Origin of the sequence: Curtobacterium sp. VKM Ac-2887, from assembly GCF_015350935.1 — a bacterium.
GTDB lineage: Bacteria > Actinomycetota > Actinomycetes > Actinomycetales > Microbacteriaceae > Curtobacterium.
Genome location: NZ_JADKSB010000011.1, coordinates 38,724 through 89,204, shown reverse-complemented (window position 1 = coordinate 89,204; position 50,481 = coordinate 38,724). Strand labels below are relative to the sequence as shown.

Genomic DNA, 50,481 nt, shown 5'->3' with positions numbered 1-50,481 from the left:
GCTGCAAGCGCGCACCACGCCGCCAACCCCGCACCAGACAACGCAAGCCGCACCGCGCAGGCAACGTGACAAGACCGCCGGACGGGACGCCCGGCGCACGTCCGGCACCGCGCCTCCCGTCCGCACCGTGCGCACGTCCCCACCCCGTGCACGGTTGACCGCTGCGTGCGGCGCTGCAAGCGCGCACCACGCCGTCAACCCCGCACCAGACAACGCACGCCGCACCGCGCAGGCAACGTGACAAGCAGGACGGACGGGAGGCACGGCGCACGACCGGCACCGCGCCTCCCGTCCGCCCCGTGGCAACGACCAACGCGCCTGGCACCGGCGCGACGCGCAGCGAGCGTCTACGGCCAGCTCGGCTCCGTCGCGGGCATGATCGACAGCTCCCGGATCTCGCAGCCGGCCGGCTGCGACAACGCGAAGAGGATCGCGTTCGCGACGTACTCGGGCTCGATGAGCTGCGCGTCCGGACCCGGCTTGTACTGCTCGGTGCGGTCGGCGAAGAAGTTCGTGCGCATGCCGGCCGGGATCACGTTGGTGACACCGATGCGGCCGGCGGTCTCGGCGGCCAGGGCCTGCGAGAAGCCGCGGACGCCGAACTTCGACGCCGAGTAGGCGGTGCCGTCGCCGACGCCGCGCAGGGCGAGCGAGGACGAGATCGTGACCACACGTCCGTGCGCTGCCTCGAGGGCGGGCAGTGCGGCGCGGACGACCGAGGCGGTGCCGATGAGGTTGACCGCGACGATCTTCTCCCAGTTGCCGGAGGAGATCGCGTCGATCGGTGCGGGGGTGTCGATCCCCGCGGCCGTCACGACCGCGTCGAGTCCGTCGTGACGCTCGGCCGCCTGGCGGACCGCCTGCTCGACCGCGTCGGTGTCCGACACGTCGACGGCCACGGCGTCGATGCCCTCGGACACCGCGTCGACGCGCAGGTCGAGGACGATCGGGGTACCGCCGGCCTCGACGACCGCGGCGACGACCGCTGCGCCGAGTCCGGAGGCGCCGCCGGTGACGAGGACGCGACCGATGGGGGTGGTGGGGACGGGCATGGACTTCCTTCCGTAGGGGCGTGGGTCCGTCGGGCTCAGCCGACGTGTTCGAGGGCTGCGGCCAGGCGGGTCGTCGAGCGGCCGGGGTGGAACGGGACGGTGACGACGTGTCCGCCCCACTCGGCGAGGGTCGCGGCCTCGGGTAGCTCGCTCGCGGTGTAGTCGCCGCCCTTCGCCCAGACGTCCGGGCGGAAGCGGCGGAGGGCCTCGTCGGGGGTGTGCTCGTCGAACACCACGACGGCGTCGACGCAGTCCAGGGCGAGCAGCAGTTCGACGCGGTCGTCCTGGGTCATGATCGGCCGTTCCGGACCCTTGAGCGCGCGGACCGAACTGTCCGAGTTGAGGCACACGACCAGGCAGTCGCCGAGTGCCCGCGCGGCCGACAGGGTGCGGGCGTGCCCGGCGTGCAGCAGGTCGAAGCAGCCGCCGGTCGCGACGACGGTGCCGCCGGCGCTCCGGACCTCGTGCACGGTGCGCAGCGCGTCGCGGTCGGCGCCCGGTACCCGGAGCGGCGCGGGGCCGTCGTCGGCGAAGAGCGCGGTGACGCCGCCGGCGGCCAGGTACTCGGAGGCCGCGACCACGCCGGCGGCGACGGCGTCGGGGACGTCCGCTCCACCGGCCAGTGCGACGGCGACACCGGCCGCCAACCGGTCGCCGGCGCCGCACGGGTCGCCGGCGGTGACGGAGGGTGCCGGCACGAAGCGGCTGTCCGAACGGTCGTCGGCGAGGAGTGCTCCGCGGTCGCCGAGCGTCACCGCGACGGCGCCGACACCCCACTGCTCGACGAGGGCCGCCGCGGCCACGGTCGCGAAGGCCACGGTGGCGAAGGGCACGGTGGCGAAGGGCACGGTGGCGACGGGCACGGTGGCGACGGGCACGCCGTGGCCCTCGACGTCGGTGAACCGGCGGGCCTCGGCGGCGTTGGGGGTGGCCACGGTGATGCCGGGCACGGGTGCGGCGCCCTTCGGGTGCGGGTCCCAGACCACGGGGGTGTGCTCGGCGACGCGTGCGAGGGCCTCCCGCAGCGCCGGAGCTGCGGCGACCCCGCGGCCGTAGTCGGCGACGACGATCGCGTCGGCGTCGTCGAGGGCGGCCGTCATGGCGTCGGTGGCCTCCGGCACGGGCGGGGTCGCACAGCCCTCGTCGATGCGGACCAGCGCGTGGTCGACGACGCGCACGCGGGTCTTCACCGGCGTCGGGGCGCCGGAGGGCCCGGCGACCACGGTGACGTCGGGGAGCAGGTCGCGGAGCTCCTGCGCGCGGCTGTCGTCGCCCAGGACGGTGACCAGGGTGACGTCGTGTCCGTCACGCACCAGCATCGTGGCGACGAGACCGGCACCCCCGGCGCGGCGGTCGTCGGTCGTGACGTCGACGACGGGCACGGGTGCGTCCGGGCTGAGCCGATCGCTGGTGCCGGCCACGTCGACGTCGAGCAACGTGTCGCCGACGACGACGATCCGCAGGCGACGACGATCCGCAGGGTGCTGCGCGGCCGGTCGCTGCGGCGTCATCGCCGGACCCCGCGGCGCAGAGCGGGCTCCATCGCCCGGCACAGGGCGTGCACGAGCACGAGCTGCGCCTCCTGCACGTTGGCGGACGGCCCAGCGATGCAGATCGCGTCGTCCACGGCCTCGGCCAGGGGGTTCGGCCGCGCCCCGGTCATCGCGATCGCCCGGGCACCGACGGCGCGGGCGGCCTCGGCGGCGCGGAGCAGGTTCGGGCTTCTGCCGCTGGTCGACAGCAGCACGACGACGTCACCCGCCCGGGCGTGCGCCGACACCTGTCGGGCGAAGACCTGGTCGAAGCCGTAATCGTTGCCGATCGCCGTGACCGCCGAGGTCTCCGCGTGCAGCGAGATCGCGGAGTAGGCGGGGCGGTCGCCGTCGAAGCGTCCGGTGAGCTCCGAGGTCAGGTGCTGCGCCTCGGCGGCCGACCCGCCGTTCCCCGCGGCGAGCAGGCGGCGGCCCGCGACGAGTCGGGCCGCGATGTCGTCGGCCCAGGCGGCGATGTGGTCGTGGTGGGCGACGAGCGAGGCGATCACGGGGACCGAGGCGGCGACGTGGTCGAGCACGATGCGTGCACTCGCGGTGGTGTGCTCGTCGATTCCGGGCTGCTGGTCGATGGTCATCGGGCGGTCCTCTCGGTCGGCTGTGCGGCACGCGGGACCCGTCCGGCGTGGGTGGCGGCGCGCTGCGGTGCGCCCGCCGTGGTGGCGCGCTGCGGTGCGCCCGCCGTGGTGGTCGGCGCGGCCACGGCGACGGCACCGGCCAGCAGCCGCTCGTACACGCGCTCGCTGTCCGCGGCCACCTTCTGCCACGTGTACCGCGACTCCGCGCGTGCACGGCCGGCCCGGCCGAGGGATCCGCGGCGGTCCGGGTCGTCGAGCAGGGCGCCGACGGCAGCGGCGACCTCGGCCTCGTCGCGCGGCGGGACGTGCAGGCCCGTGCCGTCCTCGACGACCGTGTCGATGAGCCCACCGACACTCGACGCGACGACGGGTCGACCGCAGGCCATCGCCTCGAGCGGGACGATGCCGAACGGCTCGTACCAGGGTGCGCAGACCACGACGTCGGCGCTCCGATACACGGCGGGCATCTCGTGCTGTCCCAGCTGTCCCCGGAAGGTCACGTGGTCACGGACCCCGAGCGACCGGGCGAGGGCGTCGAGCCGCTGGTACTCGGGGTCGTCCACCAGGTCGGCCCCGGCGACACCGGCACCGCCGACGACCACGAGTTCGACGTCGCGCCCCTCGGCGACCAGGGCGGCGAGTGCGGCGATGGTCGTGCCGACGCCCTTGCGCCGGACCAGCCGCGACACGGTGAGCACCCGCTGCGGACGGCCGCGCTCCTCGACGGGCCCGTCGGGGCGGAACAGCGCGACGTCGACACCGCACGGCACGACGGAGATGCGCTGCAGGGGGACGCCGAGGGCCTTCAGCTCGAAGGCCTCGTCGGAGCACGTCGCGACGACCTGGTCGGCGCTCCGTCCGACGGCCGCTTCGAGCCACTCGCGCTCCGCGGGACTCGTGTCGGCCGAGCCCTGGTGTCGACGCTTCACGACGCCCAGCGCGTGGAAGGTCTGCGCGACGGCGATGCGGGTGCCGCCGGTCCGGGCCTGCACCTGCGCGACGGCGTCGAGTGCCGCGTGCCCGGACATCCAGAAGTGGGCGTGCACGACGTCGGGTCGGTCCACGAACCACTCCGCGGCGAGCACCGACGCGAACGTCCCCATGAAGGGGAACAGCTCGTCCTTCGGCACGTGCCGCGCCGGACCGGCGTCGACGTGCACGACGTCGACCCCGGGTCGCAGCGGCACCCGGACCGGCGCGGATGCGTCGTCACGCCGGGTGTAGACGGTCACCTGGTGCCCACGGTCCGCGAGCGCCCCGGACAGTTCGGCCACGTGGACGTTCTGTCCACCGGCGTCGACACCGCCGAGCACGGCGAGCGGGCTCGCGTGCTCCGACACCATCGCGATCTTCATCGGAGGCTCCCCTCAAACCTGATCGACGTCGGGGCCGAGACCGCCCGGTCGCGCCGGGCACCGCGGGTCACGGCGTCGTCGAGCAGGTCGTCCCAGTCGGCGGTGAAGCGGCCGAGCGCATGCCGTGCGAGTACGGCCTCCCGCGCCACGGCCCCCCGTCGGCGCGCCTCGTCGGGGTCCTCGATGAGGATCCGGGAGGCCCGCACCAGCTCCTCGACGTCCGTCGCGATCGCGCCGGCCTCGCCCGGCACCGTGCGCGCCGCGTCCGTCGTCGCGAGCACCAGGACCGGCATCGCCAGGTGCATCGCCTCGAGGAGGGACAGGCCCAGCGAGGTCCACCGGTTCGGGTGGACGTACGCGCGGCGTTCCGCGAGGGCCGTGTGCATCGGGTCCGAGGGCACGTCACCGCGGGCGACCACGGCGTCGCCGAAGCCGAGCTCCGGCAGCCGTTCGGTGCCCATGCCCCAGACGTCGACGGGTGCCACGGCCGCGAAGCGGGGGAGCAGGTCGGTGCCGACGACGCGGTCCCGGCGGACGGGCTCGTTGATGACGACGCCGAGGCGGTCGAGCGAGCCGGTGTAGCGCGGGCCGGGGTCGACGACGCCGTGTTCGACGACCGTGGTGCGCGTGGTGCCGCAGTCCCACATGAGTGCGTTCCAGTGCGTGACGTGCGCGATGGTCAGGTCGTCGCGGTCGCGGAACGGGTGCAGGCTGTTCGGCACGTCGACGCGGGGCGCGTTGTGCTCGACGAAGACGATCGGCACGTCGCGACCGGCGAGCAGGCGCTTTGCCGCGTCGAGCTCCTCGGTGCGTTGCAGGACGACCACGTCGACCTCGGCGTCGGTGACGTCGGCGGGGTCGATCTCGATCGCCGACGCCGGCCAGGCGCGCCCGCCACGTCCCAGGCCCCAGGCGTCGCGCGCCGGCGTGGTGGGGATCAGGTACTCGTGCGGGCCGCGGACGAACGCGTCCATCCAGCCGCCGTGCACGTGCCAGACGAGGATGCGCATGCGGGGCCTTTCGGTCGGTCGGGCACGAGGAGAAGGGGGAGCAGTGGCGGACGCTACGCAGCACCTTCTGGCGCGCTCCGCAGACTTCTCGGTTCCATCCGCGAAGCGCGGTCGAGCAGCCGTTCGTGGGCCGCGAGCACGTCCTCGATGCGCACCGTGGACAGGCACGGGTGGCCGGGGACGGGGCATTCGCGGGCACGGCTGAGCCGGCACGGCGCGGCCTGGTCCCCGAGCAGTTCGACCAGCGGTGCGTACGGCGCCCACCGGACGGCGGGGACGACCGGCGAGAAGAGGCTGACGATCGGTACGCCGACCGCCGCGGCGAGGTGCGCCGGCCCGGTGTTGCCGACGACGACGACCTCGGCACCGGCCAGGACCGCAGCGAGCTCGGCGGGCGTGGTCCGTCCGCCGAGGTCGATGCCGGTGGAGCCGGCGACGGCCGCGGTGAGGTCGCGTTCCCCGGGGGAGCCGGTGACGACGACGGGCACGCCACGCTCGGCGTACGCGGCGACGAGCTCCCGGTGGTGCGACGCCGGCCACGACCGGGCGGGGACGCTGGCGCCGGGGTGCACGACCACGTACCGTCCCAGCCCGGCCACGGACGGGGGTGCGACGGCGTCGTGACGCACCACGAGCCTCCCGTCGTCCCCCGGCGGCAGCCGGAACCCGGCCGCGTCGGCGATCCGCAGCGCGCGCTCGGGCTCGGGGACGTCCTCGGGCAGGTCCTCGCCGGGTCGCAGGCGGACGTCGAGGAGCGACCCCGGGTGGTCGACCGAGGCCCCGGAGACGCGGGGGACACCGGCGAGGCGCAGGAGCAGTGCCAGGGGCAGCGGCGACTGGTGGAACGAGGTGAGGACGACCGCTTCGTCGGGTCGCTCCTCGGTGACGAGCGCGCGGAACTCGGCGAGCACGGCGTCGTCGATCGGCCGCGCCGTCTCGGTGACCCAGGGCGCTGCCCACACCCGGACGCGGTCCACACCGGGCAGCAGGTCGGCGGCCGGGGCGCCCTGCGGTCCGCACAGCATCGTGACGTGCGAGGCACCGGCGGCGACGGCGCGGACAGCGGGGCCGGCGACCAGGACGTCACCGAACGAGTCGAGGCGCGCCACCAGGACGCGGGGACGGCTCACGTGCGGTCCGTCCCGATGGTCGACTGTCCGGCCGCGGCGATCACCAGGTCGACGGCCTCGGCGAGGGTCGCCGCGACGGTCTCGGCGTCGTCGACCTCCTCGGGCCGCGTGCGCGGCGTCGGCACGAGCACGCCCTGCGCTCCCGCGGCCCGCGCCGCCTGCACGTCGGCGCCGATGTCGCCGACCAGCACGAGCGCGGCCGGCGGGACCCCGAGTCGCTCGGCGGCGTCGAGGACCATGCCCGGCCGCGGCTTCCGGCAGGCGCAGTCGTCGACGGCGTCGTGCGGGCAGACGCACCACACGTCGAACGGCCCGACGAGCGCGTCCACGCGGGCGTTCGTCGCGTCGACCTGCTCGCGCGTCGCGAGGCCCTTCGCGATCACGGACTGGTTCGTGACCACGCCGAGCAGCAGCCCGGCTGCACGAGCCCGCTCCACGGCACGACGGGCACCGGGGACGGGCACCACCAGGCGCGGGTCGGCGTTGTACGGGACGTCCACGACGAGGGTGTCGTCGCGGTCGAAGAGCAGGCCGCGGATCGCGCGGTCCGGTGCGAGGGGCATGGCACCGGAGTACCGGTCGGCGGCCGCGTGCCAGTTCAGGACAGCCGGGGAACGCGCCCGCTGCCGACGCCACCAGCGGGCACCGCCTACCGTCGCGCCCGTGACCGCACTCGAGACCCTGCCCGCCGCCGACGGACGCCCGGAACTCGTCGTCCTCCGCGCCATCAAGCTCGGCGACCTCCTGGTCGCCGTCCCCGCGCTCCGCGCCCTGCGACGGGCCTTCCCCGACCACCGCATCACCCTGGCGACGACGGCGTGGCTGGCGCCGGTCGTCGAGCTCGTCCCCGCCGTGGACGTCCACCTGGCGCAGCACGGCCTCGACCACCCGATCAACGCCCCCGCCGGCACGGTCGACGTCGCGGTGAACCTGCACGGCGCCGGCCCCGAGTCGTCCGACCTGATCGCCGCCCTGCAGCCCCGTCGGGTCATCGGGCACGCCGACCCGACCCACGGCTACGACGGTCCCGAGTGGCCGTCCGACGTGCACGAACGCGACCGCTGGGCGGACCTGCTCACGTGGCACGGCGTCCCCGCCGACGCCGACGACGTGGCCGTCGACCGCCCGGCGGCACCGCCCGTGGTCGCCGACGCCGCGGTCGTCCACGTCGGTGCCTTCCACGGGGCGCGGCACTGGCCCACGGACCGCTTCGCCGACGTGGTGCGCGGGCTGCGGGAGCGCGGTGGCGACGTGGTCCTGACGGGAGGCGCGGACGACGTCGTCCGTGCACGTGCCGTCGCGGACGCGGCCGGCTTGGCGCCGGGGGCGGTCCTGGCCGGCTCCCTGGAGCTGCAGGATTTCGCGGGCGTCATCGCCGCGGCGCGGCTCGTCGTCACCGTCGACACCGGTGCGGCGCACCTCGCGACCGCCTACGGCGTGCCGTCGGTGGTGCTCTTCGGCCCGGCGCCGCCGGAGGCCTGGGGACCGCCCGCATCGGGTCCGCACATCGTCCTCACGGATGCCTCGGTCCGGCGCGGCGACGTCTTCGCCGAGGACCCCGACCCGGCGATCCTGGCGGTCGGCGCGGCCGACGTGCTCGCCGCGGTGGACCGGCTCGACGTGCTCGGGGTGACCGCACAGGCGACCGACCGGTAGCGTCGACCGAGAGCCGCCCGGACCCACCGGGCGCTCGGAAGGAGTCCTTCGTGTTCGAAGCCGCTAACATCCGTGACTGGATCGGCCTGCCGGTCGTCGACGAGGCCGAGGACAAGGTCGGGACGCTGGAGAGCATCTACTACGACACCGCCACGTCCGAGCCGGCGTTCGGTGCGCTCACGACCGGGATGGTCGGCTTCCAGAAGCTCGTGTTCGTCCCCCTCGTCGGGGCGACCGTCGCACCGAAGCACCTGCGCGTGACCTTCCCGAAGAAGCTCGTGAAGGACGCACCCTCCATCGCGACCGACGGTGAACTCGACGCCGCGACCGAGCCCGAGCTGTTCCAGCACTACGGCCTCGAGTACCGCACGGGCAGCGGCGGCGAGCGTCGCCTCGGACGCCGCTGAGGCCGGGACTGCTCCGGATCGCCCGCCGACCACTGCGCACTGCCCTGGCGGTGGTCGGCGCCGTCTGTCTCGTGGCGGCGGGCCTCGGCGGGTCCGTCGGCGTGCCGTCGGCCTCCGCGGCGCCGATGTGGCCGGTGCCCGAACCGTACCCCGTGACCGCCGACCCCACCGAGACGCTCGACGCGATCCCGCCGGGCAGTGAGTACGTGGCGCTCGGCGACTCGTACTCGGCCGGGTACGGCCTGGGGGACCGCACCGGGCTGCCCACGAACGCCTGCGTGCAGTCGGCGCGCGACTACCCGCACCGGCTCGCGGCGCAGTTCGGGCTCGACCTGACCGACGTCACGTGCGCCGGCGCCACGAGCGACGACGTCACCACGGGCCACCAGTTCAAGGGCGTCCCACCCCAGATCGAGTCGTTGTCCGACCGCACCCGACTGGTGACCCTGACGATCGGCGGCAACGACGCCGACCTGTTCGGCACGGCGGCCTCGTGCCTGGCGATCTCCGCGAACGGCCCGGTGTTCTCGGGCCGTGACGCCCCGTCGTGCGAGAGCACCCTCGTGCAGGACGGCGTCGACCAGCTCGCCGTGAAGATCCAGTCGCGGGTGGCCCTCGGCATCGCCGACACCCTCGGCGCGGTGCAGCGGGCCGCCCCGAACGCCGTCGTCGTGTTCCTCGGGTACCCGGCGATCTTCCCGGACGCCGAGGACACCCCCGCGAAGGGCTGCTTCCGGTCGGCACTCGACCTCGGCACCCTGGCGGGCTCGTTCCCGTCGGACACCTACCCCTTCACGGACACCGACGTCGAGTACCTGCACGGTGTCCAGGACGAGCTCAACGAGGTCTCCCGGTCCGCTGCCGCCGCCGCCGGGGTGCGGTTCGTCGACGTCTTCGCGAGCACGCAGGACCACTCGCCGTGCGCCGCGTCGGAGCGCTACGTGGCCGGTGTGACCCTCACTGGTTCCGGTGACCTGCGGAAGATCGACCTGAAGGCGGGCGCCCTGCACCCGAACGAGCGCGGCGTCACGTACCTGACCGCGCGGATGGCCGCCGCGATCCGCGCCCTCGCCGGCTGATCCCACCGGCGGTCTCGGTCGCCGTGGCCGCTCGGCTGTCCGGGTGCGCCGCCGGCGGGACCACGCAGACCGGGGCGGCGGTCTCTCGCACGACGTCGTGCAGCAACGAGCCCGAGAGCGCGCGCACGTGCCCGCGACCGAGCACCACCAGCGACGCCCGGCGGGTGTGCGAGGCGATCGCGTGACCCGGGTGGCCCTCGACCAGCAGCGGACGGAGGCGGAGCGACGGGTACCGTGCGGCCAGCACGGACGTCACCCGCTGCAGCAGCTCGGCGTTGCTGGTGCGCCACCGGAGCGGGTCCTCGGCGAAGTCGGTCAGCCCCGTCCGCGTGAGCACGGGCATCTCCCACGCGCGCAGCAGTGTCAGCCGTCGGTTCCGCCGGACGGCCTCGTCGACGGCGATCGACACCGCACGTTCGTCGATCGGGTCCTCCACCGCGAGCACCACGTCGCCGTCGATCGGGTGCGGACCCTCCGGCACGACCACGGTCGGGACGGCAGCACGCTCGGCGACCCGCGCCGGGTCACCGCCGGCCGTCGATCCGCGCCGGTGGCGGAAGCTCCCGATCACGAGCAGGTCGCCGCCGTCCGACTCCTCGACCAGGGCTGCGGCGAACGGACCCGCGTGCCGGTGCACCTCGACCGCCACACCGGGCAGAGCGGTCCGCGCGGCCTCGGCGAGCTGGTCGGCGACCGGCGTCCGACCCTCCAGCGCGTGGTCGGCGCCGATGATCCGCAGCCGCTCGACACCGGCACCGGCGCGGGCCACGATCCACCGCAGGGCCTCGTCGTGGGGCATCGCCGCATCGGCGGCCAACGTCACCGTCGTCCATCGCTCGTCCATCCCGATCGGCCTCCTCCGTCGCAGGCTTCGGGGGCGTCACCTGGCGCTCCGTGCGCCACACGGTACTCCGGTCGGGGGCGGTGGAACCGGCCGTGCGCAGCGGTGACCGCGGGTGGCGGCCGTGGGCCGGGCCTCCTGGCCGACGCCGCGTAGTCTCGCAGGCGTGGTGGTGAGCGCCGGACTGTTGCTGCACCGGACCGGTCCGGCCGGGCCGGAGGTCTTCGTCGCGCACATGGGCGGGCCGTTCTGGCGGAACCGGCCACGTGCCTGGTCGATCCCGAAGGGACTCGTCGAACCCGGCGAGGACCCGCTCGAGACTGCCATGCGTGAGTTCGGTGAGGAGATCGGGGTCCCCGCGCCCGTGGCCGCCGACGACGTCAGGGACCTGGGCGAGTTCCGGCAGGCCTCGGGCAAGCGCGTCCGGGTGTTCGCCGCCCCGGCGCCCGCGTTCGAGGTCGCCGTCGTGCGGAGCAACACCGTCCGGCTCGAGCTGCCACGCGGTTCGGGACGGTTCGTCGACGTGCCGGAGGTCGACGACGCCCGGTGGGTGCCGGTCGCCGAGGCGCGGGAGCTGCTCGTCGCGGGCCAGGTCGCCGCGGTGGACGCGCTGCTCGTGCTGCACGCCGGGCCCGATCCGGCCGGGTGAGCGCATCGCCCGTTGCGGGTGAGTCACGATGTGGTGACGGTCCGGACAGCGTCACGGGGGCGTGGATAGCCTGCACGGACGTCGGGGCACGCCGACGTCATCACCAGGGGAGCACACATGCGGCGCTGGCGCGCGGTCACGGCGGGGCTCACCGCCCTCGCACTCGGAGCAGGACTCGCGATCGGCGGCGCGACGAGCGCCTCGGCCGAACCCGCGGGCAACTGGGGCACGTTCACCCTGAGCGGCGCGTCGAAGGCGTACACGGGCACGATGACGTTGCCCGGGTTCCCCGCCACGACGTTCACCTCGAACTCGCGGCAGTCGACCGTGATCAGCGGGGCGTCGACGTGGCAGTCCGCGGGGACGCCGGTCGGTGGGGTCTACGGCACGAGTCGTGCGCAGACGTACATGAACCAGCGGCCGCAGGCTGATCGTCCCAACGGGGACTCGGCCTCGACCACCACCTACACGTTCGACGGCGCGACGCCCGGCGCCGAGAGCTGGTCGTTCGTCCTCGGCGACATCGACGCCGACCAGGCGACGGTCTCGGCGACGGTGGCCGGCGGCGGAGCGGCCACCGCTGAGCAGCTCGGGTACCGGGGGTCCTACAACTCGTGCTCGGCATCCAGCCCTGCCGGATGGTCCTGCTCGCCGGATCCGGACGGCACGACCGGTCAGGACCAGCCGACCTGGGACGCCGCCACGCGTACGCTGACCGGCAACGCCGCCGCGTCGGACACCGCGGGCGCCTCGGCCTGGTTCACGCCGACCGTGTCGCTGACCAGCCTGACGATCACCTACCAGCAGCGCAGCGGGTTCCCGGTGTACCAGACCTGGTTCGCCAACCGCACCGCGGCGATCAGCGGCACCGCGACCCTCGACGGCACCCCGATCCCGGGAGCCACCGTCACCGTGACCGCACCCCGCGGCACCGTCTACACGACGATCACCGACGCCGACGGCAACTACGTGTTCCCGCAGTTGCCGGTGATCGCGAACTACCGCGTCGAGATCACCCCGCCGGCGGGTGCTGACGGTGAGGCCGTGGCGACGGGTGTCTCGCTCGCCGTCGCCGGCACACCAGGTGGCGTCGACAAGACCGCCGACTTCGCGTTCACGTCGCCGGACGACACGACGTCCGTCATCGGGACGGTGACCGACGCGGAGGACCACCCCGTGGCGAACGTGCCCGTCGTCATCGACGTCCCCGGGGGCGACCCGATCGAGACCACGACGAACAGCGACGGCGTGTACACCGCGTCGGACCTGCCCGCGGACACCGCCGTGGAGGTCTCGGTGGCCGGTGAACCGCCCGTGACGATCACCACCGGTGACGCCGGTGCAGCACCGGTCGAGCCCGAGCCGATCGTCGCCCCGCCCGCCGTGATCGCGACGATCACCGGCGTCGTGTCGCTCGACGGCACGCCCGTGCCCGCCGGCGTGGTCGTCGAGCTCCTCGACGAGAGCGGCGCCGTCGTCGGATCGGACACCACCGACGCCGACGGCCGCTACACGTTCGCCACGTCCGCCGGTACCTACACGGTCCGCACGGTGGTCCCCGCTGCGGGTGCCACCGGTGACACCGCGAACACCGGCATCGCCGCGGTCGCGGGCACCAGCGTCACGTCGGACCTGCCGTTCGAGACCCCCGCCGCGCCCGAGGTCGTCACGACCGACCAGCCCGGCACCGTGGTCGACACGAACGGCGACCCGGTCGCCGGCGTGGACGTCGTCGCGACGCCGACCGACCCGGAAGCCGGCCCGCCGGTGACCGTGGCCACCGACTCCGATGGCGCGTTCGACCTGGTCGACCTGCAGCCGACGACCGAGTACACGATCACGGTCGACGTCGACGGCGCCACTCCGGTGACCGTCGTCACGCCCGAGGAGGGTGCTGCGACCCCGCTCGCCTTCGTGGTCGAGGCCGCGGTGACCCCGGTTCCGTCGCCGTCGCCCAGTGCGCCGACGCCGAGCAACTCGCCGACCGCGGTCCCGACCGTGCCGGCTGCCGGAGGCTCGGGCAACGCGCCGGCCGCTGGTTCGGGCGACGTGGGCAACGGTGGGCCGCTGGCCTACACCGGTGCGGACCTGAAGCCCGGGCTCATCGCTGCCGGGGTGCTCGTGCTGCTCGGTGCGGCGCTGCTGACCTTCCGCGCGGTGCGCAACCGTCGCCGGAGCCACCTGCAGGACTGATCGGTCACGACGAAGGGCGGGCCCGGCGCGATGCCGGCCCGCCCTTCGTCGTTGGTCTGCGCCGCCGCCCGCGACACGCCGCCGCCCCACCCCCGAGGTTCCGAAATCTGCCCATCTCGGCGTCCCGAACGGCAGTTCGTGGAACCTCAGCGCAACGCGAACGGCAGTTCGTGGAACCTCGACGCCGCGCGCACGGCATGTCGCCGCGGCCCCTCGCCGCACGCCGCCACACGCCGCGTCACTTCGCCGCGACGACGCCACGCCCGGGCCTCGACGCCGAGGTTCCACGACATGCCGCCGCTGCACCGCCGAGGTTCCACGGATCGCCGCCAGGACCGCCGAGATGCCGAGATTTCGGAACCTCGGCGCAGCGCGAGGCCGACGACGACGACGACGCCTCGCGCCGCCCCGCCCCGCCGCGCGCCGCGCTACTGCGTGCGGTGCGTGCGGTGCGAGCCCGTGACCGTCGCGACCGACCCCGTCAGGGTCTGGATCGCCCGACCGACGACGGGCACCGACGTGGTGACCACCGCGAGCGAGGACGTGATCGCCTCGATCGACGACGTCGACAGGTGCTCCTGCCCGACCGTGTGCACCGGGAAGCCCCGACGCGCCAGCACGACGACCCCGAGCGACCCGAGCAGCACGGCACCACCGGCGAACGGCAGGTACTGCAGCCCGACGATCCCGAGCGCCTGCCCACCGATGGCTGCACCGCCCGCGATGCCGATGTTCGACGCACCGTTGATGAGCGCGCCGGCGATGTCGGGGGAGACGCCTCCTGAACGGATCGCGGCCGCCATGAAGAGCGTGCCCGTCGTGCCGTTCGCGGCCATCCACACGCCGGCGACGACCATCGTGCCGACCAGGGAGCCGTGCACGAACGGCATCGCGGCGAACGCGACGGCCATGACCGCGACGGCGGCGATGAGGGTCTGCCGGGGTGCCCGGTCGACGAACATGCCCGCGAGCCAGAGGCCGATCACCCCGGTGCCGCCCAGGACGAGCAGCGCGCCGCTCACCATCGAGGCGTCGAGTCCGGCGTCGATCGCGTAGGGCCCGACGTAGGTGTAGACGACGTAGTGCCCGGCGAACAGGAGCAGGTCGGCGATCACGACGGACAGCAGCCCGGTGCGTGCCCAGGCCTTCGGGGACCCGATGTGCGGCGACGAGGCACCGCTGACGGCGGGCAGGAACAGCAGCGCCACAGCGGCGAGCACGGCGGCGGCGACACCGATCGAGAACACGGCGGGGCGCCAGCCGATGTGCTGCGCGACCCAGGTGGCGACGGGCACGCCGAGCACGAAGCCGAGCGAGCTGCCCGAGTACACGAACGCGATGGCGCGACCGGCCAGGCGCGGCGGCACGATCCGGGTGGCGTACGCCGAGGCGACCGAGAAGAACAGCGCGTGCGCGATGCCACCGACGACCCGGCCGGCGCAGACGACGGCGAACGACGGTGCGAACGCGATCATGAGGTTCGACACCGTGTAGCCGACGAGCGTCGACACGAGCACGGCCTTGCGGGGGAGCTTCGCGGTGAAGGCGGTGAGCGGGAGCGCCAGGAGTGCCACGGCGCCCGCGTACACGGTGACGACGATGCCCATGGTGGCCTCGGACACACCGAGGTCGGCGCTCATCGTGCCGAGCAGCCCGACGGGCATGAGCTCGGTGGTGATGGCGAAGAACGTCGCCAACCCGAGGACGGCGATGCCGACGATGGACTGGGTGGTGACGGTGATCGGCCGCGTGTTCGTCGACACGGCCGAGGTGGTGGTGTTGGTGGACACGCTGCTGACCTCCTCCGGGGCACGGGCGAGCGCGCGACGGTGCCGTTCGGGGGAACGACGATGACCGGGAGGTCTGCGGGGCGCGCTCGCTGTGGATGTGGGTGATGTGGGTACGACTCCACGGCGAGTGCGCTCATCCAGTGTTGCACGATGGACCGCAGCCCGCGAGGGGGTCAGAGGAGATTCTCGGAGCGCTCCAACAATCAGCGCCTCAGTTCTCGTTCGTTACCCGACCCTGCACGCCGCCGCCCCGCAGCGCGATCGTCAACGTCCCGCTCATCGACTGCGCCGACATCGACACCGAGCCGTGCAGTGCCGCCTCGCGGGGGAAGCACGCCGTCGACGACTCGATCCGGTTCGCAGTCGCCACCAGGCAGATCGTCGACCGGTCCGTGCCGACCCCGGCCCACACGGCCCACGGCGTGTCGAACGAGCCGCCGTCCAACGCGCGGTTCGTGAACACGAGCCGCGTGGAGTGCAGGCTCACGGGTGCCTCCACCGGCCCCGGCAGCTGGTCGGCGTACGTCTGCGGCACGTCGAGCAGCTGCTCGAGCGTGACCGTGCCCGCCGTCGGCGTGACGCTCGGTGCTGCCGCGACGTCGCCGCGGACGGGCCCGACGACGGTGCCGGCGGCGAACGCCACACCGACCGCCGCTGCCGCGCCGAGCGCGATCCAGACGCGTGGCCGCTCCGTCCAGAGCAGCGTGCGCCACCGGGACCGTCGCGTCGGCCCGACCGGGAGGCCCGACTCGCCCCCGCCGTCATCACCCGCGTCGTCGGGACGGTCGGGTTCTCGGGCTTCGGTCGCCGCCCACGATCCGGCTTCCGTTCGCGGGGTCGGGTCCGGTTCCGCGACAGCCGCCGCGCGCTCCGGGACCGACCGCTCCGGCGAGGGCACGGACAGTGGAGCCGTCAGTTCCGGCGACGAGCCGGGCAGTGGAGCCGACCGCTCGGGGGACGCGACCTGCCCGCTGGCCGGGGCCGTGCCTCCCGGCCGCCCGTCCGGCCCCGTGTCGGAGGCGACTCCCGCGACCGCTCGCCGACCACCCGACCGCCGCCCGCTCGCCAGGTCCTGCAGCGCGATCCGGGCGCGCGCCGCGTCGGCGGGGCTCGATGCCGCTCCCCAGGCGACGGCCTCGAGCCGTGCCCGTTCCGCTGCCACGTCGTCGTGGGCCATGCGCACTCCCGATCTGCCGGTCGCGTGGACTCCCTTCATCGTGGCACTGCCGGGGCAGCGGCGCGCACCCAGAACGAGGGGAGTAGGCGTGACGCATGAGCACCGAACCCGAACCGCGGCACGACGCCGACCCGGAGGCCCTCGAGCCGCTGAGCCACGACTCCCAGTCCGGCGAGGCCGACTACGTGGCGACGAGCCCCGGTGGGACCGGCACGGAGCGCCACGTGCCGACCGCCGACGAGGAGCAGGGTCGCGGCACCGAGTACGACCCGGTCGACCAGGGGCCGCAGCAGGAGGGCCAGGGCGGCTGACGCCGGGCCCGACGCCACGCGCCCGCGCTACCGGATCACCCGGCGCAGCACGGCCCGCTCGCCCGCCGTCCACGCGGCGCTCGTCACGACGTACAGCGCGGCGGCGAGCGGGGCGATCGCGGCGAACACGACCGTGACGAACGGGGCGAACCGCCCGATCGCGACGGTCGCTGCCGCACCGGGCACCTGTGCGCCCGGCTCGGGCGTCGGCACCGGGTTCCAGCGCAGGTTCGCGCGGCGGCTGAGCTCCACGACGACGGCGAGCACGGCCAGCAGCAGGACGACGACCCAGGCGTGCACCCACAGTGGCGACGTGAGCGTGATGACGAGCGAGTGCCCGAGCGGGACGCCGACCAGGGTGGCCTCGAGCAGGGCGTTCACCGTGCCGCCGATCGATGCGTGCGTGAACAGGGCGTAGACGAGGGACAGCACCGGGGCCTGCGCGAGGACGGGCAGGCAGCCGGCCAGGGGTGAGACCTTCTCGTTCGTGTAGAGCTGCTGGACCGCGCGCTGCAGCTGTTCGGCGTTCTTCCCGTGGCGCTTCCGCAACGCGGCGAGCTGCGGCGCGAGCCGACGTCGGTCGCGCTCCGCTCGGACCTGCAGGACGGACAGCGGCACGAGCACGGCCCGGACGGCCAGGGTCAGGAGCACGACGGCGATCGCCGCGGCGAACGAGCCCGTGGTGGGGGAGAGCGCCGCGGTCAGGGCGGCGACGAGGTCCGCGCCGCCGTGCAGCAGCGGGCCGACGAGGGGCAGGGTGGACAGGTCCATGACGGTTCCGATCGGTGGTGGTTCGCAGGAGGGGTCCCGAGGGGCCCGGCCACCGGTCGGTGGTCAGGCCGGGGCGACGACTCCCGGAGCACGCGATCGGACGTGCCCGTCGGCATCGGGCTGGCTCCACGCGATGCGGGTGACGAGGTCCGGTACCGCAGCGGGTTCGAACCCGTCGACCGCAGCCCGAGCACCGTCGCCAGCACCGTGGCCAGGACCTGCGCAACGACGACCGCCACGGCGACGGCCGTCAGGCCGAGCGCGGCCACCGCCAGCAGCGGCAGGACGCCGGCCGCGGGGTCGCCGATCGCGGGCGCCCCGAGCACCAGCGCAGCGGCGGCGCGGAGGATCAGCAGGGCGACGGTCATGGTCGGTTCAGCGTAACGCCCGCGTGCCGCCACGGACAGGACGGCAGCGCGGGAGAGGATCGCCGCATGACCGCAGGTTCGCCGAGCACCCCAGCGACCGTCGCGCTCGACCGAGCCGGGGTGTCGTACACGCCGCACGTGTACGACCACCACGAGAGCGCCACGAACTTCGGCGAGGAGGCCGCCGCCGCACTCGGCCTCCGCGAGGAGCAGGTCTTCAAGACCCTGGTCGTCTCGGTCGACGGCGCACTGGCGGTGGCGATCGTGCCGGTGGCGAACCGGCTCGACCTCAAGGCCATCGCGGCCGCGGTCGGTGGCAAGAAGGCGACGCTGGCCGATCCGGCCCTCGCCGAGAAGCGCACCGGGTACATCGTCGGCGGCATCAGCCCGGTCGGCCAGAAGTCCCGGATCCGGACCGTGCTCGACGAGTCGGCCCTGGCGTACGACAGCATCTTCGTCTCCGGTGGGCGCCGCGGGTTCGACATCGAGGTGGCTCCGGCCGACCTCGCGCGGGTCACCGAGGCGATCTCGGCAGCCATCGCGCGGACCTGAGTCGAGTCGCCGCAAGTTTCTCCCACGACCGGGAATGACCCCGGCACTCCTGCGTTGCATTGAGTCGAAGGCACTCAAGTTCCCCAGGAGGTCCCTTTGCCAGAGACGTTCGGCCCGACCGGCGGCAGTGACTCGTTCGACGAGTTCCTCGCCCGCCTCCTCGCGGCGCAGAACACCGGTGACCCGCAGCGCCCCCGTGCGTTCGGCCGACCGGTGGACATCACGCGGCTCCTCAGCCGCCGTACCCACGAGCTGCTCCAGCACACCGCCGAGTACGCGGTGTCGCAGGGGCAGCACGAGCTCGACGCGCTGCACCTGCTGCACGTGCTCGTCCGCACCGAGCCGTTCGACGCCGTCGTCCGTTCCGCCGGGGTCGACCCCGAGCGCCTCGCCGCCGAGATCGAGCAGCGCCTGCCGATGGCCCGCGAGCCGCAGCCCGAGCAGACCGGCCGCCCGGCCCTGACCGGCACGGCGCAGCGCATCCTCGTCGAGGCCACCCAGGCCGCGCGGGGCTTCGGTAGCACCTACACCGACCCCGAGCACGTCTTCTTCGCGCTCGTGACCGACCAGGAGACCGTCACCGGGCAGCTGCTCGCCAGCGCCGGTGTCACCCCGCAGGCCATGCAGGACTACGCCCAGCAGGCCGCGGCAGCAGCACGAGAGGGGCGCCCCATGCCCGGAACCGGTGCAACGGCCGGAACGGCCGACACCGACAGCGACAGCGACACCCCGACCCTCGACCAGTTCGGTACCGACCTCACCGCGCGGGCCCGTGACGGTCGCATCGACCCCGTCATCGGTCGTGCCGACGAGATCGAGCAGGCGGTCGAGATCCTGCTCCGTCGCACCAAGAACAACCCCGTCCTGACCGGCGAGCCCGGCGTCGGCAAGACCGCCATCGTCGAGGGACTCGCCCAGCGCATCGTGGACGGCGACGTCCCGTCGCTGCTGCAGGGCAAGCGCGTCGTCGCCCTCGACCTGCCCGGCATGCTCGCCGGCACCCGGTACCGGGGCGACTTCGAGGAGCGCCTGACGAAGGCCATGGACGAGATCGCGGCACACGCCGACGAGCTCATCGTCTTCGTCGACGAGCTCCACACCGTCGTCGGCGCCGGTGGTGGCGGTGAGGGCGGCTCGATGGACGCCGGCAACATCCTCAAGCCCCGGCTCGCCCGCGGCGACCTGCACCTGGTCGGCGCGACGACCCTGAACGAGTACCGCCGGATCGAGAAGGACGCCGCACTCGAGCGTCGCTTCCAGCCGGTCACGGTCGGGGAGCCGAGCGTCGAGGACGCCGTCGCGATCCTGACCGGCCTCGCACCCCGGTACGAGGAGCACCACGGCGTCATCTACACGCCGGAGTCGCTGCGCGCCGCCGTCGAGCTCTCGCACCGGTACGTCACCGACCGGCACCTGCCGGACAAGGCCATCGACCTCATCGACCAAGCCGGTGCACGGCGCCGGCTCGCCCGTTCGGGCGACGTGGACGTCGAGGCCCTCCGCGACCAGGTCGCCGAGCTGCTGGCCGAGAAGGACCGAGCGGTCGCCGAGGAGCTGTACGAAGAGGCGTCGCGCCTGCGCGACGAGACGGTCGGACTGGAGGCCCGGATCGCCGCCGCCACGTCGGCGGACGTTCCCCGCGCTCCCCACCGGCACGGCCGCGACGCCGCTGACGCGTCGCCGCGGGACCGGCGGCGTGGGCCCACCCGTCCCGAATCCGTGGGCACCTCGATCACGGAACGCGACATCGCCGGTGTGGTGTCGCGTGCCACCGGCATCCCGGCGACGCGCCTGACCCAGGGCGACCGCTCGCGGCTCGCCGTGCTCGAGCAGGAACTGCACGAGCGCGTCGTCGGCCAGGACGACGCCGTCGCGGCGATCGCGAAAGCCGTCCGACGCAGCCGCACCGGCATGGGCGACCAGCGTCGTCCGGTCGGCAGCTTCCTGTTCCTCGGCCCGACCGGCGTCGGCAAGACCGAACTGGCGAAGGCCCTGGCGTCGTCGCTGTTCGGTGACGAGTCCGCCATGCTCCGCTTCGACATGAGCGAGTTCGGCGAGCGGCACACCGTCTCGCGGCTGGTCGGTGCTCCTCCCGGGTACGTCGGCTACGACGAGGCCGGGCAGCTCACCGAACGCGTGCGTCGGAACCCGTACTCGGTGATCCTGCTCGACGAGGTCGAGAAGGCGCACCCCGACGTGTTCAACCTGCTGCTGCAGGTGCTGGACGACGGTCGACTGACCGACGGCCAGGGGCGCACGGTGGACTTCCGGAACACGGTCGTGATCATGACGTCGAACATCGGCTCGGAGTTCCTGGCCTCACGGTCGGGCGCCCTCGGCTTCGCGCCGGTCGGCACGACTGACGGGTACGCCGAGGACGACCTCCGCGCCCGGGTGATGGGCAAGCTCCGCGAGGCCATGCGGCCGGAGTTCATCAACCGCATCGACGAGATCGTGCTCTTCCGCAAGCTCGACCGGTCGCAGATCACGTCGATCGTGTCACTGCTGCTGCAGGACACGGCGCTCCGGCTCGTCGCGCAGGACATGGTGCTCTCCGTGTCCGACGCAGCGGTCGACTGGCTCGCCGACCACGGGTACGAGCCCGAGTACGGCGCCCGTCCGCTCCGCCGGCTCATCCAGCGCGAGGTCGACGACCGCATCGCGACGCTCGTGGTCGACGGTGGCGTGACCGCCGGGGACACCGTGCGGATCGACGTCGTCGACGACGTGCTGACCGCAGCGGTGGCGGAACCCGCGACGCTGTAGCAGCCGTTCGCCCACGAAGGCCCGGTACCGATTCGGTACCGGGCCTTCGCGGTGTCCGGGTGCGCTGCGGGGTGTTCGGGAATGCAATTCCGGAGAAATCGGAGAAAGGGGTTGCGCTGCGAATTGCGGGGCCGATAGTGTTCACTCGTCGCGAACCGCTGCAGTACAGCCGGGGAACGACTCCGACAGCTCGAGACCGAAAGGGGGCCGACCATGATGATCACCGCAACCACTCCGTTCCGTGGAATCCGTGGACGCGTCGGCACCCCGTTCCGCGTCCGCTGACCCGGAGCGTTCCGCCTTCTGCCGACATCTGTGTCGTTCGATCCTCGTCTCGTGACGAGTCCGTCGCCTGACACCTCGCGCTGAGCCGTTCTGGCTCGCGTCGAACCGGCTCCGTCGATCGCCGATCGGTCCCGACCCGTGTGCTCCGCGCACGCGATCGGACTGCGTCGATCGTCGCCGGAGAATGTCGGCGGTCGGTGCGACGCTCTCGGTACCGGAAGTCATTCAGTACCGCGTCGTCGGACATTCCTCCGGTGACCGCGGAATGCATTCTCACGCATTCATTTTGTCCTGCCCGTGTTCCGGGCAGTCCACTCCTGCCCGTGTGCCGGGCAACTCCGTCATGCCCTGAAAGGGATCACCGTGTCATCGAAGACCGCCACCCGTCCTCCCGATACCCGCGCAGCGCGCCACCGGGTCTCCCTCACCGACCGCATCGCGCTGCGCATCGGCATGTCGCTCATCATCTGGAGCCGGCGGACCCGCCGGGTCCGTCCGGTGATCGACCACGCAACACGGCTGCAGCTCGACCGCGAGCGGCAGCAGCGCGAGAACGACCTGCTCCTGCAGGCCGCACTCATGCGCGCCTGGCGCTGAGCCGGATCGGACACCCGACCGTCGCACCGTGCGACCGTCGCCGTCCCGTGCCCGGTTGAAGGCTCGGTGCGAGGGATTAACCCCGCACCGAGCCACCGTCGGCGCACCGGCCGACGCAACCCGCACCGTGCGCCGCACCGACGACCGGGCACGGCGCGACCGAGCTCGCACCGTGCGCCGATGTGTCGGACGCACCCCGGGCCTCCCGTACCGTTGGCGGGTGACCGAAACCGCAGCTGCACTCGTCGAACGCCTGACCGCCGTCGTCCCGGACTTCCCGAAGCCGGGGGTGCTGTTCCGCGACGTGACGCCGGTGTTCTCGGACGCCGTCGCGTTCGGCCGCGTGTGCGAGGCACTCGCCGCGCCGTTCGCCGTCGGTGCCGGCTTCGACGCCGTCGCCGGCATCGAGGCACGGGGCTTCGCCCTCGCCGGCGGGATCGCCGCCCAGCACCAGGTGGGCGTGCTCACGGTGCGCAAGGCCGGCAAGCTGCCGGGCGAGGTCCTCAGCGAGCAGTACGCACTCGAGTACGGCGAGGCCGAGCTCGAGCTGCGTCCGGGCCAGCTCCCCGCGGGCACCAGGGTCCTCGTCGTCGACGACGTCCTCGCCACCGGTGGGACCGGCGCCGCCACCATCACGCTGCTCGAACGCGCGGGCTACCAGGCGGTCGGGTTCGCCGCGCTGCTCGAGCTCGACGGGCTGAACGGACGCGAGCGTCTCGAGCCGCGCCTGCCCGTCACCACGCTCGGCGCCGTGCCCGCCTGAGTCCCACGCTCGCACTAGTCTTGACGCACCATTTCGATCGAGGAGTCCCATCATCGTGACCGAGTCAGTCGCCGAAGCGCCGGAGAGCGCCGAGCCCGCAGCCGTGCCCCAGGCACCCGAGCCCCGCACCGCGACGACGACCACGACGGGCACCGAGCTCTTCGACGGTGAGCGCGGCGTCGTCGCGATCCGCGTCGACGGTGTCCTCAAGGACCTCGCTGCCGACGTCGCCGCCGGCGAGACCGCCGAGGCCGTCACCCTGCAGGAGCAGGACGGGCTCGACATCCTCCGCCACTCGGCCGCGCACGTGCTCGCGCAGGCCGTCCAGCAGATCAACCCCGAGGCCAAGCTCGGCATCGGGCCGCCCGTCACCGACGGCTTCTACTACGACTTCGACGTCGCCGAGCCCTTCACCCCCGAGGACCTCAAGGCCATCGAGAAGGGCATGGACCGCATCGTCAAGCAGGCCCAGCGTTTCCGCCGCGTGGTCGTCACCGACGAGCAGGCGCGCGAGCTGATGGCGGGGGAGCCGTACAAGCAGGAGCTCATCGGGCTCAAGGGCGCGGCGACCGACGGTGACTCCGGCGAGAGCGTCGAGGTCGGCGCCGGCGAGCTCACCGTGTACGAGAACGTCGACCCGAAGTCGGGCGAGGTCGTCTGGCAGGACCTCTGCCGGGGCCCGCACGTGCCGCACACCCGCTGGATCGGCAACGCCGCGAAGCTCATGCGCGTCGCCGCTGCCTACTGGCGCGGCTCCGAGAAGAACCCGCAGCTGCAGCGCATCTACGGCACCGCCTGGCCCGACAAGGACCAGCTCAAGGCGTACCTGGTGCGCCTCGAAGAAGCCGCCAAGCGCGACCACCGCAAGCTCGGTGCCGAACTCGACCTGTTCTCGTTCCCCGACGAGATCGGGTCCGGCCTGGCGATCTTCCACCCGAAGGGCGGCATCATCCGCCGCGAGATGGAGGACTACTCGCGCCGTCGGCACGAGGAGAACGGTTACTCGTTCGTCTACACGCCGCACATCACCAAGGGCGACCTGTTCGAGACCTCCGGGCACCTCGGCTGGTACAAGGACGGCATGTTCCCGGCCATGCACATGGACGAGGCGAAGGACGAGGACGGCAACGTCACGCGTCAGGGTGCCGACTACTACCTCAAGCCGATGAACTGCCCGATGCACATCCTGGCGTACCGGTCGCAGCCGCGTTCGTACCGCGACCTGCCGCTCCGGATGTTCGAGTTCGGCACGGTCTACCGCAACGAGAAGTCCGGCGTCATCCACGGCCTCACCCGGGTCCGCGGCATGACCCAGGACGACGCGCACATCTTCACCACGCAGGAGAAGATGAAGGAGGAGCTGACCACGACGCTCGAGTTCGTGCTCTCGCTGTTGCGCGACTACGGCCTCGACGACTTCTACCTCGAGCTCTCGACGAAGGACCCGGAGAAGTACGTCGGCGACGACGAGGTCTGGGACGTCGCGACGAACACCCTGCGCGAGGTCGCCGAGGAGTCCGGTCTCGAGCTCGTGCCCGACCCCGCCGGAGCCGCCTTCTACGGCCCGAAGATCTCGGTGCAGGCCCGCGACGCCATCGGCCGCACGTGGCAGATGTCGACCGTGCAGCTCGACTTCAACCTGCCCGAGCGCTTCGGCATCGACTACACCGCGGCCGACGGCTCCCGCCAGCGCCCGGTGATGATCCACCGCGCGCTGTTCGGCTCGATCGAGCGGTTCTTCGGCGTGCTGACCGAGCACTACGCCGGCGCGTTCCCGGCCTGGCTGTCGCCGGTGCAGGTCGTCGGCATCCCCGTCGCGGCCGAGTACGGCGACTACCTCGACGAGGTCATCGCGAAGCTCCGGTCGCACGGCGTCCGCGCCGAGGTCGACCACTCGGACGACCGCATGCAGAAGAAGATCCGCACGCACACCAAGGCGAAGGTGCCGTTCCAGCTCATCGCCGGCGGCGACGACCGCGACGCCGGTGCGGTCTCCTTCCGCTTCCGTGACGGGCGCCAGGACAACGCCGTACCCGTGGACGAAGCGGTCGACCGCATCCTGACGGCGATCCGCGAGCGCGCGCAGGTCTGATGACGGACGAGCAGGACCCGCTGGTCATCCGGGACGCCGCCACCGGTGCGGCCGTCCCGGATGCCTTCCAGCGCCTGTGGAACCCGCACCGGATGGCGTACATCGACGCCGGGCGCGAGGGCACGGGCCGCGGGCACGCGGACGACTGCCCGTTCTGCGAGGCACCGCGGAAGTCCGACGAGGACGCCCTCATCGTCGCCCGGGGCGAGCACGCCTACGTGCTGCTCAACCTGTTCCCGTACAACAACGGACACCTGCTGGTCTGCCCGTACCGCCACGTGCCGCTGTACGACGAGGCCACGCCGGACGAGCTGCGCGAGATGGGCGAGCTGACCCAGACCGCGATGCGGGTCCTGCGCGCCGTGTCGCACTGCGACGGCTTCAACATCGGCATGAACCAGGGCGAGGTCGCGGGGGCCGGCATCGCCGCACACCTGCACCAGCACATCGTGCCGCGGTGGCAGTCCGACGCGAACTTCTTCCCGATCATCGCGCGGACGAAGTCGATGTCCCAGATGCTCGGGGACACCCGCCGACTGGTCGCCGAGGGCTGGCCGGCAGCGGACTAGACTGATCGGCATCATGAGCGACAGCACCAGCACCTCCGGCACCCCTGGCACCTCGATCACCGGCTCCGACCGCGTCAAGCGCGGCCTCGCCGAGATGCTCAAGGGCGGCGTCATCATGGACGTCGTCGACGCCGAGCAGGCCCGCATCGCGGAAGAAGCCGGCGCGACCGCCGTCATGGCCCTCGAGCGCGTCCCCGCCGACATCCGCGCACAGGGCGGCGTCGCCCGCATGTCCGACCCGTCGATGATCGAGGAGATCATCGCCGCCGTGTCGATCCCCGTCATGGCGAAGGCCCGCATCGGCCACTTCGTCGAGGCGCAGATCCTGCAGGAGCTCGGCGTCGACTACATCGACGAGTCCGAGGTGCTCTCGCCCGCCGACTACGTCAACCACATCGACAAGTGGAACTTCACCACGCCGTTCGTCTGCGGTGCCACTGAGCTGGGCGAGGCGCTCCGTCGCATCACCGAGGGCGCTGCGATGATCCGTTCCAAGGGCGAGGCCGGCACGGGTGACGTGTCCGAGGCCACGAAGCACATCCGCACGATCAACAAGGAGATCGCGGCGCTGCGCCACCTCAAGGAAGACGAGCTCTACGTCGCCGCCAAGGAACTGCAGGCGCCGTTCGAGATCGTGCGCGAGGTCGCCCGCACCGGCAAGCTCCCCGTCGTGCTCTTCACCGCCGGTGGCGTCGCCACCCCGGCCGACGCCGCGATGATGATGCAGCTCGGCGCGGACGGCGTGTTCGTCGGCTCCGGGATCTTCAAGTCCGGCGACCCGGCGAAGCGTGCCGCGGCGATCGTCAAGGCCGTCACCTTCCACGACGACCCCAAGGTCATCGCCGAGGTCTCGCGTGGTCTGGGCGAGGCGATGGTCGGCATCAACGTCGCCGACGTCCCCGCACCGCACCGCCTCGCCGAGCGTGGCTGGTAGCACGACGAGCAGTGCTCGGCCCCGCATCGGGGTCCTGGCACTGCAGGGTGACTTCCGCGAGCACATCGCCTCGTTGACGGAGCTCGGCGCCGACGTGGTGCCGCTCCGTCGCCCCGAGGAGATCGCGGCGCTCGACGGCGTCGTGATCCCCGGCGGCGAGTCGAGCGTGATGGACAAACTGTCCCGGGCGTTCGGCGTCGCCGAGCCCCTCGCTGCTGCCATCCGCGACGGCCTGCCGACGTACGGCACGTGCGCCGGCATGATCATGCTGTCGTCGCGGATCACCGACGGCATCAGCGGCCAGCAGACCCTCGACGTGCTCGACACCACGGTTCGTCGGAACGCGTTCGGCAGCCAGAACGACTCGTTCGAGGTCGACGTCCCGATGCCCGAGCTCGGCGACGCCCCCGTGCACGCGGTCTTCATCCGTGCCCCGGTGGTGGAGCAGCACGGCCCCGGCGTCCAGGTCCTCGGCGCACTGGCGGACGGGCAGGTCGTCGCGGTGCACCAGGGCAACGTCCTCGCCAGTGCGTTCCACCCCGAGGTCGCCGGCGAGGACCGCTTCCACCGCCGCTTCCTCGCCATGGTGCGCAGCGCCTGACGCGGCCCCCGGGCTCTGGGCACGACCGCCCGCGGGCCCTGGGCCCGGCCACCTGCGTGCCCGCACCGGCGGGGCGGGGCGGCGCCGGGCCTCCCGGCTGGGTAAACTGACCCCGACTTTCCGCAAGACGCAAGGAGAACCGTGTCCGGGCATTCCAAGTGGGCGACGACCAAGCACAAGAAGGCCGTCATCGACGGCCGCCGTGCCAAGTCGTTCGCCAAGCTCATCAAGAACATCGAGGTCGCCGCGAAGATGGGCGGCGCCGACCTGTCGGGCAACCCGACGCTGGTCGACGCGATCCAGAAGGCCAAGAAGACCTCGGTCCCGAACGACAACATCGACCGCGCCGTCAAGCGCGGTGCCGGCCTGACCGGTGAGTCGATCGAGTACACGACGATCATGTACGAGGGCTACGCCCCGAACGGCGTCGCGATGCTGATCGAGTGCCTCACCGACAACAAGAACCGCGCAGCGGCCGAGGTCCGGACGGCGATGTCCCGCAACGGTGGCACGATGGCCGACCCGGGCAGCGTCGCCTACAACTTCTCGCGCAAGGGCGTCATCTCGGTCACGAAGACCGACGGCCTCGACGAGGACACCGTCATGACCGCCGTGCTCGACGCCGGCGTCGAGGACGTCATCGACCAGGGCGGCGGCTTCGAGATCATCACCGAGGCGAGCGACCTCGTCGCGGCACGCACCGCGCTGCAGGACGCCGGCATCGACTACGACTCGGCCGACGCCGAGTTCGTCCCCGGCCTCAAGGTGCCGGTCGACGCCGAGACCGCCCGCAAGGTCTTCCGCCTGATCGACGCACTCGAGGACAGCGACGACGTGCAGAACGTCTACGCCAACTTCGACGTGCCGGCGGACGTCCAGGCCGAGCTCGACGAGGACGAGGGCGAGTAGCCGTGCTCCGTGTGCTCGGGGTGGACCCCGGGCTCACCCGGTGCGGCGTCGGCGTCGTCGAGGTCGCACCGAACCGGCGCGCACGGCTCGTCCACGTGACGGTCGTGCGCACCCCGGCGGACATGCCGCTCGAGCAGCGGCTGCTCCGCATCGCCGACGGCATCGCCGCCGAGATCGACGAGCACCACCCGGATGCGGTCGCCGTCGAGCGCGTGTTCGCGCAGGCGAACGTCCGCACCGTGATGGGCACCGCCCAGGCGGCCGGGCTCGCGCTGCACGCCGCGGCGGCCCGCGGGCTGCCCGTCGGCCTGCACACGCCGTCCGAGGTCAAGGCGGCCGTCACCGGCTACGGCAACGCCGACAAGCGCCAGGTGCAGACCATGATCGCGCGCGTGCTCGGTCTCGCCGAGGCCCCGAAGCCGGCCGACGCCGCCGATGCGCTCGCGCTGGCCGTGTGCCATGCCTGGAGGCTCGGATCACCTGACGTCGCCGGCGAACGTGCCACGAACCTCACCCCGGCACAACGCGCGTGGCGCGACGCACAGGGCGGCACCGTCGACTCCCCGCTCGCCCGTGCGGCCGCTGCCGCGGCCCGACCGCGTGGCTCGTCGGCCGCGTCGGTGGGCGGCCGTAGGCTCGGGGCATGATCGCGAGTCTCCGGGGTACCTGCATCGACATCGCCGGTTCCGGCGTGGTGATCGAGGCCGGGGGAGTCGGGTACGCCGTCACCGTGACCCCGGCCCACGCACTGACGATGCGCCACGGGTCCGAGGTGTTCGTCCGCACCGCGATGATCGTGCGCGAAGACGAGCACCTGCTCTTCGGCTTCGAGTCGACCGACGCCCTCCAGGTGTTCGACCTGCTGCGCAGCGTCACGGGTGTCGGGCCCAAGTCCGCGATGGGCGTCCTGGCCCAAATGGACCCGTCGCAGGTCGCGAACGCCGTGGCGAAGGACGACGACGGCGCCTTCCGCAAGGTCTCCGGCATCGGCCCGAAGACCGCGAAGCTCATCATCCTCGCGCTCACCGGCAAGCTCGCCGCGTTCGAGCAGGCCGCCGTCGTCACCGCCGGCCGCGGCACTGCTGCCCACCCGGCCGCGACCGACGTCGTCTCCGCACTGATCGGCCTCGGCTGGCGCGAGGACGCAGCACAGACCGCCGTCGACGAGACCGTCGCGAACGAGCCAGGGGCCGCAGCCATGGGCACGCAGGCGCTGCTCCGCGCCGCGCTCGGTGCGCTCCGGCCCGCCGGTGCCGGTCGATGAGCGGCATCACGTCCGCCGGAGCCGAGTCGCAGGAAGAACTCGCGTTCGAAGGTGCACTCCGGCCGCGGTCGCTCGACGAGTTCGTCGGCCAGCGGAAGGTGCGCGGGCAGCTCGACCTGCTGCTCAAAGCCGCGGGCATGCAGGACCGCACCCCGGACCACATCCTGATGGCGGGTCCTCCCGGCCTCGGCAAGACCACGCTGGCGATGATCGTCGCGCACGAGACCGGGCGTCCGTTGCGGATGTCGAGCGGTCCGGCGATCCAGCACGCGGGCGACCTGGCTGCCGTCCTGTCGTCGCTCGTGCCGGGCGAGGTCCTGTTCATCGACGAGATCCACCGGATGGCCCGCTCGGCGGAAGAGATGCTCTACCTGGCGATGGAGGACTTCCGGATCGACGTCATGGTGGGCAAGGGCGCCGGCGCGACGAGCATCCCGCTCGACCTCGCGCCGTTCACCCTGGTCGGTGCCACCACCCGCGCCGGCCTGCTGCCGAACCCGCTCCGCGACCGCTTCGGCTTCACGGCGCACCTCGAGTTCTACGAGAAGGACGAACTCGAACAGGTCCTGATCCGCGCCGCGCACCTGCTCGAGCTCGACATCGACCGATCGGCGCTGCGGGAGATCGCCGGGCGTTCCCGGGGCACCCCGCGCATCGCGAACCGGCTGCTCCGCCGGGTCCGCGACTACGCCCTCGTGCACCGCACCACCGACGGCATGGCGGCCGTCCAGGGTGCACTCGACCTGTACGACGTCGACGAGCTCGGGCTCGACCGCCTCGACCGCGCCGTGGTCGAGATCATGCTGACCCGCTTCGACGGCGGACCGGTGGGGCTGAACACCCTCGCGGTCTCGGTCGGAGAAGAGTCCGAGACCATCGAGTCGGTCGTCGAACCCTTCCTCGTCCGGGTCGGTCTGGTCACGCGCACCCCGCGCGGCCGCATCGCGACCCCGGTCGCGTGGCGGCACCTCGGCCTCACCCCGGGGCAGGGCGTCGGGCCGCTCCCGGGCCTGTTCGACGACACCGAAACCACCGACTAGCGGCCGATCGGTCGGGTGACATGCCACGCACAGTGGCGTGCCCTAGACTGCTACGGCCCGAAACCGAGCAACCAGAGAAGGCAACTGCATCATGGGTCAAGAAGTCATCCTCATCGTCATCGTCGTGGCGTTCGCGGCCTTCATGTTCTACAACAGCCGCAAGCGCAAGAAGCAGCAGGGCGAGCTCGCCACCAAGATGGTGCCGGGTGCTCGCGTGATGCTGTCCTTCGGCCTGTACGGCACGCTCCTCTCCGTCGACGACGAGAAGGTCACCGCCGACGTCGAGATCGCCCCCGGCACCGTCGTCACCGTGCACCGCCAGACCCTGTCGCGCGTCGTCGACGACAGCGCCTCCGACATCGAGACCACCGCGACGCCGGAGGACGAGGCGAAGCCCGTCGCCGAACTCAACGGGGAGCCGGTCTACGGCGAGCGGGTCGACAACGACCGCCTCGACGAGACCGACTCGAAGCGCAAGTCCGACGACTGACGCCCTCGGCCGCCGGGTCGTCTGACCCGGCGGCTTCCCTCTGCCGTCGTGCCTGAGCGCCGACGGTCCTGAACAGAAAGACGAGACGACCGGTGGCACGATCGACACCCGTCAAGAAGGCGCTGCGCTCGCTCACCTGGTTGGTGATCCTGATGGCGATCCTCGCCGGCCTGAACACCGCCGCGACGATCCTCGCCGGCAGCTCGAAGGACGACACGGACAAGTGGTACCAGGGCGCGAGCTGGGTACCGGAGCTCGCACTCGACCTGCAGGGCGGCACGCAGCTGACCCTCGCGGCGCAGAACACCGAGGGCGACTCGGTCACCTCGCAGCAGCTGCAGCAGGCGGTGGAGATCATCCGCCAGCGCATCAACGCCACCGGCGTCTCCGAGACCGAGATCAACACGCAGGGTGCGAACAACATCGTCGTGTCGATCCCCGGTCGGCCCGACAAGGCCACGATCGACCGCATCGAGGCAGCGGCGAAGCTGACGTTCCGCCCCGTGCTCTTCACCGAGGCCGCGACGAACTCCGCCGTCGGTGACGACGGGAAGTCCACCGCCTCGCCGACGCCGTACTCGCCGCCCGCATCGCTCGCAGCGACGCCGAGCGCGAAGCCGACGAACGCCAGCGACGTCAACTGGATCACCCCGGCGCTGCAGGACCTGTACACCAACTACAACTGCGCGGCTCCGGACGACGTCACCTCTGCTCCGGACGACGAGCCCCTCGTCACGTGTGACGCCGACGGTGCGTCGAAGTACATCCTCGGCCCGGTCGAGGTCTCCGGTGCGAACATCAGCAACGCCACCTCGGGTCTGGCCACCGACTCGCAGGGCACGTCGACGGGCCAGTGGGCCGTCAACCTGACCTTCGACGGCCAGGGCACGAAGGACTTCCGCACCGTCACGAACCGCCTCGTCTCGCTGCAGGCACCGCAGAACCAGTTCGCGATCGTGCTGGACGGCTCGGTCATCACGGCCCCGTCCACGAACTCCGCCATCACCAACGGCAAGGCGCAGATCACCGGCTCGTTCACGGCCGAGTCGTCGAAGACGCTCGCCGACCAGCTCAAGTACGGTGCGCTGCCGATCAACTTCCAGGTGCAGTCGAACGAGAACATCTCGGCGACGCTCGGCACGGCGCAGCTCATCGGTGGTCTCGTCGCGGGCCTGATCGGCCTCGGCCTGGTGATCATCTACTCCGTCATCCAGTACCGGGCGCTCGCGTTCGTCACGGTGCTCTCGCTCGGAGTGGCCGCCGTCCTGACCTACCTGGTCATCGCGATCATGTCCTGGCGCGTCGACTACCGCCTGTCCTTGGCGGGTGTGGCGGGTCTGATCGTCGCGATCGGCATCACGGCGGACTCGTTCATCGTCTACTTCGAACGCATCCGTGACGAACTCCGCGACGGTCGTGCGCTCGAGAGCGCGGTCGAGTCCGGCTGGAAGCGTGCACTCCGCACGATCCTCGCGTCCGACGCGGTGAACTTCCTCGCTGCCGTCACCCTGTACGTGCTCGCGGTCGCCGACGTGAAGGGCTTCGCGTTCACGCTGCTCCTCACGACGCTGATCGACATCGTGGTGGTCGCGCTCTTCACCCACCCGATGATGCAGCTCATCTCCCGCACCCGGTTCTTCGGCGAGGGGCACAAGTTCAGCGGGCTCGACCCAGCGGCGCTCGGTGCGGTCTACAAGGGGCGTGCGCAGTTCCGCGCCCCCGTGGTGGACGGCAAGCGCCAGCGCAGTGCCGGTGAGGCGCAGCGCCGACAGACGATCGCGGAGCGGAAGGCCCAGCAGGCCTCCGGCGACAACGGCTCGACGCCGGACGGGAAGGACGACTGATGGCCAGCTTCAGCCAGTTCGGCAGCGACCTCTACACGGGCAAGCGGTCGTACGACATCATCGGACGACGCAAGACCTGGTACCTCATCGCGCTCATCATGATCGTGATCTCGCTCGCCACCCCGTGGCTGCGTGGTGGGTACCAGCTCGGCATCGAGTTCACCGGTGGTTCCGAGTTCACCCTGTCGGACGTCAAGAACACCGACCAGAGCATCGCGACGGACACCGTCGAGCGTGTCGTCTCGGACGAGATCCCGCGCGTCTCCCAGCTCGGGACGCACGGCATCCGCGTGCAGACCGGCCAGCTCACCGACCGTCAGACGACCGAGGTGCAGGACGCCCTGGCCGAGGCGTACGACGTGCCGGAGAGCCAGGTCGCCGCGACGTTCATCGGTGCCACGTGGGGCGCCGACGTGCTCGCCCAGGCGATCCGCGGTCTGGTGATCTTCCTCGCCCTGGCCGCCGTCTTCATGACGCTGTACTTCCGCACCTGGAAGATGTCGCTCTCCGCGATGGCCGCGCTGGTCCACGACCTGTTGATCACGGCCGGTGTCTACGGCATCGTCGGGCTCGAGGTCACGCCCGCGGCGGTGATCGGCTTCCTGACGATCCTCGGGTACTCGCTCTACGACACCGTCGTGGTCTTCGACAAGGTGCGTGAGAACACCTCTCAGGAGTCGATCCGCACGTTCAAGCAGTCGGTGAACCTCGCGGTGAACCAGACGCTCGTCCGCTCGATCAACACCTCGGTCGTGGCGCTGCTGCCGGTCGCGGCGATCCTGTTCATCGGGTCGTACGTGCTCGGTGCCGGCACGCTCCGCGACATCTCGCTCGCACTGTTCATCGGCATCATCGTCGGTACCTACTCGACGATCTTCATCGCGTCGCCGATGTACGCCCAGCTGCGCGAGAACGAGCCGAAGATCAAGCAGGCCGACGCCAAGAAGATCCAGGCGGCCGAGAAGCGCCAGCGCGAGGTCGACGCCGACGCCGACGCGAAGGCGACCGCCTGATGCCGATCGAGATCACCGAGGTCGACGTCGCCGAGGCGCGTCGTCGGCTCGAGTCGGGGTCGCGGCTGTTCGACGTCCGTGAGCAGGGGGAGTGGGACGCGGTCCACGCTCCCGAGGCCACGCTCGTCCCGATGTCCGAGCTGGTGAACCGCTGGCAGGAGATCGACGGCGGCGACGAACCGGCGATCATCGTCTGCCACTCGGGTGCTCGTTCGGCCCGGGTGGTCGCGGCACTCGAACAGTCCGGTGTCTCCGCGGTCAACCTGACCGGCGGCATGGTCGCCTGGGAGCAGTCCGGCGCACCGGTGGTCCGCGACGCCCAGGGCGAACCGGTTCACGAGCACTGACCGGACACGCGTAGTGTTGGCGGATCGAGCTCGGATCGAGCTCTCGGACCGAGTCCTGGGAGGCGCATCATGACGGACACCCGCGAAGAGCCGTCCGCGCCGAGCCGCCCCGGCTCCGCCCAGCGGCCGACCAGCCCCCTCGGACCGAACACGACGGGCAACCTCGGTTCCCTCCGGTCGCTGCTGCCGCGCCTGTTCTCCCGCGCCCAGCCGGCCGGCGCCGTGGACACCCTGATCCGCACGGTGCGCTCCCACCACCCGAAGGCCGACGTCACGCTCATCGAGCGCGCTTACTCGGTCGCCGAGCGCGCGCACGACGGTCAGAAGCGCAAGTCCGGCGAGCCGTACATCACGCACCCCGTCGCGGTCGCCCAGATCCTGGCCGACCTGGGCATCGGGCCGATCACGATCGCCGCCGCGCTGCTCCACGACACGGTCGAGGACACCGACTACCAGCTCGACCAGCTGCAGGTCGACTTCGGCGACGAGATCGCCATGCTCGTCGACGGCGTCACGAAGCTCGACAAGGTCAAGTACGGCGACAGCGCCCAGGCCGAGACCGTCCGCAAGATGGTCATCGCGATGTCGAAGGACATCCGCGTGCTGGTCATCAAGCTCGCCGACCGGCTGCACAACGCCCGCACCTGGGGCTTCGTCGAGTCCACCTCCGCCACCCGCAAGGCGAAGGAGACGCTCGAGATCTACGCGCCCCTCGCGCACCGGCTCGGCATCCAGATGATCAAGCTCGAGCTCGAGGACCTGTCCTTCGCGGTCCTGCACCCGAAGCTCTACGTCGAGATCGACAGCCTGGTCAAGGAACGGCAGCCGAAGCGCGAGCAGTTCGTCCAGAACGTCATCGGCACGCTCAAGAAGGACCTGAAGGCCGCGAAGGTCCGCGGCGAGGTCATGGGTCGGCCGAAGCAGTACTACTCGATCTACCAGAAGATGATCGTGCGGGGTCGCGAGTTCGACGAGATCTACGACCTCGTCGGCATCCGGGTGCTCGTGCCGACGGTGCGCGACTGCTACGCCATGCTCGGTTCGGTGCACGCGCGGTGGACACCGCTGCCCGGCCGGTTCAAGGACTACATCGCGACGCCGAAGTTCAACCTGTACCAGTCGCTGCACACCAGCGTGCTCGGGCCGCAGGGGCGCCCGGTCGAGATCCAGATCCGCACGCACGAGATGCACCAGCGCGCCGAGTTCGGTGTCGCCGCGCACTGGAAGTACAAGCAGCGTGCCGCCGGCCGCGACGTCGGGACCTCGTCGACCACCGACGACCAGGACATGGCGTGGCTCGCGCACATCACCGACTGGCAGGCCGAGACGAGCGATCCGGGGGAGTTCCTCGACTCGCTCCGCTACGAGATCGGCGCGAAGGAGACCTACGTCTTCACGCCGCAGGGCAAGGTCATCGGCCTGCCCGCCGGCGCCACTCCGGTGGACTTCGCGTACGCCGTGCACACCGAGGTCGGGCACCGCACCATGGGCGCCAAGGTCAACGGTCGCCTCGTCCCGCTCGAGAGCTCGCTGTCGAGCGGTGACGTCGTCGAGATCTTCACGTCGAAGAACCCCGACTCGGGTCCGTCGCAGGATTGGCTGAAGTTCGTCAAGAGCCCGCGGGCGCGCAACAAGATCAAGCAGTGGTTCACCAAGGAGCGCCGCGAAGAGGCGATCGAGCAGGGCCGCGACGCCATCGCCCGCGCCGTGCGCAAGCAGAACCTGCCGCTCCAGCGGATCATGAGCCAGGACACCATCGCCGAGGTCGCCTCGTCGATGCGGTACGACGACGTCTCGGCCCTGTACGCCGCGGTCGGCGAGGGGCACGTCTCGACGCAGTCCGTCATCGAGAAGGTCCTGGGCAGCGTCCAGAGCGACACCGAGACCGACGAGCCGGAGCTCACGTTCCCGCGCCAGGTCACGAGCCGACAGCTGCGCACGAGCGACAGCGGCGTGCTGGTGCGCGGTGCGCCGGACATCCTGGTGAAGCTCGCGAAGTGCTGCACGCCGGTGCCGGGCGACCAGATCGTCGGGTTCATCACCCGCGGCCAGGGCGTCTCGGTGCACCAGTCGTCGTGCACGAACGTCAAGTCCCTGATGAACGAGCCCGACCGGATGATCGAGGTCGAGTGGGCCCCGTCGTCGAAGTCGGTGTTCCTCGTGCAGATCCAGATCGAGGCGCTCGATCGGTCGGGGCTGCTCAGCGACGTCACCCGGGTGCTCACCGACCACCACGTCAACATCCTGTCGGCGACGGTCTCGACCTCGTCCGACCGGTTGGCGCTCAGTCGGTTCGTGTTCGAGATGGGTGACACCATCCACCTCGACCGGGTGCTGAACGCGGTCCGACGCATCGACGCCGTCTACGACGTCTACCGCGTCAGCGCGGGCTGAGCACGGCCCGAGCACGCGTCGCCTCGGGCTGAGCAGGACCCGAGCGCGCGTCGCCGCGCGCTGAGCACGGCCCGAGCCCGCGTCAGCGTGCGCTGAGCAGCCCGCGCAGCCGCCGTTCGGCCTGCCGCGCCATCGGGATGGTCCCGAGGCCGCTCAGGCGCGCGTGCAGCTCGTCCACGGACACCGCCCCGATCGTCAGCAGGCCGTCGACGGCCGCTGCCCGCTCGAGATCCCAGTCACCCGGGGTGCGGAGCAGGTCGACGGCGGTGCGCGCCGGCGTCGTCACGACGGTCTGCACGGACCCCAACCGGACCACGTCGACGGGCTGGAGCGCGACCTCGCGCAGGTGCAGGCCCGGCCCGACCGCGATGCGCAGCTGCGGTGGGACGCTCGCCTCGATCGGGTCCGGTGGCCGCGACGCCGCGCCCCAGACCCACGCAGCGGTCCGGCCGGAGGCGACGAGCCGCGCGTCGCCGAAGACCCACGATGCCGCGGTCGCGCGCAGCGCCGGGTCCTGCGGCGTCGCGGGGGAGGCCCAGCACGGCCCGACGGGCACCAACTCGCCCGCGAGCACGGCAGCGCGCAGCTCCGCTTCGGGCCAGTCGTCCGTGGTCAGGAGACGGGAACCGGGCACCCCGTCATCCTGCCGGACACCGACACCCGGCCGACACCCCCTGTGGAGAGGCCGGGCACGTCGGCGTCGGCAGCGCAGGGCGTCGGCGCAGGGCGTCGGCGCGGTCCGCTCAGCGCAGGACGTCGGCGCGGTGCACGAGTGCCGCCGCGCCGATGAGCGGGCCGTCCTGCGACAGCGCCGTCGGCACGATGCGCAGCTTCGTCACGAACCCGAACTCGACGCGCTCCGCCACCGCTTCGCGTGCGTACTCGAACAGGTCCGGCGTGACGTGGGAGAACCCGCCGCCGATCGCCACGACCTCGAGGTCGACGAGGCTCGTCGCCGCCGCGATCGCCTGCCCGAGCGCCCGGCCGCTGCGCTTGACCGCGGCGACCGCGATCTCGTCGCCGGCCGCGTACGCCGCCGACAGTTCTTCGCCGGTGGACCCGTCGAACCCCTGGCGCTGCGCCCAGGCAACGGTCTTCGGGCCGCTGGCGATCGCCTCGAGGCAGCCGGTGCCGCCGCACGCGCACGGATCGTCGTAACCGCCGCACTCCACGTGCCCGATGTGCCCGGCGTTGCCCGTCGGGCCGCTGACGGTCCGGCCGTGCAGGATGAGGCCACCGCCGACGCCCGTCGACACGATCATGCCCATGACGTGGTCGTACCCCTGGGCCGCACCGACCCAGTGCTCGGCCAGCGTGATCGCCAGGCCGTCCATGCGCAGCGTGACCGGCACGCCCTCGGGCACGAGCGCGGCGATGCGGTCGCGCAGCGGGTGGCCGCGCCACACCGGCATGTTGAGCGGAGAGACGAGGCCGTGCTCCTCGTCGACGGGGCCGGCCGAGCCGACCCCGACGCCGACCAGGGTCGCGTCGGTCGGGACCGTGGCGAGCGCGCTCGTCACGACCTCGTCGACGGCGGCCTGCAGCTCGTCGGACGTGCGCTGCGGCCCGGTGGGGCTGCGGAAGCGCGTGCCCGGCAGGACGACGCCCTGGTCGGTGACGAGCGCGGCCTCGACCTTGGTGCCGCCGAGGTCGACGGCGAGTGCGAGGGCGGGGGACTGGGGTGCGGTGCTGGACATGCGCGCTCCGATGCGGCGGTCTGGAGGCCCGGGGCGGCTCCCGGACGCGGCGTCGCGTCCGGTGGGCCCCGGCCTGGCAGGTGGTGGGTCGGTCGGGTCAGGTCGTCGTGCGGTGGATCAGGTCGTGTCGCGGTGGGTCAGGTCGTGTCGCGGTGGGTCAGTAGGAGCTGGTGTCGTCGCCCTGCGACGACGCGGCACCGGTCTCGACGCGGTGCGCGACCTCGTCGAGGATGCGCGCGGACGCACTCGTGCCGATGCGGTTGGCCCCGGCGTCCACCATCTCGAGCAGGGTGTCGAGTCCGCGGACACCGCCCGAGGCCTTCACGCCCGTGTCGGCACCGACCGTGCGGCGCATCAGTGCGATGTGCTCGGTCGTCGCCCCGCCGCCGGCGAACCCGGTGGAGGTCTTCACGAACGCGGCACCGGCGGACTGCGCGGCACGCGAGGCTGCGACGATCTCGTCGTCGGTCAGGAACGCGGTCTCGAGGATGACCTTGACGACGGTGGACCCGGCTGCGTCGACGACGGCGCGGACGTCCTGCTCGACGCGCTCCCAGTCGCCGGACTTCGCGGCGCCGATGTTCTGAACCATGTCGAGCTCGAAGGCGCCGTCGGCCAGGGCCTGCAGCGACTCGGCGACCTTGGCCGCGGTGGACGTGGTGCCGTGCGGGAAGCCGATGACCGTCCCGACGCCGACGCCGGTGCCCCGGAGACGCTCGACGGCGTAGGCGACGTCGCTGGGCCGGACGCACACGCTGAAGACCCGGTACGCGGCGGCTTCGTCGAGCTGGGCGTCGACGTCCGAGCGGGTGAGCTCGGGCTTCAGGATCGCGTGGTCGATGAGGCCGCGGACGGCATCGGCGGTGACGGGGAAGGCTGCGTTGTCCACCCGGCAAGCCTACCCGTCAGGCGTGCCGCGTAGCGTTCCGGGCATGCAGGTCCTCGTCACCGGCGCCACCGGGTACATCGGCGGTCGTCTCGTCCCCCGTCTCCTCGAAGCCGGACACTCCGTGCGCGTGTTCGTGCGCAACCCCCGGAAGCTCCAGGACGTCCCGTGGAGCAGCGACGTCGACGTCGCCGAAGGAGACCTGCAGGACGCCGACGCGGTCCGCGCCGCGGTCGACGGCGTCGAGGCCGTGTACTACCTCGCCCACGCGATGGGTGCCGACGGCGACTTCGAGTCCGCGGAACGGCAGGCGGCCGAGACGATGGCGCACGAGGCGAAGCGTGCCGGCGTCAGCCGGTTCGTCTACCTGGGCGGCCTGCACCCCGACGGCGACCTGTCGAAGCACCTGCGCAGCCGGAAAGAGGTGGGGGAGATCCTGCTCCACTCCGGCGTGCCGACGATCGCCTACCAGGCCGGCGTCGTCATCGGTTCCGGCAGCACCTCGTTCGAGATGATCCGGCACGTGACCGACGTCCTGCCGTGGATGCCCGCACCGCGGTGGGTGCGCAACCGCATCCAGCCGATCGCCGTGCGCGACGTCCTGTACTACCTGGTCGCGGCGCTCGACGTCCCCGCCGACGTCAACCGCACCTTCGACATCGGCGGGCCGGACGTCCTGCGCTACGGGCAGATGCTCAACGGCTACGCGGTCGAGGCGAAGCTGCGGCAGCGGCCGATCACGGTTCTGCCGGTGCTCACCCCGCGCCTCGCCGCACACTGGTTCAACGCCGTCACCCCGATCCCACGCAAGCTCGCGACGCCGATCATCGAGTCGCTGCAGTTCGAGTGCGTCCAGCGCGAGCACGACATCGACGACGTCGTCCCGCAGCCCGAGGGCGGGCTCACCTCGTACCGCCGCGCGGTCCGACTCGCACTGAACAAGATGCGCTCCGGCGAGGTGCAGACGAGCTGGCGGAGCGCCACCCTGTCGAGCGCCTCCGCCGACCCGATGCCGACCGACCCGGACTGGGCCGGCCACACCGTCTACGTCGACGACCGGAAGCGCCACTCGACCGCCTCGGCAGAGGACGTCTGGCGCGTCGTCGAGTCGATCGGTGGCGAGAACGGCTGGTACTCGTTCCCGCTGGCCTGGGTCGCGCGCGGCTGGATGGACAAGGTCGCCGGCGGCGTCGGGCTCAGCCGTGGTCGTCGCGACCAGGACCGACTCGAGCAGGGCGACGCCCTCGACTGGTGGCGCGTCGAACGCCTCGAGCGCGGTCACTACCTGCGGCTCCGCGCCGAGTTCAAGTCACCCGGGCGCGCCTGGCTCGAGATGACCGTGACCCCGAACCCCGAGGGCGGCAGCGACTACCACCAGCGGGCGATCTACTTCCCGCAGGGTCTGCCCGGCCGGCTGTACTGGTACGGGATCCTGCCCTTCCACGGGATCATCTTCCCGGGCATGGTCGAGCGCATCACCGCGGCCGCCGAGCGCGAGTCGGACAACACCGAGTCGACGCAGCGCAACCGGACCCAGCACAATGGGAGTCCGGAACCGGCGAACGAGGAGGCAGCATGACCGAGGAACGCAGTCCCGTCCTGTTCCTGGGGGACAGCATCACGGCCCAGGGGTCGTGGGACAGCTGGCTGCCCGACGAGCAGACCCTGAACCAGGGCATCAGCGGCGACACGACGGACGGCGTGCTCGCACGGCTCGACGCGGTCGTCGCCGAACAGCCCGAGGTGATCGTGCTGCTGATCGGCACGAACGACTTCGGCAACCACCGGGCGAGCGCGGAACACGTCGTCCGCAACGTCGAGACGATCCTCGTCACCCTGCGGCGCGAGCTGCCCGGTGTCCGCCTGCTGCTCGTCTCCGTCCTGCCCCGCCAGGCCGAGTACACGGCGAAGATCGAGGAAGCGAACCGGCACCTGCGGCAGTTCGTCGCGACCTGCCACGCGCAGTACCTCGACGCCTGGCCCGCGCTGGCCGACGGCGAACACCTCGACGACCGGTTCACCGACGACGGCCTGCACCTCACCGACGAGGGCTACCGGGCCTACCTCGGCGAGCTGGTCCCCGCGCTCGAGCGTGTGCGGGGTCTCCCGCCGATGTCCCGGTCCTTCACGGCCATCGACCTCGACGAGGCCCCCGCCTGATGGCTACCCGCAAGGGACGACCCCCGGTGGGGTCGTCGCAGAACGGCGTGCCCGCCGCACCGGTCCGACCGACCGCGGGGACGACGAACACCCATGCCACCCCGGGGTTCACCCGGCCGGCACTCGCGCCGTCGCTCATCGCCGCGATCGTCCTGCTCGCCTGCGTGGCGATCATCGACTCGTCCGGCTTCGTCTTCGCCCGCTGGGGCATCACGGTGCTGTCCCTCATCGTGCTCGTCTTCGCGGTGCGCGGGAAGACGTGGTGGGCCGCCGTGCTGATGGCCGCCGTCGCCGTCTGCTGGAACCCCCTGGTCACGGTGCCGATCCCCGGCCAGGTGTGGGCCGCGTTGCAGATCCTGGCTGCCGCCCTGTTCATCGTGGTGGGCATCGCCGTCAAGGTGCCGCGCGAGGCGGACGCACCCCGGGCCTCCTGACCGGCTCCGCTGACCGCCTGCGGAACCGACCGGGCGGGCGGACGGTAGGATCGCAGGGTCGGGTACAGGACCCGGCAGCACGACCCGAAGGGCATGGATGAACGACGAGACCGAGCCGGTGACCGAGAGTCCTCTGCTGACCCCTCGACCGTCCTCCGGCGGTCTCGACCGGCCCGACGTCGTCGTCCGCAAGGGGCGCCTGACGCTGCTCAACGGCCACCTGACGCCGCAGCAGTCGATGATCGAGGACCTGTTGTTCCTGGACGACGCGCTGACCGAGGCCGACGTCGACCACCTGCTCATCCGCGGCAACGACGAGCGTCCGGTCATCGCGATCGACGAGCGCGACCGCCAGCGTGCGGAGAGCGCCGTCATGGCCGCCGCCGTCAACGAGCCGTTCTACGCGAAGCCGCCGGGGGAGCCGGCCGTGCTCGTGCAGGACGACGGTCTCGGGCCCGTCGACGAGCCGGTACTGCGCGTGTTCCGCCCGCGCCTGGAGCCCCTCGGTCGTCTGCGCTACGGCGCCGAGACGAGCGTGCAGCTCGAGTTCTGGCGACTCACCGACACCGAGGTGCTCGCACCCGTCGAGAACGCCCTGATGCGCCGCAGCCTGCCGGTCGACGAGTTCGTGCTCGTCGACATCGAGCGCTACGGCCGTACCTGGCGCACCGTCGAGCACATGTTCGACGACCACGTCTCCGACATCCGGTTCCCGATCGACATCGTCTTCTCGTGGGTCGACGGCAACGCCATCGAGTACCAGCGCGCCCGCCAGGCAGCGCAGGCGACGGCCGTCCTGGGCGAGGGCGACGACGCCCCCGCACGGTTCCGCCAGATCGACGAGCTCAAGTACGCACTCCGCTCGGTACACACGTTCGCACCGTGGATCCGCCAGATCTACATCGCCACCGATTCACCCGCTCCGCACTGGCTCGCCGACCACCCCAAGGTCCGCATCGTGCGCAGCGAGGAGTTCTTCGCCGACCCGTCCGTGCTGCCGACGCACAACTCGCAGGCCGTCGAGTCGCAGCTGCACCACATCCCGGGCATCAGCGAGCACTTCATCTACTCGAACGACGACATGTTCTTCGGCCGCACCGTCGACCCCTCGGTGTTCTTCAGCCCGGGGTCGGTGTCGAAGTTCATCCTCGCCACCACCCGCATCGGCCTCGGCGTGAACAACGCCGCGCGCAGCGGGTTCGAGAACTCCGCGCGGGTCAACCGGCGCCTGTTGCAGCAGCGGTTCGGTGCGGTCACCACCAGGCACCTCGAGCACGCGCCCACCCCGCTCCGTTCGTCGATCATGACGGAGATGGAGCACGAGTTCGCCGACGAGTTCCGTGCCACGGCGGCGTCGCGCTTCCGTGCTGCCGAGAACATCTCGGTGACCAACTCGCTCTACCACTACTACTCGTTGCTCACGGGTCGGGCGATCACGCAGGAGAACGCCGACGTCCGCTACATCGACACCACGATGCAGTCCGGGCTGCGGTCGCTCGACGAGTTGCTCAAGAAGCGGAACGCGGACTTCTTCTGCCTGAACGACGGCAGTTTCCCGGAGGTCAGCGACGAGGAGCGGACGCAGCGCGTGACCGACTTCCTCGAGCGCTACTTCCCCTTCCCCGCGCCGTGGGAGCGCCCCGGCGCTTAGGACGCGCCAGCGTCCTGCCGGGGCGCTCCGGGCGAGCCTGCGAGCCCGGCGCCGAAACCCAGCGACGCGCTCCGGGCGAGCCCGCGAGCCCGGCGCCGAAGCCCAGCCACGCGCTCCGGGCGAGCCCGCGAGCCCGGCGCCGAAACCCAGCCACGGCTCCGGGCTCGGCGCCGACCGCCGTCCGCCGACCGGTCACGGCCTGTCGGCGCCCGCCCCGTCAGACGACGCAAGCTGACCACTCGACACACGTCTCGCGGTGGGTCATGACCACCGGCCGGACGGGAGGCCCGTGGCGGCCCCGCCACGCGCCTCCCGACCGCCCCGCCCCGTCGCCGACCGGTCACGGCCTGTCGGCACGCGCGCCGTCAGACGACGCAAGCTGACCACTCGACACACATCTCGCGGTGGGTCGTGACCATCGGCCGGTCAGGAGGGCCGGGACGGACTCGCCACGCGCCTCCCCACCGCCCCGCCCCGTCGCCGACCGCCGACCGGTCGCGGCCTGTCGGCGCCCGCCCCGGCAGACGACGCTAGCTGACCGCTCGACACACGTCTCGCGGTGGGTCGCGACCACCGGCCGGACGGCGGGAGGCCCGTGGCGGCCCCGCCACGCGCCTCCCGTCCGCCGTGGGCGCACGCCCACCGCACATGGTGAGCACAAATGGTCGGGTCCGCACTGCGGACCCGACCATTGCTGCTCACGAAGTGCGGCGACCTACCGGTGGACGGGGGAGACCGGCACCGAGTCGAGCGTGAAGACCGGGATGCTCGAGGTCACCGGAGCCGGCTCGACCGCGGGCGGGATCGTGACCCCGTGCGCTGCGAGTCGGGCCTCGGTCTCGACGGCCGACACCGGTTCGCCGACCGTGGAGTAGTGCCCGATCGGGACGACCGAGTGCACGACGTTGTGGCCGTAGACGTGCACCAGGTTGAACGACTGCGCGCCGTCCCGCCCACGCGTGCCGCCCTGGAACTCGGTGAGGTCCTGCGTGTAGCAGGTGGCACTGGCGACCGACACGGGGATGCCCGCGAAGACCGCGCTGGTCGAGTAGTGCAGGTGGCCGGCGATGATGGACAGGACGTCACTGCCCTCCAGCACCTCGGCCAGGGCCTGCTGGTCGCGGAGCTCGACGAGGACGGTCAGGTCCTGCACGCTCGGCACGGGCGGGTGGTGCATCGCCAGGATGGTGCCGTGCGGCGCAGCCTCGGACAGGACCTCGGCCAGCCAGTCGAGCTGCTCGGGGGAGACCTCGCCGTGGTGGTGGCCCGGGACACTCGTGTCGAGAGTGATCACCCGGAGACCGTTGACGTCGTAGACGAAGTCGACCGGACGGTCGGTGGGGTGCAACCCGAAGAGCTCCTGACGGAACGCGCCGCGCTCGTCGTGGTTGCCCATCGCCCAGATGACCTGGGCACCGATCCGGCGGGCAGCTGGCTCGACGATCTCGCGGACGCGGGCGTAGGCACCCGGTTCGCCCTTGTCGGCCACGTCGCCGGTGACGACGATCGCTTCCGGCCGGGTGCCTGATGCTTCGATGTCCGCGACGATCTCGGTGAGCCGTGCGGCGGAGTCGACCCCGCCGTACAGATCACCGTCGCCGGAGACGAGGTGGGTGTCGCTGAGGTGGAGGAGGAAGTGGTTCGGCCTGGGGTGTTCGGCCGTCCGGCTGTCCATCGGGGTCTCATTCCGTTGGCGGATGCGTGGTGCAACACGTTGCCACACCGTCCTGGATGAGTCCAGCACGTGTCGGTGAACCAGCCGTGAACTGGGGGCGGCGTTTCGCCCATCGCACGAAGAAACCCCCGCCACGTGGTGGCGGGGGTTCCTGTCGTCGTGCTTAGTGCTTTTCCTCGACCTGCGGGGCCTGGTGGCTGCCCTCGAGGTCCGGGCCGTGGTGGGCGGCGTGCGCTGCCTCGAGCTCGGCCTTCGAGACCGGCTCGATGCGGTCTTCGAAGAAGAAGCGGGAGACGCTCGCACGGGCCTTCTGGACCACGGTGATCTGCCCCTTGGCGTTCGGGCGGATCATGAGCGGCTTGTACTCGTTGAACTGCAGCAGCTTCCAGCGCTCGTATTCGTCGAGCTGCTCGTGCACCTCGATGTACTCACCGTGGGGGAGTCGGACGATGCGACCGGACTCGTAGCCGTGCAGGACGATCTCGCGGTCCTTCTTCTGGAGTGCGAGGCACACGCGCTTCGTGATCCAGAAGGCGACGAACGGGCCGAGGACCGTCGTTGCCTGGATCACGTGGATCACGTGTTCGATCGACACCAGGAAGTGGGTCGCGATGATGTCCGACGACGCCGCAGCCCAGAGGCTGGCGTAGAGCGTGATGCCGGCGGCACCGATCGCCGTGCGGGTCGGGGCGTTGCGCGGGCGGTCCAGGATGTGGTGCTCGCGCTTGTCGCCGGTGATCCACGACTCGAGGAACGGGTACAGCAGGATCGCGAGGATGAGCAGCACCAGGACCGCGATGGGCGCCAGGATGTTGAACGACACCGTGTAGCCGAACCACACGACCTCCCAGTGCGGCGGCACCAGACGCAGTGCGCCGTCGGCGAAGCCGATGTACCAGTCGGGCTGGGTACCGGCGGAGACCGGCGAGGGGTCGTACGGGCCGTAGTTCCAGATCGGGTTGATCGTGAACATCGACGCGATGAGGGCGATGATGCCCGCGACGATGAAGAAGAACCCGCCGGCCTTGGCGGCGAACGCCGGGAGGATCGGGACACCGACGACGTTGTCGTTGGTCTTGCCCGGGCCAGCGAACTGGGTGTGCTTGTTGATCACGACGAGCACGAGGTGGACACCGAGCACCGCGACGAGGATCGCCGGCAGCAGCAGGATGTGCAGCGTGTAGAGGCGGCCGACGATGTCGGTGCCCGGGAACTCGCCACCGAAGAGCAGGTAGGCGATCCAGACGCCGATCACCGGGACGCCCTCGATCATGCCGACGATGATCCGCAGACCGTTTCCGGAGAGCAGGTCGTCGGGGAGCGAGTAGCCGGTGAAGCCCTCACCCATGGCGAGGACCCAGAGCAGGAAGCCGAAGACCCAGTTGAGCTCACGCGGCTTGCGGAAGGCACCGGTGAAGAACACGCGGGCCATGTGCAGCATGATCGACGCCACGAACAGCAGGGCTGCCCAGTGGTGGACCTGGCGGACGAAGAGCCCACCGCGGATGTCGAACGAGATGTCCAGCGTGGACTGGAGCGCCGTCGACATCTCGACGCCCTTGAGCGGGACGTACGAGCCGTTGTAGACGACCTCGGCCATGGAGGCCTGGAAGAAGAACGTCAGGAACGTGCCGGAGAGCAGGACGACGACGAAGCTGTACAGCGCCACCTCGCCGAGCATGAAGCTCCAGTGGTCCGGGAAGATCTTCCGGCCGACTTCCTTGACGAGCCCCGAGATGCTGGTGCGCTCGTCGATGTAGTTGGCGACCCCGCCGATGATGCGGGATCCGCGCTCCGGAGCCGGCTTGTTGGCCGTGCTGCTCGGTGCCGTGGTGGTGGGGGTGCTGGTCATCAGCGTTCACGCTCCCAGAAGGACGGTCCGACCGGCTCGTGGAAGTCGCTCTGGGCAACCAGGTAGCCGTCGTCGTCGATCGCGATCGGAAGTTGGGGGAGGGGGCGTGCGGCCGGACCGAAGATGACCTCGCAGTTGTTCGAGACATCGAAGGTGGACTGGTGGCACGGGCACAGCAGGTGGTGCGTCTGCTGCTCGTAGAGCGCGACCGGGCATCCGACGTGGGTGCAGATCTTGGAGTACGCGACGATGCCGTCGTAGCCCCAGTTCTCGTGGCCCTTGGACGGGTTGAGGTCCTTCGGGTCGAGACGCATGAGGAGGACGGAGGCCTTGGCCTTCTCCTCGAGCATGTGCTCGGAGTCGAGCATGCCGTCCGGGATGACGTGGAACACCGAACCGATGGTCACGTCCGAGGCCTTGATCGGCAGACCCGTCGGGTCCTTCGTCAGGCGCAGGCCCTGCTTCCAGAAGGTGTGGCGCAGGAGCTCGTTCGGGTCTTCGGCCGGAGCGAGGTCGCGGACCAGGACGATGCCCGGCAGCGGGAACGCAGCCAGCGCACCGATCATCGAGTTGCGGATCAGCTTGCGACGGCTGAAGCCGGACTCCTTGTCGGCCAGCTGGAAGGCCTCGACGGCCTTGGCGCGCGTCGCGTCCGTGCCGCGGGTGCCGTGGCGGAGCTCGGTGATCTCGCGGTCGACGACGAGCGACTTCGACCAGTAGACCGCGCCGAGGCCCAGCGCGATGAGTGCGAGGGCGATCGAGAGGCCGAGGAAGAGGTTCGCGGTGCGGACCGTCCCGAAGTCGTTCGAGTCGATCGGGAACGCGACGTAGGCCGCGATCGAGAGGACGCTGCCGACGATCGAGAGGTAGAAGAAGGTCGCGACCTGACGCTCGGCCAGGCGCTGCTTCTTCGGGTCGACGTCGGTGCGGCGCGCGCGGTGCGGCGGCTCACCCGGGTTCTCGAACGGGTCGGTGGGCAGCACCGCGATCCCGGGGGAGGTGGTCGTGCCGTGCTTCTCGACAGCCGAGGACGAGTTCAGCGTCTCGTCGTCGTGCTCTGCCATGGTGTTCCCTTCAGTGTCGTTCGACACGGACGATCAGTTGGACTTCGCGGTCAGCCAGACGGTCATCGCGACGACCGCGCCGAGTCCGAAGATCCAGATGAACAGACCCTCGGCCACCGGGCCCAGGGAGCCGAGTGCGAACCCGCCGGGCGACTTGTTGTCCTGCACGTACTTGAGGTACGTGATGATGTCGGCCTTCTGCTCCGGCGTGAGGTTCAGGTCGTTGAAGACCGGCATGTTCTGCGGGCCGGTCTGCATCGCCTCGTAGATGTGCTTGCCGGAGACCGTCGACAGGTTCGGTGCGTACTTGCCCTCGGTCAGGGCACCGCCGGCGCCGGCCACGTTGTGACACATGGCGCAGTTGATGCGGAAGAGCTCGGCCCCCTCGGCCGCGTCGCCGTCCTCACCGTTGGTGAGCTCGGTGGACGGGACGGCCGGGCCGGGGCCCAGCGAGGCGACGTACTCGGCGAGGGCGTCGACCTGCTCGTCCGTGAACTGCGCGGGCTTCTCTTCGGCCTGCGGACCCTGGGCGGCCATCGGCATGCGGCCGGTGCCGACCTGGAAGTCGACGGAGGCGGCGCCGACACCGATGAGGGACGGACCCTCGCTCGTGCCCTGGGCGGAGAGGCCGTGGCAGGTCGCGCAGTTCGAGGCGAAGAGCTTCTGGCCCTCGTTCACCTTCGACTGGCTGGTCGCCGCGACGGTGCTCGTGCTGTCGTCGGCGTTGGCCGTGGAGCTGAAGAGCGCGTACGCACCGCCGGTGGTCATGAGGCCCACGACGATGAGCGAGACGGTCGCCATCGGTGAACGGCGGCCCTTCTTGGTCTTGGTTCTGTTGAACATGTGCTCGGGGGTGTCCAGTTCCTACTTGAGAAGGTAGATGACGGCGAAGAGGAAGATCCACACGACGTCGACGAAGTGCCAGTAGTACGACACGACGATGGCGGTGGTCGCTTCCTTGTGACCGAAGTTCTTCGCGGCGAAGCCGCGGCCGAGCGTCAGCAGGAAGGCGATGAGGCCACCCGTGACGTGGAGGCCGTGGAACCCGGTCGTCATGTAGAAGGCCGAGCCGTAGGCGCTGGAGGAGAGCGTGACGCCCTCGTGCCAGAGGTTGGCGTACTCGAAGATCTGGCCGCAGACGAAGATCGCGCCCATCGCGTAGGTGACGAAGAACCACTCCGTCATGCCCCAGTGGCGCGGGTTCCAGCTCGTGCGGTGCACCTGGAAGCGCTCTGCAGCGAACACGGCGAACTGGCACGCGAAGCTGGACAGCACCAGGATGATCGTGTTCACCGAGGCGAAGGGCACCTCGAGCTTGGAGGTTTCGGCCGCCCACAGCTCGGGGGACGTGCTGCGCAGCGTGAAGTAGATCGCGAACAGGCCGGCGAAGAACATGACCTCGCTGCCCAGCCACACGATCGTCCCCACGGCAACGGCGTTCGGCCTGTTCAGGGCCGGACCGCTGGCGGATCTGGAGAGAGGGGTGCTAGTCACGTCCTCCATTATGGCCGAAACCCCAGACAGTGTTTTCGCAGGAGACTGGCGGGTCTCTCGAATTCACTACGATCGAGCCATGCCTGACGCACTCTCTTGGCCTGCAGTGATCAGCGCGCTCATGGCGCGCGAGGACCTGACGATCAGGCAATCCACATGGGCCATGGAGGAGATCGTGCACGGGCGCGCCACCCAGGCACAGATCGCCGCGTTCGCCGTGACGCTCCGCGCGAAGGGCGAGACCGTCGACGAGGTGGTCGGGTTCCGCGACGCGATCCTCGACGCCGCCGTTCCGCTGGACGTCGACCCGATGGCGTTGGACATCGTCGGCACGGGTGGGGACGTGGTCGGCACCGTGAACGTCTCGACCATGGCGGCGATCGTCATCGCCGCCGCCGGGGTGCCCGTCGTGAAGCACGGCAACAAGGCGAGCTCGTCGAAGTCCGGTTCGAGCGATGTGCTCGCCGCTCTCGGCCTCGATCTCACGATGGACGCCGCGCGTGTCGCGGACACCTTCCGGCGTGTCGGACTGACCTTCGCGTTCGCCAACGCGTTCCACCCGGGCTTCGCGCACGCCGGGCCGGTCCGCCGCGAGATCGGCGTGCCAACGGTGTTCAACTTCCTCGGGCCGCTCGTCAACCCCGCACGGTGCGAAGCGAACGCCGTCGGTGTCGCGCAGCTCGAACTCGTGCCGATCATCACGGGCGTGTTCCAGACCCGCGGCGCGACCGCCCTGGTGTTCCGCGGGGACGACGGCCTCGACGAGCTCACCACCACCGGCCACAGCCACATCTGGGAGGTCACCGGCGGGCGCATCATCGAGCACGACCTCGACCCGCGCGACCTCGGCATCGCACGTGCACGCACTGAAGACCTCCTCGGTGGTGACCCCGAGCACAACGCAGCCGTCGTGCACCGCGTGCTGTCGGGGGAGACGGGCCCGGTGCGCGACATCGTGCTGCTCAACGCCGCAGCGGGACTGGTCTCCTTCCGTCTGGCGCAGGACCCGGCCGAGTCCGACCGACCGATCCTGCAGCGCTTCCGCGAGCAGCTCGCGGTGGCCGCCGAGGCGATCGACTCCGGCGCCGGTACCCGCAAGCTGGCGGACTGGATCGCGGTCCCGACCGCGACCGACGCGGAGTAGACGCAACTGACGGGAGGCCCGGTGCCGGTTCCAGGAACCGGCACCGG

48 protein-coding genes are annotated in these 50,481 nt (G+C 71.5%); 28 read left to right on the top strand and 20 right to left on the bottom strand.

Annotated features, from left to right (window positions below; all coding sequences use genetic code 11):
• Nucleotides 1-347: 347 nt before the first annotated feature.
• The 7 genes from ITJ69_RS13820 to ITJ69_RS13790 are packed head-to-tail and all read right to left on the bottom strand — an operon-like array spanning nt 348 to nt 7,238.
• A complete protein-coding gene (locus ITJ69_RS13820) occupies nt 348-1,052 on the bottom strand; it encodes an SDR family oxidoreductase (RefSeq protein ID WP_111084066.1) in 705 nt (234 codons plus the stop codon).
• Between the two features lie 35 nt (nt 1,053-1,087).
• A complete protein-coding gene (locus tag ITJ69_RS13815; protein WP_194673056.1) occupies nt 1,088-2,515 on the bottom strand; it encodes a PfkB family carbohydrate kinase in 1,428 nt (475 codons plus the stop codon).
• A 44-nt stretch (nt 2,516-2,559) separates the two neighbouring features.
• Nucleotides 2,560-3,180 (bottom strand): D-sedoheptulose-7-phosphate isomerase, encoded by a 621-nt coding sequence (locus tag ITJ69_RS13810; RefSeq protein ID WP_194673031.1) that lies wholly within the window; start codon nt 3,178-3,180, stop codon nt 2,560-2,562.
• The gene (locus ITJ69_RS13805) at nt 3,177-4,535 is read right to left on the bottom strand and encodes a glycosyltransferase (protein ID WP_194673030.1); all 1,359 of its coding nucleotides are present in this window, start codon (nt 4,533-4,535) and stop codon (nt 3,177-3,179) included. The genes ITJ69_RS13810 and ITJ69_RS13805 overlap by 4 nt, the downstream gene beginning before the upstream one ends.
• On the bottom strand, nt 4,532-5,545 hold the full coding sequence (locus ITJ69_RS13800; RefSeq protein WP_194673029.1) for a glycosyltransferase: 1,014 nt from the start codon (nt 5,543-5,545) through the stop codon (nt 4,532-4,534). The genes ITJ69_RS13805 and ITJ69_RS13800 overlap by 4 nt, the downstream gene beginning before the upstream one ends.
• Nucleotides 5,546-5,598: 53 nt before the next feature.
• A complete protein-coding gene (locus tag ITJ69_RS13795) occupies nt 5,599-6,675 on the bottom strand; it encodes a glycosyltransferase family 9 protein (RefSeq protein ID WP_194673028.1) in 1,077 nt (358 codons plus the stop codon).
• Entirely contained in the window at nt 6,672-7,238 is a 567-nt protein-coding gene (locus tag ITJ69_RS13790; RefSeq protein WP_194673027.1) for an HAD family hydrolase, read from the bottom strand. Before ITJ69_RS13790 ends, ITJ69_RS13795 begins: the two co-directional genes overlap by 4 nt.
• Before the next feature lie 100 nt (nt 7,239-7,338).
• On the opposite strand from ITJ69_RS13790, the gene ITJ69_RS13785 reads away from it, so the two are divergent.
• The 3 genes from ITJ69_RS13785 to ITJ69_RS13775 all read left to right on the top strand — a co-directional run bounded on the left by ITJ69_RS13785 (nt 7,339) and on the right by ITJ69_RS13775 (nt 9,817).
• A complete protein-coding gene (locus ITJ69_RS13785) occupies nt 7,339-8,331 on the top strand; it encodes a glycosyltransferase family 9 protein (protein WP_323743110.1) in 993 nt (330 codons plus the stop codon).
• Nucleotides 8,332-8,381: 50 nt separating this feature from the next.
• Nucleotides 8,382-8,738 (top strand): PRC-barrel domain-containing protein, encoded by a 357-nt coding sequence (locus tag ITJ69_RS13780; protein WP_111084060.1) that lies wholly within the window; start codon nt 8,382-8,384, stop codon nt 8,736-8,738.
• Between the two features lie 134 nt (nt 8,739-8,872).
• On the top strand, nt 8,873-9,817 hold the full coding sequence (locus ITJ69_RS13775; protein WP_194673025.1) for an SGNH/GDSL hydrolase family protein: 945 nt from the start codon (nt 8,873-8,875) through the stop codon (nt 9,815-9,817).
• Here ITJ69_RS13775 and ITJ69_RS13770 read toward each other — a convergent pair.
• Complete coding sequence (locus ITJ69_RS13770) at nt 9,765-10,661, bottom strand: universal stress protein (protein ID WP_131846820.1); 897 nt, start codon at nt 10,659-10,661, stop codon at nt 9,765-9,767. The two genes, ITJ69_RS13775 and ITJ69_RS13770, sit on opposite strands and share 53 nt — an antisense overlap.
• 163 nt (nt 10,662-10,824) lie before the next feature.
• On the opposite strand from ITJ69_RS13770, the gene ITJ69_RS13765 reads away from it, so the two are divergent.
• Together ITJ69_RS13765 and ITJ69_RS13760 are read left to right on the top strand one after the other, a co-directional pair.
• A complete protein-coding gene (locus ITJ69_RS13765; RefSeq protein WP_323743109.1) occupies nt 10,825-11,307 on the top strand; it encodes an NUDIX domain-containing protein in 483 nt (160 codons plus the stop codon).
• 117 nt (nt 11,308-11,424) lie between these two features.
• On the top strand, nt 11,425-13,500 hold the full coding sequence (locus tag ITJ69_RS13760; protein WP_194673024.1) for an MSCRAMM family protein: 2,076 nt from the start codon (nt 11,425-11,427) through the stop codon (nt 13,498-13,500).
• A gap of 428 nt (nt 13,501-13,928) precedes the next feature.
• On the opposite strand, the gene ITJ69_RS13755 is transcribed toward ITJ69_RS13760, so the two are convergent.
• Together ITJ69_RS13755 and ITJ69_RS13750 are read right to left on the bottom strand one after the other, a co-directional pair.
• Complete coding sequence (locus tag ITJ69_RS13755; RefSeq protein ID WP_111084056.1) at nt 13,929-15,290, bottom strand: MFS transporter; 1,362 nt, start codon at nt 15,288-15,290, stop codon at nt 13,929-13,931.
• A gap of 211 nt (nt 15,291-15,501) precedes the next feature.
• Nucleotides 15,502-16,467, bottom strand: a complete 966-nt coding sequence (locus tag ITJ69_RS13750; protein WP_194673023.1) for a hypothetical protein — start codon at nt 16,465-16,467, stop codon at nt 15,502-15,504.
• 95 nt (nt 16,468-16,562) lie between these two features.
• On the opposite strand from ITJ69_RS13750, the gene ITJ69_RS13745 reads away from it, so the two are divergent.
• Nucleotides 16,563-16,778 (top strand): hypothetical protein, encoded by a 216-nt coding sequence (locus ITJ69_RS13745; protein WP_194673022.1) that lies wholly within the window; start codon nt 16,563-16,565, stop codon nt 16,776-16,778.
• Between the two features lie 27 nt (nt 16,779-16,805).
• On the opposite strand, the gene ITJ69_RS13740 is transcribed toward ITJ69_RS13745, so the two are convergent.
• On the bottom strand, nt 16,806-17,549 hold the full coding sequence (locus ITJ69_RS13740) for a YidC/Oxa1 family membrane protein insertase (protein WP_194673021.1): 744 nt from the start codon (nt 17,547-17,549) through the stop codon (nt 16,806-16,808).
• On the bottom strand, nt 17,480-17,917 hold the full coding sequence (locus ITJ69_RS13735; RefSeq protein ID WP_194673020.1) for a hypothetical protein: 438 nt from the start codon (nt 17,915-17,917) through the stop codon (nt 17,480-17,482). The genes ITJ69_RS13740 and ITJ69_RS13735 overlap by 70 nt, the downstream gene beginning before the upstream one ends.
• 66 nt (nt 17,918-17,983) lie before the next feature.
• On the opposite strand from ITJ69_RS13735, the gene ybaK reads away from it, so the two are divergent.
• From ybaK to ITJ69_RS13650, 17 genes are all read left to right on the top strand, one after another.
• Nucleotides 17,984-18,469, top strand: a complete 486-nt coding sequence (gene ybaK / locus ITJ69_RS13730) for a Cys-tRNA(Pro) deacylase (RefSeq protein WP_194673019.1) — start codon at nt 17,984-17,986, stop codon at nt 18,467-18,469.
• A 96-nt stretch (nt 18,470-18,565) separates the two neighbouring features.
• Nucleotides 18,566-21,235, top strand: coding sequence for an ATP-dependent Clp protease ATP-binding subunit (locus tag ITJ69_RS13725; RefSeq protein WP_194673018.1), 2,670 nt, complete (start codon nt 18,566-18,568; stop codon nt 21,233-21,235).
• A gap of 648 nt (nt 21,236-21,883) precedes the next feature.
• Entirely contained in the window at nt 21,884-22,117 is a 234-nt protein-coding gene (locus tag ITJ69_RS13720; protein WP_123339624.1) for a hypothetical protein, read from the top strand.
• Nucleotides 22,118-22,337: 220 nt separating this feature from the next.
• Nucleotides 22,338-22,880: an adenine phosphoribosyltransferase gene (locus ITJ69_RS13715; RefSeq protein ID WP_123292807.1), complete on the top strand. Its 543-nt coding sequence runs from the start codon at nt 22,338-22,340 to the stop codon at nt 22,878-22,880.
• Nucleotides 22,881-22,935: 55 nt separating this feature from the next.
• The gene (thrS, locus tag ITJ69_RS13710; protein WP_416354936.1) at nt 22,936-24,972 is read left to right on the top strand and encodes a threonine--tRNA ligase; all 2,037 of its coding nucleotides are present in this window, start codon (nt 22,936-22,938) and stop codon (nt 24,970-24,972) included.
• Nucleotides 24,972-25,541, top strand: a complete 570-nt coding sequence (locus tag ITJ69_RS13705; RefSeq protein ID WP_123671781.1) for an HIT family protein — start codon at nt 24,972-24,974, stop codon at nt 25,539-25,541. The genes thrS and ITJ69_RS13705 overlap by 1 nt, the downstream gene beginning before the upstream one ends.
• A gap of 13 nt (nt 25,542-25,554) precedes the next feature.
• Nucleotides 25,555-26,475 (top strand): pyridoxal 5'-phosphate synthase lyase subunit PdxS, encoded by a 921-nt coding sequence (gene pdxS, locus ITJ69_RS13700; protein WP_123292809.1) that lies wholly within the window; start codon nt 25,555-25,557, stop codon nt 26,473-26,475.
• Nucleotides 26,465-27,076: a pyridoxal 5'-phosphate synthase glutaminase subunit PdxT gene (pdxT, locus tag ITJ69_RS13695; protein ID WP_194673017.1), complete on the top strand. Its 612-nt coding sequence runs from the start codon at nt 26,465-26,467 to the stop codon at nt 27,074-27,076. Before pdxS ends, pdxT begins: the two co-directional genes overlap by 11 nt.
• 141 nt (nt 27,077-27,217) lie before the next feature.
• Nucleotides 27,218-27,985: a YebC/PmpR family DNA-binding transcriptional regulator gene (locus ITJ69_RS13690; RefSeq protein ID WP_111084044.1), complete on the top strand. Its 768-nt coding sequence runs from the start codon at nt 27,218-27,220 to the stop codon at nt 27,983-27,985.
• A 2-nt stretch (nt 27,986-27,987) separates the two neighbouring features.
• Nucleotides 27,988-28,632: a crossover junction endodeoxyribonuclease RuvC gene (gene ruvC / locus ITJ69_RS13685; protein ID WP_111084043.1), complete on the top strand. Its 645-nt coding sequence runs from the start codon at nt 27,988-27,990 to the stop codon at nt 28,630-28,632.
• Nucleotides 28,629-29,249, top strand: a complete 621-nt coding sequence (gene ruvA / locus ITJ69_RS13680) for a Holliday junction branch migration protein RuvA (RefSeq protein ID WP_194673016.1) — start codon at nt 28,629-28,631, stop codon at nt 29,247-29,249. The genes ruvC and ruvA overlap by 4 nt, the downstream gene beginning before the upstream one ends.
• Complete coding sequence (ruvB, locus tag ITJ69_RS13675; RefSeq protein WP_194673015.1) at nt 29,246-30,289, top strand: Holliday junction branch migration DNA helicase RuvB; 1,044 nt, start codon at nt 29,246-29,248, stop codon at nt 30,287-30,289. The genes ruvA and ruvB overlap by 4 nt, the downstream gene beginning before the upstream one ends.
• Before the next feature lie 91 nt (nt 30,290-30,380).
• Nucleotides 30,381-30,779: a preprotein translocase subunit YajC gene (locus tag ITJ69_RS13670; RefSeq protein ID WP_111084040.1), complete on the top strand. Its 399-nt coding sequence runs from the start codon at nt 30,381-30,383 to the stop codon at nt 30,777-30,779.
• Between the two features lie 92 nt (nt 30,780-30,871).
• A complete protein-coding gene (gene secD, locus ITJ69_RS13665) occupies nt 30,872-32,623 on the top strand; it encodes a protein translocase subunit SecD (RefSeq protein ID WP_123292812.1) in 1,752 nt (583 codons plus the stop codon).
• On the top strand, nt 32,623-33,636 hold the full coding sequence (secF, locus tag ITJ69_RS13660; RefSeq protein WP_131846809.1) for a protein translocase subunit SecF: 1,014 nt from the start codon (nt 32,623-32,625) through the stop codon (nt 33,634-33,636). Before secD ends, secF begins: the two co-directional genes overlap by 1 nt.
• Entirely contained in the window at nt 33,636-33,983 is a 348-nt protein-coding gene (locus tag ITJ69_RS13655; RefSeq protein ID WP_194673014.1) for a rhodanese-like domain-containing protein, read from the top strand. The genes secF and ITJ69_RS13655 overlap by 1 nt, the downstream gene beginning before the upstream one ends.
• Before the next feature lie 69 nt (nt 33,984-34,052).
• Nucleotides 34,053-36,377 (top strand): RelA/SpoT family protein, encoded by a 2,325-nt coding sequence (locus tag ITJ69_RS13650; protein WP_228505676.1) that lies wholly within the window; start codon nt 34,053-34,055, stop codon nt 36,375-36,377.
• Nucleotides 36,378-36,459: 82 nt separating this feature from the next.
• Here ITJ69_RS13650 and ITJ69_RS13645 read toward each other — a convergent pair whose 3' ends face one another.
• From ITJ69_RS13645 to deoC, 3 genes are all read right to left on the bottom strand, one after another.
• Nucleotides 36,460-37,011 carry a type IV toxin-antitoxin system AbiEi family antitoxin gene (locus tag ITJ69_RS13645; protein ID WP_159571406.1) on the bottom strand — a complete coding sequence of 184 codons (552 nt, stop codon included), beginning with the start codon at nt 37,009-37,011 and terminating at the stop codon, nt 36,460-36,462.
• Between the two features lie 109 nt (nt 37,012-37,120).
• Nucleotides 37,121-38,074 carry an ROK family protein gene (locus ITJ69_RS13640; RefSeq protein WP_194673013.1) on the bottom strand — a complete coding sequence of 318 codons (954 nt, stop codon included), beginning with the start codon at nt 38,072-38,074 and terminating at the stop codon, nt 37,121-37,123.
• 157 nt (nt 38,075-38,231) lie between these two features.
• Nucleotides 38,232-38,963 carry a deoxyribose-phosphate aldolase gene (gene deoC, locus ITJ69_RS13635; protein WP_131880096.1) on the bottom strand — a complete coding sequence of 244 codons (732 nt, stop codon included), beginning with the start codon at nt 38,961-38,963 and terminating at the stop codon, nt 38,232-38,234.
• Between the two features lie 43 nt (nt 38,964-39,006).
• Between deoC and ITJ69_RS13630 the strand changes: the two genes are divergently transcribed.
• The 4 genes from ITJ69_RS13630 (at nt 39,007) to ITJ69_RS13615 (ending at nt 43,205) form a co-directional block, all read left to right on the top strand.
• Complete coding sequence (locus tag ITJ69_RS13630; protein ID WP_123294425.1) at nt 39,007-40,539, top strand: SDR family oxidoreductase; 1,533 nt, start codon at nt 39,007-39,009, stop codon at nt 40,537-40,539.
• Nucleotides 40,536-41,120, top strand: a complete 585-nt coding sequence (locus ITJ69_RS13625) for a GDSL-type esterase/lipase family protein (RefSeq protein ID WP_132100356.1) — start codon at nt 40,536-40,538, stop codon at nt 41,118-41,120. Before ITJ69_RS13630 ends, ITJ69_RS13625 begins: the two co-directional genes overlap by 4 nt.
• Nucleotides 41,120-41,554: a DUF6804 family protein gene (locus tag ITJ69_RS13620; RefSeq protein WP_194673012.1), complete on the top strand. Its 435-nt coding sequence runs from the start codon at nt 41,120-41,122 to the stop codon at nt 41,552-41,554. The genes ITJ69_RS13625 and ITJ69_RS13620 overlap by 1 nt, the downstream gene beginning before the upstream one ends.
• A gap of 97 nt (nt 41,555-41,651) precedes the next feature.
• Nucleotides 41,652-43,205, top strand: coding sequence for a stealth conserved region 3 domain-containing protein (locus tag ITJ69_RS13615; RefSeq protein WP_123294423.1), 1,554 nt, complete (start codon nt 41,652-41,654; stop codon nt 43,203-43,205).
• Between the two features lie 715 nt (nt 43,206-43,920).
• Here the strand turns inward: ITJ69_RS13615 and ITJ69_RS13610 are convergent.
• The 5 genes from ITJ69_RS13610 to ITJ69_RS13590 form a co-directional block, all read right to left on the bottom strand.
• A complete protein-coding gene (locus ITJ69_RS13610; RefSeq protein ID WP_123938020.1) occupies nt 43,921-44,880 on the bottom strand; it encodes a phosphodiesterase in 960 nt (319 codons plus the stop codon).
• 163 nt (nt 44,881-45,043) lie between these two features.
• The gene (locus tag ITJ69_RS13605; RefSeq protein ID WP_131880102.1) at nt 45,044-46,732 is read right to left on the bottom strand and encodes a cytochrome b; all 1,689 of its coding nucleotides are present in this window, start codon (nt 46,730-46,732) and stop codon (nt 45,044-45,046) included.
• Nucleotides 46,732-47,796 carry a ubiquinol-cytochrome c reductase iron-sulfur subunit gene (locus ITJ69_RS13600; protein ID WP_111084029.1) on the bottom strand — a complete coding sequence of 355 codons (1,065 nt, stop codon included), beginning with the start codon at nt 47,794-47,796 and terminating at the stop codon, nt 46,732-46,734. Before ITJ69_RS13600 ends, ITJ69_RS13605 begins: the two co-directional genes overlap by 1 nt.
• Nucleotides 47,797-47,829: 33 nt before the next feature.
• On the bottom strand, nt 47,830-48,639 hold the full coding sequence (locus ITJ69_RS13595) for a cytochrome c (RefSeq protein WP_123294420.1): 810 nt from the start codon (nt 48,637-48,639) through the stop codon (nt 47,830-47,832).
• 21 nt (nt 48,640-48,660) lie between these two features.
• Nucleotides 48,661-49,299 (bottom strand): cytochrome c oxidase subunit 3, encoded by a 639-nt coding sequence (locus tag ITJ69_RS13590; protein WP_111084027.1) that lies wholly within the window; start codon nt 49,297-49,299, stop codon nt 48,661-48,663.
• A 70-nt stretch (nt 49,300-49,369) separates the two neighbouring features.
• Here ITJ69_RS13590 and trpD point away from each other — a divergent pair, with 70 nt between their 5' ends.
• On the top strand, nt 49,370-50,434 hold the full coding sequence (gene trpD / locus ITJ69_RS13585) for an anthranilate phosphoribosyltransferase (RefSeq protein ID WP_194673011.1): 1,065 nt from the start codon (nt 49,370-49,372) through the stop codon (nt 50,432-50,434).
• Nucleotides 50,435-50,481 lie beyond the last annotated feature (47 nt).

Bases quoted from the DNA above. Each gene is read 5' to 3' on its own strand.
- ITJ69_RS13740 (WP_194673021.1), bottom strand. From the start codon at position 17,549: ATGGACCTGTCCACCCTGCCCCTCGTCGGCCCGCTGCTGCACGGCGGC.
- ITJ69_RS13615 (WP_123294423.1), top strand. From the start codon at position 41,652: ATGAACGACGAGACCGAGCCGGTGACCGAGAGTCCTCTGCTGACCCCT.
- ITJ69_RS13760 (WP_194673024.1), top strand. From the start codon at position 11,425: ATGCGGCGCTGGCGCGCGGTCACGGCGGGGCTCACCGCCCTCGCACTC.
- ruvB (WP_194673015.1), top strand. From the start codon at position 29,246: ATGAGCGGCATCACGTCCGCCGGAGCCGAGTCGCAGGAAGAACTCGCG.
- trpD (WP_194673011.1), top strand. From the start codon at position 49,370: ATGCCTGACGCACTCTCTTGGCCTGCAGTGATCAGCGCGCTCATGGCG.
- ITJ69_RS13640 (WP_194673013.1), bottom strand. From the start codon at position 38,074: ATGTCCAGCACCGCACCCCAGTCCCCCGCCCTCGCACTCGCCGTCGAC.
- ITJ69_RS13605 (WP_131880102.1), bottom strand. From the start codon at position 46,732: ATGACCAGCACCCCCACCACCACGGCACCGAGCAGCACGGCCAACAAG.
- ITJ69_RS13625 (WP_132100356.1), top strand. From the start codon at position 40,536: ATGACCGAGGAACGCAGTCCCGTCCTGTTCCTGGGGGACAGCATCACG.
- ITJ69_RS13790 (WP_194673027.1), bottom strand. From the start codon at position 7,238: ATGCCCCTCGCACCGGACCGCGCGATCCGCGGCCTGCTCTTCGACCGC.
- ITJ69_RS13820 (WP_111084066.1), bottom strand. From the start codon at position 1,052: ATGCCCGTCCCCACCACCCCCATCGGTCGCGTCCTCGTCACCGGCGGC.
- ruvA (WP_194673016.1), top strand. From the start codon at position 28,629: ATGATCGCGAGTCTCCGGGGTACCTGCATCGACATCGCCGGTTCCGGC.
- ITJ69_RS13735 (WP_194673020.1), bottom strand. From the start codon at position 17,917: ATGACCGTCGCCCTGCTGATCCTCCGCGCCGCCGCTGCGCTGGTGCTC.
- ITJ69_RS13745 (WP_194673022.1), top strand. From the start codon at position 16,563: ATGAGCACCGAACCCGAACCGCGGCACGACGCCGACCCGGAGGCCCTC.
- ITJ69_RS13600 (WP_111084029.1), bottom strand. From the start codon at position 47,796: ATGGCAGAGCACGACGACGAGACGCTGAACTCGTCCTCGGCTGTCGAG.
- ITJ69_RS13620 (WP_194673012.1), top strand. From the start codon at position 41,120: ATGGCTACCCGCAAGGGACGACCCCCGGTGGGGTCGTCGCAGAACGGC.
- ITJ69_RS13810 (WP_194673031.1), bottom strand. From the start codon at position 3,180: ATGACCATCGACCAGCAGCCCGGAATCGACGAGCACACCACCGCGAGT.
- ITJ69_RS13610 (WP_123938020.1), bottom strand. From the start codon at position 44,880: ATGGACAGCCGGACGGCCGAACACCCCAGGCCGAACCACTTCCTCCTC.
- ITJ69_RS13750 (WP_194673023.1), bottom strand. From the start codon at position 16,467: ATGGCCCACGACGACGTGGCAGCGGAACGGGCACGGCTCGAGGCCGTC.
- ybaK (WP_194673019.1), top strand. From the start codon at position 17,984: ATGACCGCAGGTTCGCCGAGCACCCCAGCGACCGTCGCGCTCGACCGA.
- ITJ69_RS13630 (WP_123294425.1), top strand. From the start codon at position 39,007: ATGCAGGTCCTCGTCACCGGCGCCACCGGGTACATCGGCGGTCGTCTC.
- ITJ69_RS13705 (WP_123671781.1), top strand. From the start codon at position 24,972: ATGACGGACGAGCAGGACCCGCTGGTCATCCGGGACGCCGCCACCGGT.
- ITJ69_RS13655 (WP_194673014.1), top strand. From the start codon at position 33,636: ATGCCGATCGAGATCACCGAGGTCGACGTCGCCGAGGCGCGTCGTCGG.
- ITJ69_RS13595 (WP_123294420.1), bottom strand. From the start codon at position 48,639: ATGTTCAACAGAACCAAGACCAAGAAGGGCCGCCGTTCACCGATGGCG.
- ITJ69_RS13650 (WP_228505676.1), top strand. From the start codon at position 34,053: ATGACGGACACCCGCGAAGAGCCGTCCGCGCCGAGCCGCCCCGGCTCC.
- ITJ69_RS13590 (WP_111084027.1), bottom strand. From the start codon at position 49,299: ATGGAGGACGTGACTAGCACCCCTCTCTCCAGATCCGCCAGCGGTCCG.
- pdxS (WP_123292809.1), top strand. From the start codon at position 25,555: ATGAGCGACAGCACCAGCACCTCCGGCACCCCTGGCACCTCGATCACC.
- secF (WP_131846809.1), top strand. From the start codon at position 32,623: ATGGCCAGCTTCAGCCAGTTCGGCAGCGACCTCTACACGGGCAAGCGG.
- ITJ69_RS13805 (WP_194673030.1), bottom strand. From the start codon at position 4,535: ATGAAGATCGCGATGGTGTCGGAGCACGCGAGCCCGCTCGCCGTGCTC.
- ITJ69_RS13800 (WP_194673029.1), bottom strand. From the start codon at position 5,545: ATGCGCATCCTCGTCTGGCACGTGCACGGCGGCTGGATGGACGCGTTC.
- ITJ69_RS13670 (WP_111084040.1), top strand. From the start codon at position 30,381: ATGGGTCAAGAAGTCATCCTCATCGTCATCGTCGTGGCGTTCGCGGCC.
- ITJ69_RS13770 (WP_131846820.1), bottom strand. From the start codon at position 10,661: ATGGACGAGCGATGGACGACGGTGACGTTGGCCGCCGATGCGGCGATG.